Here is a 57,671-nt window from a genome sequence, read left to right as displayed (position 1 = left end):
GATTAATTTAACATTAAGTTAACATAACAAAAAAGTAAAAATACAAAACAATCTGATATATATCACATAAAAATAATAATATTTGTTAATGAAAGGTAAATGAAAGCTTCATCGGGCAATGATGCCATACCAGCACAACAAGCAGTAATAATATATACCTCTAATTATTGTCTTAGTAAGGAAAAATAATGAAAAAATTCACCCAAACGGCCTTAGCAACAGCAATATTTTTAGTTGGCATCAATCAAGCAAACGCCCTACCCGAACGTACAGAATGTATTGCCCCTGCCAAACCTGGAGGCGGTTTTGATTTAACCTGTAAGTTAGTACAAGTATCTCTTCTGGAAACCAAAGAAATTGAAAAACCAATGCGCGTAACCTATATGCCAGGCGGTATTGGTGCCGTTGCTTATAACGCCATCGTCGCACAACGCCCTGCCGAACCCGGCACTATTGTTGCTTTCTCAGGAGGTTCCTTACTCAACCTCGCACAGGGAAAATTTGGTCGTTATAACGAAAACGATGTTCGCTGGCTCGCCAGTGTGGGAAGCGACTACGGTATGATAGCCGTACGTGCCGACTCACCTTATAAAACCCTGAAAGATTTAATGGATACCTTCAAAAAAGATCCTAACAGCATCGTATTTGGTGCGGGAGGGTCTATTGGCAGCCAAGATTGGATGAAAACGGCCTTATTAGCCAAAGCCATTGATATAGACCCACGAAAAATGCGCTATGTGGCCTTTGAAGGCGGCGGTGAAACCTTAACTGCACTACTGGGCAACCATATCCAAGTCCTTTCAGGGGATATCAGCGAAATGACGCCGTATATCAATGAAGGTAAAATTCGTATCCTTGCTGTCTACTCAGACAAACGCCTTGGGGATGGTTTATCAGATATCCCAACAGCAAAAGAGCAGGGTTATGACATTGTTTGGCCAATCATTCGTGGTTTCTATATGGGGCCGAAAGTCTCCGATGCTGACTATAACCAATGGGTCGAAGCCTTCCAAAAACTACAACAAACCGACGAATTCAAAAAACAACGTGAACTGCGTGGTTTATTTGAATACAACTTAACGGGGCAAGAACTCGATAGCTATGTCAAAAAAGAAATCGAGCAGTATCGTGAACAAGCCCGTGCCTTCGGTTTAGCCAAATAACGGAGTAAACGATGAGCCAACGCATATTTGCCATAGTTTGGCTAATACTGTGTGCTATCGGAATTTATATTGGTTGGGGGATCCAAAGTGAGTTCAGTTATGAACCACTGGGCCCCCGCCCTTTTCCGGTTGTCATACTCTCCTTAATGGCGCTTTGTGCCCTTGCCTTATTATTTGGCAAGCAAGAAGCCGTTGAGTGGCCAAAACCCTATGTATTACGTCGTTTAGTTTTATTAGTTGTTGCACTTGTTATTTATGCATGGGCTTTTGAATGGTTAGGGTTCCCGATTGCAACCAGCTTACTCACCATCAGTATCGCCCTGCTATTTGGTGCGACACCTATCGCCGCGATTATTTCGGGCCCGGTCTTAGGTATCTTTTTGTTCTATGCCTTTGATAAATGGCTAGATGTAACCTTGCCTATTGGCAGCCTGCTAAGTTAAGGAGCGAAATCATGGAAACTTGGATGTATCTATCGCAAGGTTTTGAGGTCGCACTGGTTCCTCAAAATATCTTGATCGCCTTAATTGGCTGTTTTATCGGTACAATCGTGGGTATGCTTCCCGGCCTTGGCCCAATTAATGGTGTCGCTATTTTGCTACCATTGGCCTTTGCCCTGAAATTACCCGCCGAGTCCGCATTAATTTTACTCGCCACGGTTTATTTAGGTTGTGAATATGGCGGACGCATATCATCAATCTTACTCAATGTCCCTGGTGATGCCGCTGCCATCATGACCACGCTAGATGGTTACCCTATGGCAAAACAAGGGAAAGGCGGGGTTGCTCTCTCAATTTCCGCAGTCAGTTCATTTATTGGTTCAACGATTGCAATTGTAGGGATAATTTTATTCGCTCCCTTGCTTGCTGAATGGTCACTCGCCTTTGGGCCTGCCGAATATTTCGCCTTAATGGTTTTTGCTATCGCCTGCTTAGGTAGCATGATGAGCCAAAACCCAATCAAATCACTATTGGCTGCATTAATTGGTTTATCACTCGCCACTGTGGGAGTGGATGCCAACTCTGGGGAATACCGCTTTACCTTTGATAGCGTACATTTATCGGATGGCGTGCAATTTATCGTCGTGGTTATTGGTTTATTTTCTGTTAGTGAAATTTTATTGATGCTCGAAGGCACTGCCACAGGCCAAGGGCTGATCCGTAAAACTGGTAGAATGCTGTTTAACCGTAAAGAGGCCAAAGCTTGCGCAGGCCCTGCATTACGCTCTTCATTTATTGGTTTCTTTGTTGGGGTATTACCGGGAGCGGGAGCTACCATTGCCAGCGCCATCACTTATATGACGGAAAAGAAAATCAGTGGTGAAAAAGGCGATTTCGGTAATGGCGATGTCCGAGGGGTAGCCGCGCCTGAAGCCGCCAATAATGCCTCTGCGTGTGGGTCATTTATTCCTATGTTAACTCTTGGCGTTCCGGGCTCGGGAACAACAGCAGTAATGATGGGTGCCCTAACGCTCTATAATATCACCCCAGGCCCTGGTATGTTTACAGAGCAACCGGATATTGTGTGGGGGTTAATTGCAGCTCTGTTGATTGCTAACGTGGTTTTGCTCATCATGAATATTCCGTTAATTGGCTTATTCACGCGTATGCTAACCGTTCCGTTATGGTTTTTAGTCCCTGCTATTGCTTGCATTTCTGCTGTCGGGGTATATGCCGTTCATAGTACGACGTTTGATTTGTTACTCATGATGGGGCTAGGCGTATTTGGGTTTATATTACGCAAAATGAACTTCCCACTTTCACCATTAATTTTAGGGTTTGTACTGGGTGAAATGTTAGAACAAAATTTACGCCGTTCATTATCCATCAGTAATGGTAATTTCGATATTCTTTGGAGCAGTACGATTTCCCAAAGTTTATTAATTCTAGCGGTATTAGTGCTAATTTTGCCACCGATTGTAAAACGCATTCGTAAAAATAGAACAATCTCTACACAAAAATAAATTTATACTAATTTTCCAAAAGACTGCCCCAAATATATTTTGGGGCTTTTTAGTGTTTAATCGGTAATATTTTAATTATTACAGTATTTATTTTTATGTAACTTTTTTAACATTTTACCTTCTTGACCTACTATATACACTTACTGTTTTTTTGCTAAAAAAGGAAATGATTTACTGCATTTTTTGACTTTAAAAATCATATTACTAAACTTTCTGTAAAAATGATTAACTAACCCTCGACTTAATATTTTTAATATCGCCTTTCAATATTTTAATATCTTATCATATTCATGATATTCCCAAAAAATATTAATTACTTGAATCCATTGAAACCACTTATTTAATCTTATTGCTCCTGCTTTTTATATTCATATACTGACTTAAAAATTCATCTCCAACCAAGGCATTACTCTTGAAATAATCTTTTCTTCTATCATAAGCTTTTGCAAGCTCCTTAAATGCCTCTTGTTTAATTCCAATATATTTATTATCAATTGTCGATATTGAACTAAAAACACTTTTATAAGGGAAGTCATCATTACCAAATAAGCTACTCATAACCGTATCACTCAAATTATCATACTGGATATCTAGTTTTATTGTCGCATTTTTTAAATTAGTATTCGTAAAGTTGTAATCAACATCTATTTTAACTGGGATGTTAATTTCCGTATTTTCAGCGTTGGCATCAGAAAAATCAGCCCTTAACAAAGGGATGTTATTACTTGTTTCAACTACTGTGTTCGACAAATCTGAGCCTGAAAAATTAATATTTGCGCTACTAACATGAATATCTCTATTATAGATACTACCAAGAAGAAAATTCATCATGCTTTCCGCAGTTATTTTTTTATTCGAATGGTCATAGTAGGCTGCAAGCATATCGAGTTTATGTTCTGATTTGACGTGTAATAGATGACTACTATCACTATTTTTCGATTTGTCGGTATTTATATCCACTAGATGATTTAAAATTTTAATTTGCTTTGTGATTTTCTCTTTACCTTTTCCTTCAACATCCCACCCATATCGGTTGTATATGTTACTTATCTTAGAAAAAGCCATGTTAAATACATTTTTTTTATTCGCTTCGGAGCTATTTTTAATATAGACTTCAAGCATCTTTGTCGAACTATTACTCATTGTGTAAAAGAAATTTTTAATACTCATAAATTTTTCCTATATCAATTAACTTTATTTATTTGCCATATACTCCCATATTCAAAATATTAATTATTTAATAAAACAACGATAGTGTGCCTATTGATTTCATATATATAAAAAAAAAGCGAGAACCGAAGTTCTCGCTTATTTAATACGTTAGCCTAATACAAATTATGCTTTGTATTTGCTCATCACTAATGTGGCGTTAGTTCCACCGAAACCGAAACTGTTAGACATGACCGTATCCAGCGCTTGTTCGGTTGGTTTTGTCACGATATTCAAGCCCGCAGCTTTCTCATCTAGGTTTTCGACGTTAATACTTGGCGCAATAAAGCCGTGTTCTAACATCAGTAAGCTATAAATTGCTTCGTGAACACCCGCAGCACCTAATGAGTGACCACTCATTGCTTTCGTTGCTGAAATTGCTGGAGAGTTGTTACCGAACACTTCTTGAATCGCTTCTAACTCTTTCGTGTCACCCACTGGCGTTGAGGTACCGTGTGTATTGATGTAATCAATTTTATCAACACCTTGCATCGCCATTTGCATACAGCGAACAGCACCTTCACCTGATGGAGCAACCATGTCTGCGCCATCTGAGGTCGCACCATAGCCCACGATTTCAGCGTAGATATGTGCACCACGCGCTAACGCATGCTCTAATTCCTCAACAACAACGATACCGCCGCCACCTGCAATAACGAAACCATCACGGTCTTTGTCATAGGTTCTTGATGCTTTGTCTGGCGTCTCATTGTATTTAGTTGACAATGCGCCCATTGCATCAAACTCACAGGTCATTTCCCAGCTCAGTTCTTCACCGCCACCAGCGAAAACAACATCTTGCTTGCCTAATTGAATTAACTCAACCGCATGACCAATACAGTGCGCTGATGTTGAACAAGCAGAACTGATGGAGTAGTTTACACCTTTGATTTTAAATGGCGTTGCTAAACAAGCAGAAATACCCGATGCCATTGCACGAGTCACCATGTATGGGCCCACACCACGTAAACCTTTAGCACGCATACCGTCAGAACCTGCAACTTGGTTACGTGGAGAACCACCACCAGAGCCAACAACGATACCTGTACGTAAATTTGAAACTTGTTCTTCTGTTAAACCTGAATCCGCAATCGCTTGTTCCATCGATAAATAAGCATAGGCGGAGCAATCACTCATAAAACGGAAAATTTTGCGGTCGATTAAATCTTTTGGGTCTAAATTTTTAACATTACCCCAGACATGGCTACGCAGCCCTGCCTCTTTGAATTCTTCTGAGAAAGTGATCCCGGAACGACCTTCCTTCAGAGAAGCCAGTACTTCTTCCTGGTTATTACCAAGGCTGGAAACAATACCTAGACCAGTGATGACTGCACGCTTCATTCGTTACCTCATGTCTATAATTATATGATTGCGGGATTACAGGTTGTCACTTTAGCTTACACTTGTACGCTGAACAAGTCCGATCAGGGTAAATATTTGTATTTTTTTCTTTATGACGCCAATAAGACTTTTTTATGACGGTAGCCTTACACCCATATCAGCGGTAAAATTTAGGTATTAAATAAAGAATGTAGGCTTATTGTGAAAAAGAACGCTGTACAAACCGCACGCCTAAGTTGGAATGACGAAGGCACACCCATGTCTGAACAGTTTGCAGATATCTATTTTTCTAACCAAGATGGCTTAGAAGAGGCTCGTCATGTGTTTTTGCAAGGAAATCATTTTCCTGATCGCTTCGCGACACACCCTTTCACAACCTGTGTGATTGCCGAAACTGGCTTTGGTACTGGGTTGAATTTTTTAGCATTATGGCAATCTTTTAAACAATTTAAAGCAGAAAATCCAAACGCAAAATTGCAACAATTACATTTTATTAGTTTTGAAAAATACCCATTAACACAATCTGACTTAATGACAGCCCACCAATGTTGGCCTGAACTGAGCAGTTTCTCACAATCCCTTTGTAAAAATTGGCCACAAGCCTTACCGGGTAACCAGCGGATCATGTTAGAAAATGGTAGCGTGATATTAGATTTATGGTTTGGTGATGTAAATGAGCAAATATCTTTACTAAAAAACAATTTAAACAATAAGATAGATGCTTGGTTTTTAGATGGTTTCGCTCCCTCAAAAAATCACGAAATGTGGAGTGAACAACTGTTCACTAATATGGCAAAATTCGCCCGCATCAATGGAACTTTTGCAACATTTACCGTGGCAGGTTCCGTTAAACGAGGCCTTCAACAAGCTGGCTTTACCCTTAAAAAAGTCAAAGGCTTTGGTAACAAACGAGAAATGTTAACTGGGGTCTTAGCTGAAAAAGAAATTGATATCCCAACGCCTTGGTTTGCCAGAAAAAGCGCAGATAACCCAACTGATGTCGCTATCATTGGTGGTGGGCTTGCCAGTTTAACAGCGGCCTACGCCCTTCATAACCGCGGTGCTAAAGTCACCTTATACTGCCAAGATGCACAAGTTGCGCAGAATGCTTCGGGCAATCGCCAAGGGGCTATTTACCCCTTACTCACCGGCAATAACGACCCACTCGAACGTTTTTTTGTCAGCGCTTTCCCCTTTGCCTCTCGCTTTTATCACCAATTAGCAAAACAAGGGCTCGCGTTTGAAGGGCAATGGTGTGGCGTGAGCCAATTAGCCTATAACGACAAAGTGGCTCGCAAGATAGCGGGAATGCTAGGAACCGAATGGCCGACTGATTTTGCTATTGGTAAAAGTCGTCAGCAACTGAGTGATATTTGCGGCGTTGATGTCAACCATGATGGCATTCATTATGCGTCTGGAGGATGGCTGTGCCCTGCCCAGCTTTGTGAGAGTTTACAACAATATTTACAACAGCAGGGTATTACCTTCTGTTTTGAACATAATGTCGTTGAATTAAAACAAACAGAACAAGATTGGCAGTTATTAATTGAAACCGCACAACACAAACAGCTAACACGTGTTCACTCAACTGTCATTATTGCTAATGGGCACAAGCTGCGCCAATTTGCTCAAACCGTTAATTTACCTATTTCGCCTGTGCGTGGGCAAGTCAGCCATATTCCAACCAATCACACCCTACAACAACTGAAAAATGTTCTGTGCTTTGAAGGCTATTTAACCCCTGCCGATGCCACGGGTACACAACATTGCTTAGGTGCTAGCTACCAACGTGAACGACTTGATTTCGATTATAGTGAAGAGGAACAGCAAGGGAACCGCCAAAAGCTGGTTGATAACCTACCCGATGTAACTTGGCCTAAGGATATCGATATTTCTCAACAACGTTCACGCCAAGGTATTCGTTGTGTTATTCGCGACCATTTTCCGTTATTAGGCAATGTGCCTGATTTCGAACAACATGTGGCACTCTATCACAATTTGCCCACTCAAATTGCCAAAGAACAGCCTATTGCACTCGCTCCAGTGCACCCAAATTTATTTATTTTTGGTGCATTAGGGTCAAGAGGGTTATCAACCGCACCACTTTGCGCAGAATTGCTTGCGGCGCAAATTTTTGGGGAAGTACTCCCCCTAGACGATGAAACTCTTGCAGAACTCAACCCAAACCGTTTTTGGGTAAGGAAATTATTATTAGGTCGCCCTATTAAACTCCCTTATTAATGCATTAAGTTAATGAGATAGCCATTGCACAACGGTCTTCAGCAGTAAACCCTGCATCGACCTCAGACTGTAAAATAGCCTGTAGTTCGGTGGTTAGCTCACTATCTTCAAGAATTTTAAAACCCAAGCGTTGGTAATAAGGTGCATTCCAAGGCACATCGCGGCAAGTGGTCAATGTCACTACCGTGATATTACGTGCCAAAGCAGCATCAAGAACCTGCTTAATCAGCTTTTTACCCAGCCCGCGTCCTTGCCATGGCTGGCAAACAGAAACCTCACAAATATGCAGGCTAGTATGATGATCTTCAGCATTGATAAAACCAATTGGTTCATCACAATCATTCACTGCTACCCACTCTAATTGCTCAGAAATAAAATCGAGGTGGTCTTGCTCCGTTTGCCCATCACCTTCAGCAAGCCATTTATATTTTTCGATACTCGTAAATGCCTGGCCTGCGGAGACTTCCACCGGAGGAAGATATTTGGCATCAAGGGGGGTTGCTAAACGAATATTCGCCATAATTTTTACTCGCAACAAAATTTAGCTAACAAAAAAGCGGGTTTCCCCGCTTTTCATGCAGAACTCAACAAATTAAATGGCGTTATTTAATAAGTTTTTCCACATATCTAAAACCAGTACTTGGTCTGGTGGTGTCAATTCGCCAGCTTTGATGGCATTTTGAATACTGACTTCGACACGTTGATATAATGCTTCAGAACTGGTTTCGTTTTCTTCTTCCAGTTCAGCCACAGCAAGGGTTAAGTGACCACGCAAATAGCCGCCAGCGAAGAGTTCATCATCGCTCGCGTGTTCAACCATATCATCAATTTTCGTTAGTATGCGTGTTTCTAAATCCGCAAGCATGCTTAATCCTTACTTAAATGTGTGTTCATTAGGCAAAAATATCTTCCGGATAAGGAAAAGCTTCTGCACAAAGAGGTGGCGTATTGTAAAACAATTGTAACGCATTAATAAAGCGTAATGGCCGTTCAGGGATGCCATTTTCTAAATAAAGCATGACTTGTGCATGAACTTTGCGCATAAACGCAATACGATCAGGCTCAAAATCCCCCTCTAAGTTGTCACAACTGACATTAAATGGAATGCCAACGGCAACACAAAACAGCCAGTCCAACGCTTGGGGCTTGATTTCCACCACTTCAAACTCACACTGTGTTTTTTCATCTCGCCCATCTGGGCAATACCAATAACCGTAATCGACTTGCTGACGTCTTGCTTCCCCAGCAATACACCAATGTGAGATTTCATGCAGCGCACTGGTGAAAAAGCCGTGTGCAAAGACGATCCGGTGATAAGGTACTGCCTCATCTGCGGGTAAATAAATGGGTTCATCATCCCCTTTTACCAGCCTGGTGTTATATGTCACACCAAAACATTCATCAAAGATATTGATTAGATCCTGATAATTATGTGTACTCATGAATAATTTAAATCATCTTAAAATAATGAGAGAAACCAAGCTTTAATCACGTCACCATGGCTATCATGGAGTAATTTAATACTCATCAGTAACGAAATCACCACGATCATCGGCCTGATCAGTTTTTGTCCTTTAGTTAAGACCAAACGCGCACCTAAACGAGCGCCAACCATTTGGCCAATTAGCATAACAAAACCTAAGGCCCAAAGAACATGACCCCCGATAATAAAGAACACTAAAGAGCCAAAATTAGAGGCAAAATTAAGTAACTTCGCATGCGCGGTGGCTTTGGCAAGATTATAACCAAGCAACAAAACATAACCCAATGCCAAAAATGAACCGGTTCCGGGACCAAAGGCACCATCATAAAAACCCAGCGTCATCCCAATTGCCACCCCGAAGAAAGGCATACTGATACGCTGTTGGCGGTCTTGTACACCAATTGATGGCGTCAATAAAAAGTATAAGCCGACACAAATCACCAAGATGGGTAATAGCTGTTTTAAGAACGCGGTATCAATCATTTGAATGACAATCGCACCCAGCATGGCACCAATCATGGTCATAATGAACGGAAACAGTTGTGCTCGTAAATCTATGGCTTTGCGCCTAACAAAATAGAGCGTTGAAGAAAACGAACCGCCAACCGCTTGCAACTTATTGGTTGCTAAAGCTTCAACAGGTGTTATTCCCACAGATAACAGGGCTGGGATCGTTAATAACCCACCACCACCCGCGATGGAGTCAATAAACCCTGCAAACAGCGCAACAAAGAAGAGTAAAGCATAAACTTCAGGTGCAACGGCAGTTAGCCAATCCATTTTACTATCCAAAGAGAAGAAATATCATGATGTTGATGTGAATATATCGCCAGTCAGGTTTGGTGATATCACAACCTAGATGAGGTATTTTTAGGAGGCTTCATCCGAACCTTCATCATCAACAAAGCGACCTTATAGGCCGCTCTGTTGTCACTACATAAAACACAGTAAAACCGATTACTCAAAAGGTTCCATTGCTGGCGTTACATCCGCACACTGGCCACGATGACGTAAATAGTGGTCCATTAGAACAATCGCCATCATTGCTTCCGCAATCGGTACCGCGCGAATGCCTACACAAGGGTCATGACGCCCTTTGGTGATCATTTCCACTTCCTCGCCATCACGGTTTAATGTTTTACCTGAAACGGTAATACTGGATGTCGGCTTTAACGCAATATGTGCAATGATAGGCTGACTACTGCTAATACCGCCTAAAATACCGCCTGCATGGTTTGATGTGAAACCATTTCGTGTAATTTCATCACGGTTTTCGCTGCCTTTAAGCGCAATAACACCGAAGCCATCACCAATTTCCACCCCTTTCACTGCATTAATACTCATTAATGCATGAGCGAGATCGGCATCTAATCGGTCAAATACGGGCTCACCTAAGCCTGCAGGCACATGCTCTGCAATGACAGTAATTTTAGCGCCAATCGAATCACCCTCTTTCTTTAAACCGCGCAATAATTCGTCAAGAGCCTCTAATTTGCTTGGATCTGGACAGAAAAATGGGTTTTCTTCGACAATTGACCAGTCTTTAATTTCACAAGCGACGGAGCCCATTTGCGTTAAGCAGCCATGGATTTGCACACCGAGCTTTTCTTGTAAATATTTTTTCGCAATCGCGCCTGCCGCAACACGCATTGCCGTTTCACGTGCTGATGAGCGGCCACCACCACGGTAATCACGCTGGCCGTATTTTTGTTCGTAAGTGTAATCCGCATGGCCCGGCCTAAACACGTCTTTGATTGCACCATAATCTTGCGAACGCTGGTCAGTATTTTCAATCAATAAACCGATGCTGGTTCCGGTTGTTACCCCATTAAATACACCCGATAAAATCTTTACTTGGTCAGGTTCACGACGCGCAGTCGTATAACGTGATGTTCCTGGACGGCGACGGTCTAAATCTTTTTGTAAATCTGCTTCTGTTAGTGCTAAGCCTGGGGGAACCCCATCGACGATGCAACCTAATGCAACCCCGTGTGATTCCCCAAATGTGGTCACACGAAACAGCTGCCCAATTGAATTTCCTGCCATCGGAGTTTCCTATTCTAAGCCATTCTTGTTTTACCAAGAATTTTGGTTGTTAGTTATTATATCGTTGTGTCGTTATTATTGATTACATGATCTTGGAACATCACGCAACTGTTGATTAATCGATATAAAGCTCAAAATGTGCGTGGTGCTCAACAAGTTGTTCACGTGTTAACATAAACACACCATCACCGCCGTATTCGAAGTCCAGCCAAATAAATGGAATTTCAGGGTATTGTTCAATTAAATGAACCATACTGTTACCCACTTCGCACACTAACACCCCTTCTTCCGTCAGAAAACGCGGGGCATTCGCTAAAATACGGCGTACCAGTTTCAAACCATCACTTCCAGCAGCCAGTGCTAATTCAGGCTCGACACGAAACTCTTCTGGTAAATCGTCCATATCTTCCGCATCAACATACGGTGGATTCGTCACGATCAGGTCATATTTAACCTCTGGCATATCACGGAATAAGTCAGAACGAATCGGTATCACACGGTGTTCTAAACCATGATTGGCAATATTTTGTTCAGCCACCGCCAGCACATCACTTGAAATATCAACCGCATCGACTTCTGCATCAGGGAACTCATAAGCACAAGCAATCGCAATACAACCACTTCCGGTACATAAATCAAGAATGGTTTGCGGTTCATCAGCCACTAAGCCAACAAAGTGGTTATTGATTAACTCACCAATTGGCGAGCGAGGGATAAGCACACGTTCATCAACATAAAATTCATGACCACAGAACCATGAACGATTTGTCAGGTATGCAACTGGAATACGCTCATTGATACGGCGTAAAACACGCTCAATAATACGGTGACGCTCTGTTGGCGTTAAGCGGGATGTTAACAGCTCATCGGGCAGGTCTAGAGGCAAGTAAAGTGTTGGTAACACCAGTTGTAGCGCCTCATCCCATGGGTTATCTGTACCGTGGCCATAGTACACATTAGCCGCATTAAAGCGGCTCATCGTCCAACGCAAAATATCTTGAATGGTATGAAGTTCTGCAACGGCTTCATCAACGAAAATCTTTTCCAAGAAGGGGTTCTCCAGCCTGTATTTTGAAAGGGAATATATGAATAGTTAAAGTTTGCCACGAAGTGAAAGACAAATCAGCAGATTAATATAATAAAATTTGCCCAAAAAGTCTGGTTATCGCGCTTATTAATGAATGCGGTGATGTAAAAACGCCCTTTATTTTAGCTAAAGGGCGTGAGAAAAATAACAAGCTCAGTAAGAAAGTAACAATATTAGCTTTCGTTTTGCAGCACGACTTCCGCCTCTTTCGTAGGTTTTTTGACCCAAAGTGCATAGGCGATAGCCAGTAATACTAACCAAACAATTCCGACATAGAGTGCAATTCGTGTTGATTCAAAATACCCCAGTACACCAAAAACAAATACCATAAATGCGATGGCTAGAATAGGTGCGACAGGCCACATAGGCACAGGGAATTTTAGTTGGCTAATTTCTTCTGGTGACATTTTTTTACGCATTGCAAACTGTGACAATAAAATCATCAACCATACCCAAATGGTGGCAAATGTTGCAATTGACGCAATCACTACAAACACATCATCAGGAATGACATAATTCAATACCACTCCGACTAACAGCACCGCAACCATGACTAATACCGTCATCCAAGGCACACCATTTTTTGTCAGCTTGGTAAAGGCTTTTGGCGCTTGTCCTTCATGTGCCATGCCATACATCATACGCCCAGCACCAAATATATCACTGTTAATCGCCGAAATTGCCGCCGTGATCACCACAATATTTAAGATATTCGCTGCAGATTGAATACCTAAGCTATCGAAAATTTGCACAAATGGGCTACCTTGCTGCCCAATTTGGTTCCACGGGTAAATGCACATTAAAACAAATAAGGTCAGGACATAAAACAGTAAGATGCGAATTGGCACGGCATTAATCGCTCTTGGGATAGTGGTTTCCGGGTTTTTCGCTTCACTCGCGGTAATACCAATAACTTCAATTCCCCCAAACGCAAACATCACCACTGCAAAGGAAGCAATCACCCCACCAATACCATTTGGCATAAACCCATCGTGAATAAATAAGTTTGATACCCCAACCGCATGGTCTGCCGCTTGGCCAAAGCCAAACATCATAATGGCTGCACCACCAACAATCATTGCAATAATCGCAATAACTTTAATGATTGAAAGCCAAAACTCCATTTCGCCGAAAGTTTTCACATGGCATAGGTTTATTGCACCAATAAAGAAAATAATGCTCAACACCCAGATCCACTGCGCAACCTCCGGAAACCACAGTTTCATATAAACACCAAATGCTGTCACGTCCGCCAAGCAAACAATAAGCATTTCAAAAACATAGGTCCAACCCGCAAAAAAACCGGCTCTCGGCCCTAAATAATGACTAGCATACTGTGAGAACGACCCAGCAAGTGGCCGATGGACCGCCATTTCACCCAACGCTCTCATAACCATAAACACTGCAGCACCGCCGATAATATAGGCGAGTAATACCGCGGGACCAGCAGTTTCTATTGCTTTCGCTGAACCATAAAACAAACCTGTACCAATCGCAGAACCTAAAGCCATAAATCGAATGTGGCGCGCAGAAAGCCCTCGCGCAAGTTGTGATGTGCTTTGCATGATTTATCCTTCGTATTATTTTATTGTCGTGCAGATAAATACTTCAGGCGGCCAGTACATTGCCGGCCACCTTTTATTTGCTTGATAAACTAGTTAGAAAAAACTGAATCAGCCTTGAACAGCGAGGACAGTTTATATTGGTTAATTAAATTAATTGCCGCTTCAATATCAGGGGCAAAATAACGGTCTTTATCATAGTAAGCCACTTGGTCACGTAATGTTTTACGTGCTTTCTCCAAGGTTTCACTCGATTTCAAACCTTCGCGGAAATCCATTCCCTGACACGCTGAAAGCCATTCAATGGCTAAAATACCCGTGACATTCTTTGCCATTTCCCATAGACGACGACCCGCGGCAGGCGCCATCGAGACATGGTCTTCTTGGTTGGCTGATGTCGGCAGGCTATCAACACTCGAAGGATGGGCTAATGCTTTGTTTTCACTGGCTAATGCAGCCGCGGTGACTTGAGCTATCATAAAACCTGAGTTAACCCCCCCATTATTCACTAAGAAAGGAGGCAACTGTGACATGTGGGTATCCATCAATAATGCAGTACGGCGTTCAGATAACGCACCGATTTCCGCTAACGCAAGCGCAATATTATCGGCTGCCATAGCAACAGGCTCTGCATGGAAATTACCGCCTGAAATAATATCACCATTATCGGTAAAGACTAACGGGTTATCCGACACGGCATTTGATTCAATTAAAATCACTTCAGCGGCTTGGCGAATTTGGGTTAAACAAGCCCCCATCACTTGTGGCTGACAACGTAGTGAATAAGGGTCTTGCACTTTCACGCAGTTCTCATGGGACTTCGCCAACTCACTGGTCGGTGATAAAACATCACGGAACATCGCCGCAACATCAATTTGCCCTTTTTGCCCTCGAACCTCTTGCACGCGTGCATCGAACGGTTTACGAGAGCCCAGTGTGGCTTCAACACTAAGCGCACCACAAACAATGCCAGATAACAGCAATTTTTCTGCTTCAAATAACCCTTTCAACGCGAAAGCCGTGGAGGTTTGCGTACCGTTTAATAGGGCTAAGCCTTCTTTAGCTTCCAATTTTAGCGGGGTCAACCCTGCTTTTTCTAACGCTTTTTTCGCTGAAATCCATTTGCCTTCATAGCGGGCTTTCCCTTCTCCTAACAGAATTAGGCTCATATGTGCTAATGGCGCTAAGTCGCCAGAAGCTCCCACAGAACCCTTCGCAGGAATAAATGGATAAACTTGCGCATTCACTAATGCAATCAAGGCATTAATGACTTCAAGACGAATACCCGAGAAACCACGAGCTAAACTATTAATTTTGAGCACCATGATTAAACGCACGAGGTCGTCATCTAACGGCTCGCCAACACCCGCAGCATGAGACATCACAATAGAGCGTTGTAATGATTGCAAATCTTTAGTTGCAATGCGGGTATTGGCAAGCAAACCAAAACCTGTATTGATACCGTAAGCGGTTCTATCTTCTTCAATAATTTTATTGACCGTTGCAACGCTTTTTTCAATAGCCGCGTGAGCGCGTTTATCCAGTACCACTGTTACTGCCTGTTGGAAAACAATGCGGAGGTCTTCGAGTGTCATTTTTCCTGGGTGAATGGTTAACTTAGTCATCATGGCACTCCTTAACGTGTTTTAATCATTGGTAAATTAAGATTTTTTTCCTGCGCACATGCGATAGCGATGTCATAGCCCGCATCGGCATGGCGCATGACACCGGTTGCCGGGTCATTGTGCAACACTCGGGCAATACGCTCTGCTGCTTCATCCGTTCCATCACACACAATCACTACCCCAGAGTGCTGAGAGAAGCCCATACCTACGCCACCACCGTGATGTAAAGATACCCATGTCGCACCACTGGCTGTATTTAATAACGCATTGAGTAACGGCCAGTCTGAAACGGCATCAGAGCCATCTTTCATGGATTCTGTTTCACGGTTTGGGCTGGCCACTGAACCTGAATCCAGATGGTCACGACCAATAACAATCGGGGCCGAAACCTCACCGCTTCTTACCATCTCATTGAATGCTAAACCTAATTTAGCGCGGTCCCCAAGCCCTACCCAACAAATACGTGCTGGCAAGCCTTGGAAGCTAATACGTTCACGAGCCATATCCAACCAGCGATGTAAATGCTTATCATCCGGTAGCAGCTCTTTCACTTTCGCATCGGTTTTATAGATATCTTCAGGATCCCCTGATAACGCGACCCAGCGGAATGGGCCAACACCGCGGCAAAATAGTGGGCGAATATAAGCAGGCACAAAACCAGGGAAATCAAACGCATTCTCTACGCCCATTTCCAACGCCATTTGGCGAATATTGTTCCCATAATCAAACGTAGGAATGCCTTGTTGTTTGAACGCTAACATGGCTTTAACATGTTCAGCCATGGATTTTTTCGCTGCCAACGCGGTGGCTTGGGGCTCTTGGACACTGCGCTCACGGTACTCTTCCCAGCTCATCCCAATTGGCAAATAACCATTTAGCGGGTCATGAGCACTTGTCTGATCGGTCACCATATCCGGTTTTACACCACGTTTGACAAGCTCAGGCAGAATTTCAGCGGCATTGGCACACAGTGCAATAGAAATGGCTTTTCCTTCCGATGTATATTTTTTAAGACGCGCTAATGCATCATCAAGGTCGACCGCTTGTTCATCCACATAGTGAGTTCTTAAACGGAAATCAATACGGCTTTGCTGGCACTCAATATTCAATGAGCATGCACCAGCCAATGTTGCAGCAAGAGGTTGCGCACCCCCCATTCCACCCAAACCTGCAGTCAATACCCAACGCCCGGTTAAATCACCATTAAAGTGCTGACGAGCGGCTTCCACAAAGGTTTCATACGTTCCTTGAACAATGCCTTGACTACCGATATAAATCCAGCTACCTGCCGTCATTTGCCCGTACATGGCGAGGCCTTTCGCATCCAACTCATTGAAATGCTCCCAGTTTGCCCAATGTGGCACTATATTTGAGTTAGCAATTAAAACACGTGGAGCATTTGCATGGGTTTTGAAAACACCGACGGGCTTACCTGACTGAACCAGCAGTGTTTCATCACTCTCGAGTTGTTTTAAGGACTCAACAATTTGATCATAGCATTGCCAATTACGTGCTGCACGCCCGATACCGCCATAGACCACTAATTCATGAGGATTTTCTGCAACATCAGGATCAAGGTTATTCATTAACATGCGTAATGGGGCTTCTGTCAGCCAACTTTTGGCATTTAATGTGTTTCCCCGCGGCGCCCTAATTTCGATATTTCGATATTTATTATTCAGTGCTGTCACTTGTATACCCTCTTTTATCTGTCCATTAGCTACCTTTTATTGTTCTTATAGATATAGTTGTATATACATGTACGATCAATCAATCTTTTAACATAAAGATTAAAAAAATATGATATAAAAATATTTTTATTCAAATAAAACAATTGGATATAAAATGAACCTGATATTTTTGTGTGTGTTTTTTATTCTAAATATGCTTGTTGGATCACATTTAATTCACAATAAATTCACACGAAATGGGTATGAAAGGAAATCACTCGATACGATAAGCGGAAAATATGTTGTATATCATTCCGCCCATACTTTTACGTGGAGAAATAACTTATGACGTGAAACTACCTTTAAGCTTATAGCGGTGACCAGGAAACAATAGTTTGGTACTTGTCACCGTGAAAGACTGGGACCAAGTACGCCTTGTAATTAACAAACAAGATGCGCCTGTGGTAATTTGCAATAACCTCGCTGAGCGCTCATCTGCCTCTACGGCCTCAACAATATGCTCCCCTTGTGTTAAAGGAGCGACTTGAGACAAATAATCATGCGGTGTAATCGATGAAAAATTTTGCTTTAAATAGTCAGGTGCTGCTAAGGCATTGACATATCTGTCTTCAATTTGTACAGGGACATCATTTTCTAAATGAACAATAATAGAATGAAACACGGCGCTATCTGGGCTGATATTTAATTCATTTGCGAGCGCTGGAGACGCTTGTATTTCTTCGAGCTTAATGATCCTGCAACTGTATTTATGGTTTCTTGCCAGTATTTCGGCTTCAATGCTGTGTATTTCAAATAGTGCGGATTGCCCCTTTGGCTCAGCCACAAACGTTCCCACACCTTGCAAGCGAACCAATAACCCTTCAGCCGTTAATTCACGTAGTGCTCGGTTAGCGGTCATCCGGCTACATTGAAACTGTGTCACGAGCTCAGACTCAGATGGAATACGGTCATTTGCCTTCCACTCTGCCGTATGGATCTTTTCAATTATCGATTGTTTTACTTGCAAATAGAGTGGGAGCGGTGCCCCCTGTTTATCCTTTTTATCGGCTGTCACAGTCATTTCCAATTTAATGATTAAAATCTTAAGTATTAATATGCTATTCATTGGATAGCATACAACACGACCTTAGTGCTATCGGACATTTTTTATCCTGACAGTCGCGAATAAAAACATCATGCTTAATTATTAAGCATTCACATAATTAAACGATGTAATTTTAATAAAAACAAACAAAAAACAGAAAATATTTAGGGTAAATTGCGGCAAACAACATCATTTACCACTATTAATTATTGTTATTTTCGTAGCTAGAACTGCGGGTCACATATATCACCCGTTTCGATGGGTAATTTTGCCTTCATGCACTCTGATGAACAATGGGTTACTCCCTTGTTCATAAATCATTTCGACAGGCTCTTGCGCATTCCACACAACAAAATCAGCAACAAAGCCCGTTTTCAATTGCCCATGGCTATTTTTACGGCCTAACGCCTTTGCAGCATTACGTGTCACGCCTGCCCATATCTCCTCCGGTGTCAGCTTAAATAGGACGGCCGCCATATTCATAATAATACGTAATGAGGCAAAAGGACTGGTGCCCGGGTTAAAATCCGTTGAAACTGCCATAGGAACATTGTATTCCCGCAACAGCTCAATTGGCGGTAACTTGGTTTCCCGTAAAAAATAAAATGCCCCCGGTAATAAAACTGCAACCGTTCCACTCGCTTTAAGTGCTTTAATCCCTTCTAGGTCTAGATATTCAATATGGTCAACTGACAAACCTTTGTAACGAGCAACCAACTCGCTCCCACCTAAGTTTGATAACTGCTCCACATGCCCTTTCACTGGGATCCCTAATTTCTGAGCCGCTGAAAATAATTTTTCACTTTGATAAAGGGAAAACCCCACACTTTCACAGAAAACATCTACCGCCTCAAACAGGCCTTTTTCCCATAATTCAGGCATGATTTTTTGGCAAATCAAATCAATGTATTCATCAGGTCTATCTTTATATTCAACGGGGACAGTGTGAGCGGAAAGCAGGGTTGAACTGACTGAAATAGGATATTGTGCAGATAACTGTTTCGCGACTTGTAATTGTTTTTCTTCATTTTCATAGTCAAGCCCATAACCTGATTTCATTTCAATACTTGTCACGCCTTCTCGAATTAATGCTTCGAGCCTTGGTTTAGCTCGTTCAAACAATTCGTTCTCGCTCATCTTACGAGTTTCACGCACAGTAGAATTAATTCCACCACCTTGAGAACTAATGGTTTCATAAGAAACTCCATTCATTCGCTGTTCCCATTCAGAAGCACGGTCACCACCAAAAACTAAATGTGTATGGCAATCAATTAATCCTGGGGTTATTAATTTACCTTTGACATCAATAACCTGGCAGTCATTTAATTCAACTTCCCGAGAAGGGACAATTGCAACTATTTTATTATCACGGACAACTAAATCATGGTGTTCAACAAGTCCATAAGGGACCGATAGTTCTGGGTCCATAGTGGCAATACGGCCATTACGCCAAACGATATCTTGTGAGTGTGTTTTGAATACCATCGTTTTTCCTATTGTTATTGAATTCAGTTTTAATCATTGTATTAATAAATAGTATAGATATGTATATACAATTAGACTAGCAAGTCCCCTTTTGTCAATGCTTACCTGTAAAAAGGTTATAAAAATGTTACTTCACGCGAACAATCTACGATTATCACCATTCATTAAAAATGAGTTACACTAGCAACCAGAAAAATTAATCACAAAAATACATTACTAAAATTATGAAAAAAAAATTTGGTCTAGAAGATGAAGATATTCGTCTTTTCAAAGAAGCCATTAATGGAGCAAAAAAAATCCGTCAGGACCAAGTCCTGCACGCACCTGTACGTGCCAAAGTGACACAAGCATCAAATAAAAAAGTCATGCAAGAACAGGTTGACGCCTCTTTTTATTTTTCAGATGAATTCCAGCCTCAACTTGAAAATGAAGGGCCTACACGTTATTTAAGGCCAGAAGCCAATCCTTATGAATTAAAGAAACTTCGTCGGGGTGACTACGTTCCCGAGTTATTTTTAGATTTGCATGGCTTAACACAAATGGAAGCAAAACAAGAAATTGGCGCGCTTATTGCCGCCTGCAAGCGTGAAAATGTCTATTGTGCCTGCATTATGCACGGCCATGGCAAGCATGTTTTAAAGCAGCAAACACCACTATGGCTTGCCCAACATCCTGATATTATTGCTTTTCACCAAGCACCTAAAGAATGGGGTGGTAATGCTGCCTTATTACTACTTATTGAAACTGCGGAGAGCGCTCGCCGTTAAGCGCTCATACTGTTCTGTATTATTTAGCAAACAGCAATTGTGATGGGCTCAACATCCATTCGAAATGACTTTTCTGATGAGCCACATCAATATCTACGCATGCAATTGTTGATGTGGTGAACATAGGTGGTTCTTTATGTGGGCACAGCTCCGATACTAAATAACCAACCAGCGGTAAATGAGACACAACTAATATCGCATTTGCACCTAGCACAGCAAGGTCTCGAATATGATCAGCCACAAATTCAGCATTCCCTCCAGGTGTTAATTGCCCTAAAATTTCCGACTTTGCTGGCAAATCAAGGTATTGACTCACAACCTGCCTAGTTTGTTCGGCTCTTAAATAAGGGCTTACTAACACCGAATCAATCTTAATACCTTGGTTCTGTAACCATTGAGCCATTAATACTGAGTCGTCTTTTCCCTTTTGAGTCAATGGGCGCTCAGCATCGCTAGGCGCTTGTATCGCTGCATCACCGTGACGCATAATGTAAACTTGCATAATCCACCATCTGAGTAACCTACCTTATTAAGGTGGTTATTCTTTTGTTGTTAAGATAATTGTTGTAAAAGTAACCATCAGTTGGGGTGAAATGTGATTCTGCATGAAATGACCAACAAAGAAAATGATTTGAGTAGATTTTTATGTATGTTTCTTTAGCTGGCTATGTTGTGGGCTAAATTTTGCTATTTATTATCAATCAGTTAAAGATAATATAATTATTTATTCTAATCATACGAACTTTACTTAAAAAAGCCTGATAACCAAGAATATATTTGGTATCAGGCCTTGACTGGTTCTATTGAATCAAACAACCATCGGCTAATAGTCTACCCTGCTATGCCATTATTGTTCGTTACTTAGCTTTGTTGCATTAACCTCATCTTCTACATTTGCAGAAAAAAAGGTTCGATTATTTTCTGCCATGTTACATAACAATTCACAAGGCTCGAATTTATCACCATATTTCACAGCGAGGTTATTCAGGGTTTCTACGGTTTTTGCAATCCCCAAGCTATCCATATACCTGAATGGGCCACCAAAGAAAGGTGGGAAACCGATACCAAATACCGCCCCTACATCCCCATCACGCGCACTTTTAATGATATTTTCATCAAGACAACGGGCAGCTTCGTTAAGCATCATCATAACGCACCGCTGTGCAATATCCGCTTTAGTTAGTGTATTGTTGGGAACTACACCAATCAGTGAATAAATGGTTTTATCGACTTGACGTTTATTGGCTTTTTTCCAAAACCACAACTTATTTGTGTGATGACCATATTCATAAAAACCTTTGCCGTTTTTCTTCCCTTTTCGGTCATCTTTAACGACTTTATCGAGTAAATCAGGGGCTTTAAAACGCTCACCAAAACGCTCAACTAAAATCGGTAAAATTTTAGTCCCTACATCAATACCGACTTCGTCTAATAGATTAAAAGGCCCGACAGGGAAGCCAAATTCAACTAAAGCACGGTCAATATGCTCTATTGATTCACCTTCAACAAGGCATCGGGCGGCTTCACATAAGAATGGCGCTAAAATACGATTTACATAGAAACCTGCATCATCCCCTACAACAATCGCTGTTTTGCCTTGGCGTTTTGCCAAAGCAACAACAGTTGCAATCGTTGTTTCATCGGTGTGTTGATGAGGGATGACTTCAACCAACGGCATTTTATCCACTGGACTAAAATAGTGTAAGCCAATAACTTTTTCAGGATGGGTCGCATTCTGTGCAATTTGGTGAATAGGTAAAGATGATGTATTAGAAGCAAAAATGGCTTGTTGTTTCGACATCTTTTCAACTTCAGCAACCATTTTTTGTTTTAGTGCTAAATCTTCAAATACCGCCTCAATAATAACATTAGCGTTTTCAAGACCTTGATAACTTAATGTGCCTGATACTCTAGCCATAACGGCTGCACGCTCTCGAGCTAATAACCGCCGCTTGATAACTCGCTGAGTCAGCAGATCCCAGCTATAGCGCAAGGCTTGGGTAACACCTTTGTCTGAAATATCTTTAATACGAACGGGTAATTTACCTTGAAAAGCCGTGACATAAGCAATTCCACCCCCCATCAACCCGCCACCAAGCACACCAACTTGATTAATCTTCAAGGGTTTTGCTTGTGCACCTGTTTCATTTTTTAACGCAGTAACCGCAAAAAATAAATTACGTAATGCAGCAGACTCTGGTGTCATCACAAGCTCACCGAAGGCTTTCGCTTCTTCTGCATAACCGGCTTGCAACCCTTTATTCATTCCTGTTTTCACGACATGAATAATTTTTTCAGGGGCGGGGTAATGGCCTTTGGTTTTGCTAAGTGCTTTTTGTTTGGCACTATCGAACACTTTATTGCGAAGTAATTTGCTACTTAATAGGCGCTGTTGCCAATGGATAGCAGGACGCTGAACACCCCCTTTTTTTACCATTTTAACTGCAACGTCGAGTAAAATAGACTCAGGAACCACATCATCAACCAACCCTAATTTCAGCGCCTGTTTGGCTTTTAACTGACGACCGGTCAGCATTAAATCCAATGCATGTGGAATGCCGATCAACCTAGGCAAACGCTGAGTTCCTCCGGAACCGGGTAACAACCCCAATTGTACTTCGGGTAAGCCTAATTTCGTTTTATTATCATTTGAACAAACTCGTGCATGACATGCTAAGGCAAGCTCTAGCCCGCCCCCTAAACACGCACCATGTATCGCAGCAATAATAGGCAAGGGGTAATTATCGATTTTATCAAACAATACATGGCCTGCTTTTGACAACTCACTGGCTTGGGCTTTATTTTCACAGCCAGCGATCATGCTAATGTCCGCACCTGCAATAAAATTATCTTTTTTCCCTGAGGTAATAACTAACCCTTTCAGCCCAGAGGTAGACTGCGCTTGTTGTAAAATCGCAAGGAATTGCTCCGCAAACTCAGCTTTTAATGTATTGACTTTTTCATTGGGAACATCAATGAAAATCACCCCCACGTTTTCGTCATAAATTTCTAAGCTAAAAGCCTGTTGTGTTGTTTCTCTTGCAACTTCTGTAGCAGAATTTTGAGCCATTATTCCACCTCTAAGATCATTGCTGCACCTAAACCACCCGCAGCACAAGCTGTTGTTAAACCAAAACCACCACCCCGTCTGCGCAATTCATTTAGGGTTTGAGTCACCATTCGTGCGCCTGTAGCCGCAAATGGGTGCCCATAAGCGATAGAACCGCCTAAGACGTTAAATTTAGCCATATCCACTTCGCCAATTGCGTTATCCATTCCCAGTTTCTCCTGAGCGAATTTACGGCTACCAAACATTTGTAAATTAGCGAGCGTTTGCGCAGCAAAGGCCTCATGCATATCAATCAGAGATAAGTCTTGCAACGATAACCCTGCACGTTTTAATGCGAGTGGTGTGGCATAAGAGGGCCCTAATAGCATATCTTCCCATACGTCTATCGCTGAAAACGCATAGCTTCGAATATAACCTAACGGTGTATAACCCAGCGATTTCGCACGAGATTCTGTCATCATCAATACTGCTGCAGCACCATCTGTTAACGGTGTGCTGTTCGCAGCGGTAACGCTACCGTGCTTACGGTCAAAAGCGGGTTTTAATTTCGCATAGGATGATAATACTGAGTTTGTACGCACATTGTTATCTTGGGAAAAGGCTTGCTTAAAAGGAGGCATATAGGCAGTCATAACTTCATCATTTAAAACGCCATTTTCCCACGCTTTTGTCGCTAATATATGCGAACGATGGGCGAGTTCATCTTGCTGGACTCGGCTAATTTGATAACTTTTCGCCATTTGCTCTGCGGTATCGCCCATACGCAGCCCTGTAGAATATTCCGCAACGCCTGGTGCGACTGGCGCTAAATCCTTCAGGCGTAATTTCGTTAACAGGGATAATTTTTGCCCAACAGACTTCGCTTTACTTAATGCTAATAATGTCTCGGCTAACTTTTTTGATACGCCAATAGGAAGCACAGAAGATGAATCGGCCCCGCCAGCAATACCGATAGAAATATCACCTATCATCATACTTTGAGCAACGTTAACAATTGCTTGAAAACTTGTCGCACAGGCTCTTGATACACTATAGGCATCTGTTGAGACACTCATACCTGTTCCAAGAACAATTTCCCGCGCAATATTCGGCGCTTCAGGCATTTGTACTACTTGCCCAAATACCAGTTGCTCAATCAGGTTTTTGTCTAAATCACTGCGGGCTAATAATTCAGCAACGACTGCTTTACCTAAATCGACGGCTGGAATTCCTGCATATGCCGTAGATTGCTTTGCAAAAGGCAAGCGTAGACCACTGACAATGGCGATCCTTTCTTTTGTTTTATCTGTCTTTTCACCATGGTGGAGATGTTGATTCATGGCCGCTCCTGCTAAAAGCAAAAATGAAAATTATAGTTAACTAACTCACTAAGTGGACAAAGAGGTCTGACCTGTAATGATTGTTAACATAAAATTCACAATTATCAATGGGTATTAATAAAAAATGCGAGCAGGTACGCAACTTAGAGTAAAAACTCAACGATTTGCGATAGAAGAAAGTGAAAGGATAAAGGAAGCCTTTTACCACTGAACGTTAATCACACCATCGTTTTAGTGATAAAAGGCAAATCAGAGCGAATTCAATCGTTTGATTAACGAAGGCCTAATTGAAAAATCAGGCTTTCAGCTTCACAGCTAAAACTAAACTCAGCCGTCAGTTCAACTCCACCCTCTACAGGCTTGATAGAATGGTTTATTACACAAGGATCTGACTCAACAGACTTTGCTTTCTCTGTGAGTGTTTTCAACATGTTTTCTGCTTCACCTTGTGTAGCAAAAACATGCTGATACGAAGCAGTACAGTCTTTATTATCCAATACTGTTCCCACATCTACACAGCAGCAGGCTGCGGTTTCATCCGCGCTACAACGGTTAATCGCATCAGTCATCTTACTCTCCAAATAAACAAACTGTTAAGCTGCTATCATAACGCTGAAAAAGTGCTAAAAACTAGTGTGTATCAAAATATATCGCTAATAATTAAACATAAGTTTGATCTTACCCCGTATTCGTATACTTATTGCTCCCAATTCGTCATTTTATGTTGCCATTTTGTTAAATATGTCGCATTTTTGAAAACAAAGTCACAATAACTACAAAACAAGCTTGCAACATATCAGGTGGTCAGACCTATACTCTAGTAACTGGTCTGATTTGTCATAGCGGCAAGGGACCCTACAATTCTGCGCTTCTTGCGATAGAAGTCGCTTTATTCAAAATAAAACATAAGAGGGTTTTGGTCATGAACCAGAAAAACCTGTTTTCTAGATCAGCTTTAGCAATAGCAGTGGCAATTGTGTCATCCAACGCAGGCGCGGCTGGTTTTTTGCTTAATGAATATTCTACATCCGCACTGGGACGCGCATTTTCGGGAGCGGGTGCAATGGGCGACAACGCAAGTGAGGGAAGCCGAAACCCTGCTGCCATGATGTTGTTTGATCGCCCTTCTCTTTCTATTGGTGCTGTTTATATTGATCCAAGTGTTGATATTAAAGGTAAGGGGGGCTCTTTACTCGGCAGTAACACAACCGCAAACGATATTGCGCCAAGCGCTGTAGTACCCAATGCTCACTTTATCTTCCCAGTTAATGATAAATGGGCAGTCGGTACCTCAATGACCACCAACTTTGGTTTAGCCACTGATTTTAATAAAAATTATGCAGCAGGCCCTATCGGTGGTAAAACAGACCTAAAAACAGTTAATCTAAACTTAAGTGGTGCATACCGCGTAAATAATAATTTCAGTTTTGGCTTGGGTTTGAATGCCGTGTATGCCGATGCTGAAATTACTCGTCATGCTGGAGATCTAGGAGCTTTAGCGCCTATGGTTCCAGGAATGAACCTTCCTGCATTTCCTGCCAGCACGACCATGGCCAAATTAACAGGCGATGATTGGGGTTATGGTTGGAATGCGGGCATTTTGTATGAAATCAATGATGATAACCGTTTAAGCCTAAGTTACCGTTCAAAAGTTAAAGTTAAGTTTGAAGATGGTAAATATTCCAATGATATACCTAAATCAATAACTCAGTTACATGGTACTGGAGGTGAAAAAGTCAAAGGTAAGTTAGACCTTAATTTACCAGATATTTGGGAGTTCTCTGGGTACCATAAAGTTGCGCCTAAGTGGGCTTTACACTACAGCGTTGCCTATACTGGCTGGAGTGAATTTAAAGAATTAACCGCCTATAGAAAAAGTGATGGCGAACAGTTATTCCATAAGCCTGAGCACTTTAAAGATGCTTGGCGTTTAGCACTCGGTACCACCTATTTCTATGATGAAAACTGGACATTCCGTACCGGTATTGCCTACGACCAAACACCTGTACGCTCAAATTACCGTTCAATTTCTATACCTGACCAAGATCGTTACTGGTTAAGTGCCGGTACCACTTATGCATTTAATGAAAATGCCTCTGTTGATGTAGGAATTTCTTATATGCACGGTAAAAAAGTGGATATTAAAGAAAGATTAAGTGAAGATATTCCTGAAAGTATTCTTCCTGCATATCATTTCAAATCTGAAGGTTCTGCTTGGTTATACGGCGTAAACTTCAACTATACATTCTAATTAATTGAATTTTTAAATATCAGGGAGCTCTCTCCCTGATATTATTTTCAACTTCAACTACCTCATCCCACTAATTTTCAAAACTTAACATAAATTTTCTTGACCCTAACCCACATCATATGTAAATTAAATGTTAAGCACATGAGTTCACCTCATCATTTCTTTATAAAATACACACTATCGCATTTTTAAGATAAATCGCTTTATATTTCATTAGATTATCATTCATTCTCTGAATGTTCTTATTTGCAAGTACAACCCAATAGCATATTTTATACTGATGATATCCACTAATATGTATGGCTTTTTCATCAAACTGTATTAATCACGCTATATTCTATTATTGGCTAAAGCCGAAAGGCATGTAAAAGAGGCAACAATGACTAAAACTTAGGAGGCTTTATGGGAACACTGTTTACTGTCGGTTTTATTGGTGTATTAGGGGTAATAGCCTTAATTGACACCGTCTCTCAACGAGGAAAGCGAGACAATGATTAGCTTTTTATTTATCACTCTCTAGTATCATTCGTATACAAGAGAGTGATAAACCTTCCAAAACAATTCAATATACTAATCTATCGAATCAAGTTGGTCTTCAATCGCTGCCGCATTTGGGTTTTCTGTTGCTTTTAACGCACCACCACTTGATAAAAAGTCATTACGTTGGAAATAAGCTTCTCGCATCATTAAGTACGGGTCTGAAGAGTTTTTCAGTAATCCATCTGAATCTAATAACCTTGCTCGAGTTTCAATTCCTTCCAGTGCCCACTTACCTGCTGACATCCAGAATGTGAGATAGCTTAGCATTGGATATAAATCATCAACTAAGTCACCGCCTTCTTCCCTTGGTGTTACACTGCCATATCCTGGCAGAACCACATAGGGGCCATAACCCACATCGTAATAACCCAATGTATTACCAAAGCGTTTGGGTTCTTCTTTAACTAGCTGAGGATTGGCCATTGATGCAACATCAATGAGCCCCCCCATACCAAAGACGGTATTAAGGAAAAAGCGGTTAAAGTGTTTGAAACCTTGAGTAACTTCACCCCGCAAAAAGCTATTTAACATACTTGCAGGTTCTTCAAGGTTAACAAAAAAATTGGTTAATCCATTACGGGCGGGCATCGGGACATAATCGTTCCAAGCAACAGCGACTGGCCTTAACACATAAGGGTCGAGGACGTTATAGTTGAAATTAAACATTGCTCGGTTGAACCCTTCTAAGGGGTCTGAACGCTCATGTGTTTCTGGGTCAATGCTACTTGCACAACCTGCAATTAGCACCCCTGCCAGAAAAACACCCGTCATGCGAAACTTCATAACATTTCTCCATTCCCTGCACCGTTCCACTACGGTACTTTCCACTGTAATAACTGTTTTGCTTATAGTAAGGCTAAAAAAAGAATTATGTTAATCCTTTTGAGTTATTTAATTCCCTTAAGGATTAATTATACGCCATTTAATCATATTCTTATTATAAGAAAATTGAACAATTAGTACAAAGCAGAAATGCTCACTTCCCTTGATTATAGAAATGATAATCACCCTATTTTCGAGTGAAAAATAGTCAAAAAAATATTTATAGAAGATAAATTGGATTATTTGCCCGTAACAACTTGATTCAATTAGACCTGAACAGTAAAATGCCTTCGCTGTCGTAATTACGACTCCAAAAGTCCCCTTAGTTAAATGGATATAACGAGCCCCTCCTAAGGGCTAGTTGCAGGTTCGATTCCTGCAGGGGACACCAGTAGCACTTCTAGAAACATCTCATAAAGTCCAATTTTAACACTAAAACCAATTAGTTAAATAACATCATTGTCTAGCAATGTCCTGTAATGTTTACTGGAATCTAAGTGCTAATGTGTATATTATTGCGTATAGGTCTAGGTTCAATGGAAAAACTATACACATTATGCTGCTAACTGACATTCAAATTCGCAAAGCCAAACCTAAAGATAAGGCGTACACGTTAAATGATGGTAAAGGCTTGTCACTGCTTGTTGAGCCTAATGGATCCAAAGGTTGGCGTTTTCGTTATCGGTTTGCTGGCAAGCCTAAAATGATCTCTTTAGGTGTTTATGATCAAGTATCTTTAGCTGATGCTAGAAGAAAAAGAGACGAAGCAAAAAAACAACTATCAGAAAACATCAATCCTAGTGATGCACGTAAATCAGAAAAAATAACCCTCAAATACACCACTGAGAATACATTCCACGCAGTTGCAATGGAATGGCATGCATCAAAATGCACCACTTGGACAGAAGGTTATGCAAATGAAATATTACGTTGCTTTGAAAATGACGTTTTTCCTTATATTGGAAGTAGACCGATAGACCAAATAGCTCCATTAGAATTGCTTGCTGTTCTCCAGAAGATAGAAAAGCGCGGCGCACTTGAACAAGCAAGCAAGATCCGTCGTCGTTGTGGGGAGGTATTTAGATATGCCGTCATTACAGGCAGAGTAAAATATAATCCTGCTCCCGATTTAGCCGGGGCTATGAACAAGCCAGAAACTAAACACTTTCCGTTCCTACGTGAAAATGAAATTCCCGAATTTATCAAAGCGCTGAATAACTACCAAGGCAGTAAAATAACTAAATATGCCACTCAGCTATTAATGCTTACTGGTGTTAGAACAGTTGAATTACGACTCGCTGAATGGTCAGAATTTGATTTTGAAAATGCACTTTGGGAAATACCTAAAGAGCGCATGAAAAAACGTCGCCCTCATTTAGTACCTTTATCCCCACAAGTGATTGAGATTCTTGGCAAGTTACAAGTGATTACAGGAAACTATCCAATACTTTTTCCGGGTCGCAATGATGCTAGAAAGCCTATTAGCGAGGCCAGCATAAATAAAGTTATAGCTAAAATTGGCTACAAAGGCAGACTAACTGGCCATGGATTTAGACACATGATGAGCACAATTTTACATGATAAAGGCTTCGATAGTGCATGGATAGAGCTTCAGTTAGCTCATGTGGATAAAAATTCCATCCGTGGAATTTATAATCATGCATTGTATTTAGAAGGAAGAACAGAAATGATGAATTTGTATTCAAATTATTTAATGCAAAAATAACTCAAACTTCATCTATAATAACATTATAGATGTTTCAATTAGTATAGATAAGGTACAAAATCAGCACTTCCAATTTGGATATTCTTTATATATTTCATTAAACCAATCAAGCATTGCAGGGCTACTCGTTTCTTCTAACCAAGATAATTCAGTTGTATTTTCAGTGTTGGAAAATATTAGATTAGTAATTAACATAACTTTTTTAATTAATAAACTAAATTTATTCATTTTTACATCATTATCTAATATTTCCATGTGGCAAGCATAAATAAAATGAACTCTGGCTGCCGTTGATGGATGCGTTGAATTAAAATGTTCGCAAGGATTAGAACCGTCAGAAAGCTTGAAATAACAAGTTATCAATAACATTGATAGAAAAATGTCACTTTCATCTTCCTTAAACCATTCTAAAAAATCATTAAAATCAAAAAACTCATTATGAAAGGCAGATTTAACATGTATTTTTAGCTTATTTAACGCATAGTTATCAGCAACTAACTCTCTAGCGTGGCTTGCTATTAACTCTTCTCTCTTAATATATTTATGACCTGTAATATCATCAAATACATTATCCGCTTTATTATTTTTCATTCGCAACCCATGCTTATTAACATAGTGACCTATTTCATGTGATATGATAAAAACAAGAAAACCATGAAGCAAAAATAAAAATAAATTGAGTTCTGAATCACTTAAATTTTCATCATGTTCGTTATTATTAAATCCCACATACGGATTATCAATCAAATGTAGATTATAATACTCTATATCTTTTTTCTTACCTGTTAACACTCCAGATTTAACCATCAAATTTGCTAACTTACATAATCTATCAAATGTGCCATATGACATGAATATCAATTTATCATCATGAATGATCCCACTCCTATGGTTGATATCTGTAGTAATACAAAAATCCAAACCAGCTTTATTCGCATATTTCATCATAAAACTCGAGAATGGATATAAAATACCATTATCTCTGTCCTCCATATAATTATAAATAAAACCTAGATTTTTCTTTTTGATTGCTTCATTCATAGACTCTAATTTATTGAAACTTATCATTTCCATTCTCTTTTAAATGTAAATTTAACTCTATCTAGTTTAATTAATTCGAATATACTATTATAAAATTGTTTGCAGGAAGCAAATTTTTATTAAAAGGAATAAAACATGATTCAACAAAACCAACCCATTACACAAAATCCAACGATAACCCTAGCCCTTGATGGTGAAGTCATTCCCCTGAAAAACATCAAAGTAAGCCTATCCGTTCAATTCCAAGATAAAGACCAATCAGGACAAACATCCAGCACAGCAGTAGCAGAACAAGGTGTTAAGCCAAAGGAACTTCGTATCACTGGGGTTATTAATTTTACGGATGGGGCTACCTTAGCCCGATTATTTACACTCGCAGAAGCGAAAGAGAACGGCAAACTTAAACGCTATCGAGTAGCAAATCATACCGCTAAATCGGTAAATTTTCGGATTGGTACATTTACCGGAAATATCGATGCGTCTGAAATTAATGGACAAATGGCTTGGCAAGTTTCTTTTACGCTAAGAGAACATTTATCTGTTTCTGAGAAAAAAGAAATTAGAGCCGTGAGTAAAGTTAAAGCTAAAGTACAAACGGGTAATCCGAAAGCCCCTACCACACCAACTAAAGAAGATGACGTTGAGTTAAATGCATGGGAAAAAATCTTACAAAAAGTTGATAGGGATTGGATTGGCCCTGCATGACCCCTGTAATTTGCATTATCCGCCACTGTAAGCCCTCTAATTATCAAGGTACACCTCCCCAATCAATATAAGAGCCGTGCTCACTGTGACTGACTAGAGAATCACAGTGCGCACGAACGAAAAGTTTTTACCACGTAAAACGCACTACACCGCACCCGCCTGCACAATTTGGATCTAAAAATTATTTCAGTTTTAAAATTCTACAAAACATATCGCCAAGCCGCGCCAATACTAGGGCGTTGCCGAAAATCTCAAACTGAAATGTGTGAAAAGATTTTCAGTAAATTTCAGTTTTCAGGTGGAGTCCGATTAGCGAGTCAATGCATAACATATTGAAATAAAGTGATTTTTCTATTTTACGTGAGATTTTCACTTGAGCGTATGCACCGCACAAAAACTGAAAAGCCAGTGTTTATGCGGGTTGCGAAGAATTGAAAAACTGAAATCGAATGAAATTTATTTTGCCAAATGACACTTAACGTTTAAGTGACCACTTCAAAAAATTACTGTGAGATAGCCACGTAAAATACAAATCAATCATAACGGTAAAATAGGCTGGTTACTGGCTGGCTTTAAATTACTTGGCTGTATCGTGTGTGAAAAAGTCAGAGTTAACATGTAAGTATGACCACATTCAAAGTCATTACAGGAACAATAAATATGAGGAATGTTATCAACGCCCTCCATTTGAATTTTTCGAATTGTTGCCTGTTCACCACAAACAGGGCAGTACACTTTCATGATTCGCATGGTTAATCACCTTTGCCTTAATGCCTTCCAGAATAAAGCCAATTAAATATATACCTTGCTATTTTAAAGGGTAACAGGTGTAACAAGGGTTACAACGTTGAATAATAAGAACTTATTTTGTTACACTTTCAAAAATTCAAGGTGTAACAGGTGTAACAATCGCTAACGTGTTACACCTTGTTACCCATTTAAAAACAAAAGGTGTAACAGATAAAACCCTTTTAAATCATATCTGTAACCCTTGTTACACCTGTTACACTAAAAATATAAGATGGTCAGTTTTTATTAGAGAATATCCGCTGAACCGAGGACTTCACTGTTAAAGACGTACACCCGTTTCACCCCTATTTCTGGTAGGCGTATACTGGTTTGGGCTTTCCCATCTTTCCCCGTTTCAAGCCAGCCTTTCTCAATGCACAAGCGAACAACCTTTCTAGCGTCAAAACCTTTGCAGATTTCTTTCCATGCCGTCGGTAATACGTAAAATTGGATAGTTGGCTCTTGGTTGCAAACTCCTTTTTCGACACGACGAAAGCCCATCATGTTCATCGGGCGGCTGTTTTCGTCATACCAATCAGCAAAGCGGCTGAACTGATTACGCGAAATAAAATCGGTGATTTGTTCTAACGCGGTCATGTCTTCCTGATTAGCCGTATGACCACGCTCATTCATCCATGCATCTAAACAGGTTTTTGCGGCTGTAAAGGCTTCACCTTCTTTCCAGCCTGTAATCCCCGCTAATGTGGCAATTTCCCCCGCCATTGCCACAAGCGCAAAGCGCGTGATAGCTCGCCCGACTTGATTCCCTGCATTTTCAGGCGTCAATTTAGCGGTGTACTCTTTTAATAACGCTTTAGCCGTACTGGAAATAAACGTTAAATCATTGGTGAGATATTTCAGCCAATCACGGAACGGAGAACCATGATATTTCGTGACGGCTTGCTCAAGGTGCTCCGCTAAGGCTTTACCACTCGCAAACTGGTGCAAATCCTCAAATACACCGTGTTTACCCGAATCACTGGGGATTTGTATCATACGGACTTCAACCCCTGCATAGGTGCGTTCGCCCGCATTGGCGGCATGTTCAACCAATGACAGTTCGCCTGTTGAGAGAAACAGTAGGTTCCAGCGATTTGTTTCTCTGACGCTGCCGTCTGTTTTTGCGCGGGCTTTACCTTGACCGTTTGCCAGCATGTAAGCAATGTTACCCGCTTCGCGTCCGTCCACTTCGCGGATTTCATCCAGCATTAACGTAGCGTCATTACGACGGCAAGCCGTTCCCTCAAGCGCGTTACCTGTTGCCCGCCATGTGTACCAGTAATCCGTACCACCACAAACCGAAGCCGCCACTTTCATCGTGGTAGTCTTACCGTCTGTTGATTCGCCTTTTAAATGGTAGCCACCGCCCCCCACACCGACTAATTTTAATAATGACGATGCAAAGGCAAGACTCACGGAAAACGCCAGCCTAGCGTTTCCTACGCAATATTTGCCAATGTGCTCCCGCCATTCGTCGCTAGTGCCTGCTACCCTAAAATCTTTACCTTGTACACTGGAGGTTTGTAAAATAACGGAATCCGCCCCTGTTCCAACCACTTCATCCTGCAAGACATACACGTTGCCATGCCAGCCCGTTTTATTTACGCAAGTGACTTTTTTCTCTGGTCGGCACAATGAAATGTATTCCATTAAATGCGCGCGAGCTTGCCCTGAAATATTGATATAGGAAAGTCCGTTCACCAAAAGGACACGACGTAATTCTTCACCGCTGCCGCTTAACATTTCCATTGGCATTGCCCATTTACGGCAATTTCCGTAGGTATCATCCCATTCCAATAAACGCCCATAATTACTGCCGTCCGCATCACAGGTAATTGCGGTAACTTTTATCGGGCTACTGATTTTGATGTTTCTAACCTCGGTGTCACCATCCGATTTATTCACCAATTTGTCATACCACAAATATTCTTGAGTCAGCCTAAAGCCTTGTGGCAAATAGGCTTTATCCTTACCGCAATAAGTCATTTCCTCAAAAAAGGCTTCTTTGACTTTAACGGTGCTGTTTTCTTGGCGGTAATCATCCCAATCCGCTTTGTAATGGGTGGGTGGTAAGGTGATCCAACCGTCAACCGCTTTAGCCGCTTTTTCTGCCCACAATTTGCCCGTATTTTCTTTCCCATCAATATAATCGTTATCCCCTGCAATAATGATTTTTGCCAGTGGATAGCGTTCGCGTAGCTGCTGGGCGACTTTCACAAGGTTAGTAGCGGCAACCGCGGCCACAATAAACGAATCAATCACTTTTGATAGGCTTAACCCTGTTGCAAAACCCTCTGTAATCACGATTTGCTCAAGGGATTCTTGTGCCTGACCCAACACAACAATAAAGGAGCCAGAGAGCGCAGAACCAGATAACAGGGCTTTCTCACCCGTTGGGCTGATTAGTTGCCCGCCTTTCACCAAAAACTGGTTATCAACCAACGGAAGCAATAACGAACCAATTGGAAATTTCAGCTCACCTTGTGTATAGTGTTGCTGAATGATTAAGCATTGGTGATTGGTTAAGCCCTTATTTGTTAGGTACTGGCTTTCCCCTGAAAGAGACAAGGCTTTCAATTTTTCAAATGACTCAATGCCACGTGTAGCGCTAACCTTTTTTATTTGGGTTGGCGCTATTTTTTTGAATTCAGGTAAAAGTAGTATTTTATTGATTTCTAAACAGGCGGTTTTAACATCTTGCCCTGTCACTAATTTGAGTAAATCCAACCCATCACCGCTGCCACAGTGATTACAAAACCATGTGCCTTTCCCGTTCTTATCATCAAAGCGAAAGCGATCTTTGCCGCCACATTTCGGACAAGCCCCATGTTTATGATTATCAGGAACAGTAACGCCCAAATTATTTAAAATATATCCCCAACGACCATTCGCGGATTTAACAATGTCGCTCACTGATGGAGTGCGTGTTTGTGCCATTGAAGAATTTGGATGAGTTTGATTGTTCATTATGTAATGTCCTTATTCATCAAGCTGCTTTCAGTAATCACCTGCTCAACTTGCTCCGCTAAACATTCCATGACTGCCGCCATGCCCTCGCTAGATACATGGGGAGATCCACTAATCACATTGGCTTCGAGTAAATCAGAAAGAAAGGAGGCTATTTGTGCAGCCCTTAACAGTTGTTTCTCACCTGCGGGGGAAATGACCGTATTTCTTAGAGGATTGTTTTTCATAATTATTCCCCTTTTATTGATTGCACAGGTAAACGACCTGCGAATAAGAGAATAAAATCACGAACAAGTAGGCTTCTTGCGCTTTGTTCGGTCGGTGCTATTGCAGAAAGGCGGCACGGTTTTGCAGTGATATCTGAACGTTTTACACACAAGAAAAGAAATTTAAATTGAGTTTGGGTAGGGATAGCCATCATAACGATGATCTCCTTGAAGTTTTTTAAGGAGTCACCACCAGAGGTTCCAATCTCTAAAGGGGTGGTGACGTTGAGAGGGTTGGAACTACTGGACTTCAAGGAAACCAGCCAGCCAAAAGGCTGCCCTAACAACGCCACCATTGAATTCGAATAGGCGCAATTCGCCATAAGGTAGGCATTATTTACGACATAAAAAAAGACGCATTGGGCGTCTACTGTCGCCTCGAAGTATTTCAGGGTTCCAATCCTGACGTTAGATTTTGCTAACGTGTAAGAACTATAGCCCAACCCTTTAGATAGATGCAACTTTTTTATTTCCATGATTGAAGCCAGCTTGATGTACTGTTGATAAATAGAGGAATTAGCCCAGCGAGAAACTGGGCTGATTTCTTAACCTGCTGAAATGGCAGAGAACCACCGATTTTTAGTGCCTTTTAATCCATCCGATAAATTAAAGGCAGTGGGTGAACTGAGCGATACGCGGCTCTTTTTACGTGAAAAATGAGAACGGTTAATACTGAACTCTAAACGGTTCGTTCCCACGCTGGATGGGCTATCCGTGACAGCCAGCCCACCAAGATAAAAAACGCCTTTTTGTCCGCGAAAATCTTCTTCCACTTCGATAGAACAAAACAATTTTTGCCCTTGTTTGTTGTACTCCACTAACTTCAAATTGGGTCTTAAACGTGCATAGAGCTTGGTTTCGCCGTTGCTTTCTTCTGCTTTAACGGCTAACACTTCGCCTAAGTTATCCAGTTTTCGATTATGCTCTTCCCAAATGAGCGCGGTGTAATACTCAGGGTCATAATTGTCAGCAATGTTCAATAACCATTTAGGCTCAATATGCCGCCCATCTAAAGTTTGTCCCGACGTTGCCACACAAATCCAAACAGTCGTTAATTGAGGTTCAATCCTTGCACTCATAATGAAAATACCCCTTCTTCAATCTGGATGGCATTTTCATCAATGGCAGCGTAAAGATTTCCATCTCCTAAACCATAGCCCTCATTACGTAGATAGCTATGCTCATACACTTTTCTATCGTCCACAAATTCAGCACGAAAACGACGTGTATGCTTTTGAGTGTAAATATGTAAATTATCAAGCGTTGTAACCACCAAACGACGACCAGGCATAAATGGTGGAATAATGGCAAAACGCCCTGCAACAGTACTTAATGCCATTTGGCTTGCTTGAATATCTGCGGGTTTATCGGATGCTGCGAACAATTTCTCACGGTATAACCCTGCTAACTCTGCCCCCACTAACACCACTAAACGCGGGTCTTCACGGTATTCTTCGGGGATTTTTTTCATAATGAGATAGTTAGCCATTGCATCTAAATTCGGGAAAGCCCCGTCTTTTCCTAATACAATTTTATCGGTCACTATTTGCGAACCTTCGTTAAATTCGGCTGCAATTGCGTGCCAACCTTTATTCACATCCTGACCGCGTTTATAAACATCAGGCTTAGTGGGATAACCGCAAAACTCACCATTAAAACCGACGCGTATCATGTCCAGAGAAACAGCTTTAGAAAATAAGTCTGACATCACTTTAGTAAAATGTTCATCATCCCCGCTGCCACTATTGGCAATCATGGACATCTGCTCAAACGAAATAGCGGCACAGGTATCTGTTTCCTCTAAAACATAAGGCATACCTTCAAAATTAATATTCTTATGGAATCGTGCTGCGATAGTCCGCCCTGTGTGAAGCGTATTATCACCAAGGTTAATGGTATTTCCGCGTTCTTCGCTAACATCTGCCAGCGTTAATTGATTCATAAACCAACTGGCATCTGAAATAGCGACACGTAATAAATTTTCAGAAGGCTCAGAAATAGAAAACATCTGGCTATTTTCAGATAAATAATTAGCCCCACGGGTAAAATTGGCGTGAAAGGTCATTGCCACATCTGGAATAGTGGTTACGTACATAATATGTTCCTTATATTTTAAATTATAGATATTTTAATTTTTGTTGTAGTCTTCGCTCAGCATCAACCATTGATTCAGCAAATTCTTTTGCGGTTAATATTTCTTTTAAATGAGGCTCTTTGTTACTGTAATAATGCTTATAATATTCAATTCGGTATGTCGGTGTATTTCTTAATGCATATGAATCTTTTGGTAAAGTACAATTGCTTATAACATTATCAATACATTGTTCAAACGCGCTCATTTCATCCAATATAAATTTACATGATTGCTCATATCCCCAATTCATATCTGATATCAATGAATTTAAATGACACTGTTGGTTTGGTAATGTATTTAATAAATCAGATTTAATCCCTTTAACTTTTTCTGATATCATCCATTCAATAACAGGCTTTAATAAACCGTAAAGACCATTAATTTTATTCAATTTATCATTTTCACGTTGAACATGACATTGCTGTCTTTCCATTGCTCGATAAGCACTCTCAGCCCAAGACCTTGCAGTAGGCTCATGGGCTGGCTTCTTGAGCTTTCCATTCTCAAGATTTGACATATATTCAGTTAAACTATTCAATTCAGCCGTTTCTTTTTCAGAGAGTTTTGAATAGTTAGAAACAACTCCTTCACCTTGCTTTATCAGTAATTTAATTTCTTCCACGCTAGGAATTAAATTATCAAAATCAAAGTTAGTTAGCTCACAAAGCCGTTTTATTTTATCTTTCATTTGAGATAATCGATATAACTCAATTGTCCGTATAATAAATCCAGTATCTTTACTATCATCATTTATAGATGCAAACTTATAATTAAATATATACGATAAATTTTCATCTTTGTAATAAGATATATTTTTCATAATGTCCTTTTCCTTAAATTGTTGTTTATCCATTCATGTACTTCTGATTCTAACCAAGCAACAGAACGTGATCCTATTTGTACTTGGCTAGGAAACTCTTTATGTTTCATTTTAAAATAAATAGTAGAACGAGGTAGCCCAGTTAATGAAATTACGTCTGGCATTCTTAACAGCCGACTTTTTTCGGAGTTAAGATTACCCGTAGGTAATAAACTCATATTTATTCCTTTAAGATTAATTTAGACTTTATTGTATCTCGTGAGATGCAGTTATATTTGCATAGAATATTAATTTGGTAAAGTCAGTGAATATTTAACTCGTTCAATTTTATTGAACTATTAATAGCTGATAGCTAATTAACAACCGTTAACGGTAATTAACAATAATGTTCAAAAAGTAACCATTGTGTCTATTTGCATTTATTTGGTTTTATTTGCACTTCCTACTATTTTTTTGCATACATCTAAATTATTGCCCTTCTTTTTTGTAAATATTTGTAAATAAATTGATATGTGATAAATATAGTTGTTGTTTATGAGGTATTCCTCCCCAAAAAACAGAGTGTTCATAGATGGGACATTCTCATAAAATAAATCGGGAAGATTCATATGAAAAAATAACGTTTTGCTGACAATCAGAACATTTCAATTCTGAAACAGGGATTACCATGATTCCAAACGGAATGTATATAATTATGTATAGAAAAATAAAAATCAAAATAAAAGTTATATTTTATCAGTAAGATAATTAAGGGAATCGATTCCTGCAGGGGACACCACAGCAAGCTAAACCCAGCTATTCCCACCTAAACAAAAACCTCATCAAGCCAATCATGTCTACTACTCATACTCAATCCCCCCTATAAAGCGAAATACAAACCAAATCGAAACAGCAAGATACAAAAAAGCATACGAATTAACCGATACTTAAGGTTTGTATCTTCATATGTCAACAACGGCCCTATGTCTTGGCTTTTAAAATACTAAATCGCCAAAAAGAAAAATTTATAACGATGAAATGCCTCCCAGTAATTAGTTGCCCAACGATTAGTAGAAGGCACTTCATAGGCAAACTTCCTAATTTATTATTAATTATTCTATTGCTAGATTAATATCCTCGTCGCATTTTCCGCTCTATTTGAATATTCTGACCAGCTTTAATACTGTTTAATGTGCTATCAACGTAAGGGGCATCTTTAGGATTTTCTTTACTTAACTCATGCCCAGAAGATGCACAAGCGGAAAGCATTACTGCAAAAACTATTATAAACAGCCTCATGTCATACCTCATATTTACACTTATATTAAGTTTTAGACCTATATAAGTTTGTAAGTTCAGATCAGCAATTAAACAATATCTAAACATTAAGAAAATAAGAAGTACCATAGACGCAAACGCTGTGTTCGCATAAGCCTCGGTTGGTAGTAACCCAAACTTAATCATCTTAAATAAAATTATCGCAAAGATTAGTTATAAAGGTAGGTGCTTGGTAGTAAACGAACTCTATTTATTTTATTTGCTCTAAATGTTTTTTTATCGTATCAATACATTGTTCGGAGTTATCTATGATGATAACTTTAGATGCAAATAAAGGATTTTTAGCAAAGAAATCATCAAGTCTCTTATCAAATTGCTTTGTAAAGCGTAGCAGCTCAATCATATTAAAAAGAGTTTCTTTAGGCCCCATTGTTGTAAATTTCGATGAAAGGTATCGTTTTACAATTCTAAAGACACAAATACGATAAGGTATAATTAAGCGAATAATCAGCGTACAATCGTTAAAAAATGGTATTAAACGCCTATCGTAAGCACCTTCAACTATCCATTCCGTTTTAGACGTTATCGCTGAAACTAAGGCGTTAATAATAGGTTGAGGATTTTTGATATATTCCTGCTGAGTTTTATCCCAATAAATCTCATCATAACCATACACGGGCGTGTTAAATTCATCAGATAACTTGGCAGATAACGTCGTCTTCCCTGTTCCAGATGTTCCTATAATACAAACTTTCATATCTTCTCTTCGTGTATCAAATGCTAGCCGCACAAAATAAATTTAAATGATAACAACAATGTCAACTTACAGCAGATTAAATGCAGTAAATATGATTATGATAATTCAGTTTTAGTGAGATAATGCCTTTCCATGCCTGTCTCTGGGAAATCAGGCAAGGACATTTGTTTTACATATCCTAATTTTTCATAAAAGGGTAAGGCTTGAAAACTGAATGTATCTACTAAACTATGAATACACCCTAATTTTATTGCTTCTCGTTCAGCGGTATACATCAATTTACTGCCTAACCCCATTTTTCTGGCGTCCTCACTTACCCATAAAAAATCGATACAAAGCCAATTTGCCTTTACAGAAGCCAGTAATCCACCAAGCATAACACCAGAGTCATTTTTAAAATAAACGCCTAACTCACTAAAACGTTCTGCATTCAAATATTGGATATTAAAACTACGTAACCCTGCAAGTAGTTCTTCTTTATCTTCAGTGGTGATTTCATGTGCAACAATAATATTCATTCTATATTCTATTGATAGTCGGATAATAAAGCATTATTTCATACATATTTACTTTGATAAGTAAACAATAAAATATCAGAGAATTGAGTTTACAATTTTAAAATACATCGGTTTCTATAATTTGGGTAATTAAAGCAGTTACAGATAATACTAACGATGATTTTATCATTTGTTGAAAACGGTGTTTTTGCAATTCAATTAATTGGTTATCGACAAGATCCTCTGGTTGATTGAATCTCATCATTTCTGGTAAAGGTTCCATACAATGAAGCATTTTAATACTGCCTAAAATTTCATCATCTGTAAAATTTATATTTAAATTTTCTGCTGATAACGATTCATTCAAAGCAAGAAATAATTCTATATCTTCATAGGTTTCACGAGAAATCGCCCCTAATGCAAATAGAAGTTTCAAACGAACCGATAACTCTCCTAATGGCCCATTTCCAGTTAAAAGTGGTTCAACTGCATATTTTACCGCATAATCATCCTTTCTAAAAACTTTTAACATTAATTTATCAATAGCTTGTGAAATTAAAAGAACGACCTCTTGAACAAATAAATTTACTTCCGGCCGTTGATTTAACCGCTCAAGAATCTGATTTTCAATGTTTTGTTTATTTTCCATATTAGCTTCTTTTATCACTTTATAGCTATACTACTTACTATCATACTGTAGATAGCCATAAAGTGACTGAACCTCAATTAATCAATCTATTATCCGTAATATTACTTGTTACTCAATATCAATAACTGGTATTGGGAACAGATTCTATCAACAACCTCGGGATATTGCTCTAACCCACAAAGCTCAACAACCGCTTGATATATACCTTTGTCAGCAATTAACTTTGCCATTTCATTTGCTTGAGGATCAGCTTCACATCTGAAATGCAATGCGGCAGCAATTCCTATGATCAGATTTTCATTTGGTAATTGGTATTCAAATGTGCCTAACAACGGCTTAATTAAGCGATCATTAGAACTTAACTTTCTCATAGGCTGTCGCCCTACTCGACTAACATCATCTTTTAAATATGGGTTTGCAAAGCGACTTAGTATTTTATCTATGTATTGATTATGTATTTGTGAATCAAAGCCATAACGTTGAATTAAAACTTGTCCACTTTCTTGCATAGCCGATTTAACAACAGTATGGATCCTCAAATCCCCAATTGACTCACTAATTGTTTGGTATCCATATAATTGTCCCAAATACGCTGTCATCGCATGGCCTGTATTTAACGTAAATAGTTTGCGTTCAACAAATGCCATTAGGTTATCCGTTAATTCCATTCCATTGATAATAGGAATATCACCAACAAATTGTGTCTGGTCAACAATCCACTCACTAAAGGATTCGACAGTAACGTCAAGCGGGTCATCATTCGCTGCATCCATTGGAGGAACAATACGGTCAACTGCGGAGTCTACAAAGCCAATATGCTGCTCAACCCATTGATGCAACTCTTCAGGCAATTGAGCCAATACATGTTGCTTTAGTTGGCTAGTTCCTCTTACCATATTTTCACATGCAATAATATTGAGCGGCTGGTTATTTCCCAACGATTTTCTATGAATAATGCCTTTAGCTATCGTTGAGGCAATTTTTTCCAGCACCTGTGGCCCGACTGCTGTTGTAAGCATATCTGCTGTTGCAATAAACTCTATCGTTTTAGGGTCATTACTATTAACAGCGTGAATGTGTTGGACTTTCTCAATACGATTTTCCTGACCAACAACATGAACATTATAAGATTGTTGATGTGCTAATTGGTCAATTAATGGCTGATTGACATCAGTAAAAGTTACTTGTGAATTTGCATCTGCTAATAATTTACCAATAAAACCGCGGCCTATATTTCCTGCACCAAAATGAATGACTTTCATTATTATTCTCCTCATGCTGCACTTTGAGACGCTAAAATTTCGAGTACTTCCTGAACATCTTGGGTTTCACATAAACGCTCAATAACCCCATCTTCATCTAAAGCGGAAGTAATTCGTGTGATAACTTCAATGTGCTCATTATTTTGTGCTGCAATACCAATAACTAGGCGGGCAATTTCATCAGGTTCTTCACCAAATTGTACGCCTTCAGGGTATTGGCAAATAACAATGCCAGTTTTTAATACTCGATCTTTTGCTTCTATGGTGCCATGAGGAACAGCAATAGATTCACCTAGATAGGTTGAAGTCAGTTTTTCGCGAGCTAACATCGCCTCAATATAGTCAGGCTCAACATAGCCACCCTCAACTAATTTTTGCCCCGCAAATTGAATGGCTTGCATTTTATTCTGTGCAGATAGGTTTAAATGAATATGCTTTGCACTCAATGTAAATATCGCATCATCATGATCTTCCATTTCATAGGATTCATCATTTGCTGCAATAATCGTTTGTTTAATCAGTCGTCCATCATTTGCTGCTTGAGGATTTTTTTTAGCTATTAAGTTTGTTACAAGATCATTATACGTTTGGCTATCTAGGAAATTAGTCAACGATATATGCATTGCATTTGGTGCAAATGTTTTCGCTCTTTGTGTTAAATCTTTATGCGTTATCACAATATCAACGTTATCCGGCAGGTCGTTAATTGCCATGTTCGTAACAGAAATTCCTAATAAGCCCGCATCACGCACCTTTTTAGCTAATACCCCTGCTCCCATGGCACTAGAACCCATTCCTGCATCACAAGCTACAATAATGTTGCGTACTTCTGCTAAATTAACAGAGGTATTTTGATTGATTTCTACTGCTGCCAATGATTTTGATTGCGATTTCATATTACGCATTTTTTTCGTAGCATTTTCGAGCTCATCATCATCACCTATGCGAGTTTTCTTTAATAAAATCGCGGAAACAATAAAGGAAACTAACGTCGCACTGGTAACTGATAAAATCACACCGACCAATGATGACTTAGGCGTCATCAACAGAACTGCAAATATTGAACCCGGTGATGCAGGAGAGACTAACCCAGCATGAAAAAGGTTCATAACAAACACTCCTGTCATCCCACCCAGAATAACTGCAAGAATTAACCGAGGGTTCATTAAGACATAGGGGAAATAAATCTCATGTATCCCACCAAAAAAGTGAATAATTGCGGCTCCTGGTGCAGATTGCTTCGCATTTCCTTTACCAAAAAACATGTAAGCAAGTAAAACACCTAAACCCGGTCCAGGGTTGGCTTCAATAAGAAAGAAAATAGATGCGCCAGTTTCAGTCGCTTGTTGAATACCTAAGGGTGAGAAAATACCGTGGTTAATCGCGTTATTTAGAAATAATATCTTGGCGGGCTCAACAAAAATAGACGTGAGTGGAAGTAAATTATTCTCCACCATCACATTCACGCCTGCTGCCAATATTTTGGATAGCCCTGCAACAAGAGGCCCAATAGCTAAATAAGCCAAAATGGCTAATAACATGCCGATAATGCCGGAGGAAAAATTATTCACCAACATTTCAAAACCTGTTTTAACTTTGCCTTCTATCCACAAATCAAAACGTTTTATTGCATATCCGCCTAATGGGCCAGCAATCATTGCCCCCATAAACATTGGCATGTCAGCACCAACAATTACCCCCATTGTTGTTATTGCGCCGACTATTCCGCCCCGCTCTCCACCAACTAAACGGCCACCGGTATAACCGATTAATAGTGGTAGTAAATAAGTGATCATAGGGCCAACAAGTTGAGCTAATGTCTCATTAGGCCACCAGCCAGTTGGGATGAATAACGCTGTTATTAATCCCCAAGCGATAAAAGCACCGATATTAGGCATAACCATATTACTGAGGAAACGCCCAAAATTCTGTACCTTTAATTTGATATTTGATGTTACCATGACAGAACCCCGTGGTACGAAAATGATAAAGTTGTAACGTTATCGCCAAATAACGTCTGTGATTTTTTCAACACATTCACTCTAGCATGAGCTTGATCAGATTCGCACCACGCGGGCCTTTTTGTGACCATCATCACCATCCAACCCCTACTTACCCCATCTTTATATTGACAAAGATCACAAAAAAATCGTGTTACTAAATTACATTGCTCTTTTTTTGCACTAAAAAACTATTTTTTGTGATCTGAGTCATAAATCAAAAATCACAATTTATCTTCAATTGGTGACAATCATCACAATTTATTTTCTATTTATCTTTTTCTACCCAGTGAACTGCCAACATTTTTTCATCCGCACAGATCATTTCTCAATTTTGTAATAAAATTACTAAACGTATTTTCTATTTCATTTTCATTATGGCTACTATCTTTTTGAGATAGTCTTAAATAGAATCGACAGCAACGCATTATTATCAATACATTATTTAGCCTTGCTTCATCAGGTGTTCACCGATAAATTACCTCTAATTTTCTTAATTAAAATGTGAATATCATGACGTTAACCGTTATTGTTTTTCTTTTGGTTTATATTGCGATGGGCTTTGGTAAGCTACCTGGCTTCAAAGTTGATAGAACTGGCGCTGCGGTTATTGGTGCCTTAGCTATGATGGCTATCGATAGTATTACCCCTCCCCATGCATGGAATGCTATTGATTACCGAACTATTGGTATGTTATTTGGGCTTATGGTCGTTTCTGCTTCTTTTGTTGTTTCTGGTTTTTATAGCTGGACCGCAAACCGGGTGGCGATGCTAAAAGTTTCACCACCAATATTACTGGCTGTTTTAATTCTTGTCGGCGGCTTTCTTTCTGCATTGCTCACGAATGATGTTGTTGTTGTCGCCATGACACCATTATTAGTATCAATTAGTTTATCTCGCGGTTTAAACCCAATTCCTTTTTTGCTTGGCTTTTGTTTCGCAGCTAATAACGGAGCGGCGGGCTCATTAATTGGTAGCCCACAGAATATGATCGCAGCGCAAGGGCTCGATATCTCGTTTGTTGGCTTATTACAGGCGTCTGCAATACCAGCCCTGCTTTCCTTACCATTAACATGGTTGGTACTTGTTTGGTTATATCGTAATCGTTGGTATTTGACTAAAGAAAATGCGCTATCAACTCCCCCTCAAACCACCCAAGAAACATTAAATGTATGGGAAACTGCAAAAGCTGGTGTTATTACTTTCGCAGTTATCATTACCTTTATTGTGACTGATATTCCTAAAGAACTTATAGCATTAACGGCTGCTGGATTTTTATTATTAAATAGATCCATTGCCTCGAGTGATATGCTTAAACTCGTCGATGGCAATCTTTTATTACTCATCATGGGATTATTTGTCGTCAATGCCGCTTTTGCCGCCACAGGTCTTCCTCAGCAATTATTAACTGATTTGCGAAGCTATGGTGTGGATCTCAACAATCCATTAGCCCTATTTTTAGTGACCGGTGTCCTAAGTACTATCGTTGGAAACAACCCTTCAGTCATGCTACTCGTCCCCTTCTTAACACCTGAAGGCAATGCCGATTCGTTAGGCGCTGCTCTCGTATTGGGTTCTGGTTTTTCAAGCAACTTACTGGTTTTCGGTAGTCTTGCTGGCATTATTGTGGTCGAACAATCAGCGGCATATGGCGTAAAAATTTCTTTTGGTGAGTTTTCTAAATCAGGGGGAGTTGTAGCACTCTTGTGTATGTTATTAGCTGCTGCATGGATTTTATTTGCTTTATAGTCGTTTTAGCCAATCTGCTATTACATTAGCAGATTGGTTATAATTATAAATTCTATGGCAGTATTGCAAAAGAACGAACAGGAAAACCACTAGCATTGTTTGGTTTAGCAACAATATTAAAAATTACAGCACCACGAGTGGGGACTTGGTCCAAATTAGCCAGTAATTCAACTTGGTATGTATCCTGTTCTAATACATAATACTCACCAAGTAACGCATTATTTTTTCGAAAATCTTTTGCTGCATCAGTATCAAATGTTTCATGGCCAATCGCTTTTATACCGCGTTCTTCAAATAAAAATTTAAGTGCATCCATTCCCCAACCCGGTATTTGGTTATTGCCCTCGTCATCTTTATTATCCATCAGCTCTTGTGATGGCCAACGTTTACTCCAGTCAGTACGTAATGCAACAAAACTCCCTGATTCAATTCGGCCATTTTTCGCTTCAAAATTAAGGACGTCATCAAGAGAAAATGCAAAATTAGGATCTTCTTTTGCCCTTTCAGACTGGTCAATAACAATCAATGGCAGAACAAGTTCTTTTAATTCAAGCTCATGTAAATAACGTTTCCCTTCAACGAAATGACAGGGAGCATCAATATGGGTGCCATATTGTCCTGGAAATGTAAATTGCTGTGCAAAGAAACCTTCTGGATAGCCAAATAATGTTTTAAACTCAGCAGAGTCAAACATAAAAAAATGCGGTGAGTCTTTATCGAAGCTATGTGTCAAATCAACCCATTTTTTAGATTTTATTACATTAAATGCATCAATTAATTCATTGCTCATATTTTCCCCTGTCAGTTCTATTTTCTAAATAAAATTATCTACAGACTATTTTTATAATACCTTTCCTAACCTATTAAATAACGAAAAAACATCCTGTTGTCTACAAATTCAACACGAATCTTTTTCATATTAAATCAGTAAGATATTTATCTTTTATAGCAAAAAACCACTAATTAATAAAAATTAGTGGTTAACATAATATTAATAATAAAAAAATAGACTAGGATTTTATTTAGGGTATTTGTTCCAGCTGTCAGGTTCAATAAAACCATCATAAATACGCTGAGAACGAATATAATCTGCATACTCTTTAGATTCAAAAGCTTCTTTCAAATCTTTTGCCCACTGAGCATCTAGGTCTTTTTGCATGACAGTCACAATAACGCGATGCTCTAGCGGTGAGTTTTCTACAACTAAACCATCTGCAATACGTTGGCCGGCACTTGCCACATAGTTACCATTCACAACGACAAAATCAACATCATCTAATAATCGCAACCCTTGAGCCGCATCGGTTTCTCGAATATCTAAGTTATATTCATTTGGGGAGATATCATTAACACTAAAACTTAATGTACTCACATCAGGCTTAATTGTAATCCAACCTAACTTTTCCAGGATCCTAGCGCCACGCTCTGCATTAACGGGGTCATTAGATAACGCAACAATCATACCATCTTTCACATCATCCAGCGTTTTATGTTTATTTGACCGCAGGCTTTGAGGCGCACTCGGTGAGTCTGTCAATGCCACCATGTTAATATTATTTTTTTTGTTATAAGCCTCCATATAGGCACGGCTTTGATTTACAGAAGCATCAATAGAACCTTCTTCAAAAGCAGGATTTATTTGCCTATTCTGTGAAAATTGGCGTAAATTAACGGTATAACCTTTTTTTTCTAAAATCGGTACAATACCTTTATCCACTTGGTCAATATAATTGCCAACACCAAAGCCTATTGTAATTTGTTTTTTATTAGGATTATCTTTTTCACTATTATCGCCACACCCAGCCAACACAACTAAAGCAGTAGTAATTAAAGATAAACCTATTATTTTTTGTTTTAACATATGTAACAACCCTGTAAAGATATTTTGGGCAGTATAATCATAATTAAAGAGCACAACTTAGACTATATCGTTATAACTTAATACAAAAGTAATATAAGAGTCACTTGTAATTCTTTTTGGTTATAAATATATAACAAATAGATCGTTCGATTAGTGATGTGATTGATATGTAATGAAGGAGATAAAAACGTTTAAAAAAAGTGAGTTGCTTTATGACTATTTCCTATAATGATGTAATTAATTATTTAACTAATTTAACACCAGATTCCAATCTAGCTAAAATTCGCCATGAACGCTCAGTCGCGACTGAAAATACTCAAGCCGTATTTGAAGCTATTTTTTCTACGCCATCGACACTTCTCACAAATGATGTGAAATATTATTTTGCTCATGAAGTCGCGAAAATAACGGGAAGTCCCCGTCTCGCTGAATTTTATTTGCAATTAATAGACTCAATTCCTGATGAACCTCTTACCCAACCACTTTCCACAGCAAAAGAATATCTGCAAATTTTAACGCAATCACCTAAAGACACCCATTACCAATTAATTGCTGCATTAACTGAACAAGGTTGGCAAGAGAGTGACATCATTTTACTTGCCCAATTAATAACTTATGTCACCTATCAAGCTCGGCTAATCGAAGGGATCCTTTTACTGACAGATAATAGCAGCCTTACAAGTAATTCGTCCAAAGTTGTGGCTGGTAAATGGAACCATCAACTATTAACCCGAAAAGGGAACTCTTCTCCAACCTCTTTTACACAAGATAACTTAGGATGGGAAGCTTGGATTTCAGCAAGGGATGCGAAGACATTGTCTGTTGAAGAAGCTCAGGTTATGAAAAAATTTGGCCAATTAAACTCTGAATATTTTTTACTACTCGCACATCAAAGCAAAATTTTAGAATTACGAACTTTAGTTGACCGAGGCGTGTTTTATACCTCAGAAGGGTTACCCCGCTGGGAACGTGAATTTGCTGCGGCGGTAACGAGTAAAGTTAATGGCTGCATATACTGCGCTTCTGTACATGCTAGAAAAGCCAGTCAGTATGCAAAAGAACGACGTGCTGATGTTGATAAATTACTAGCAACTGCGACGGGTTCAGTACTTGCTGAAGGTTTTGATGACAGACTCCTAGCCATCACAGATTTAGTCGCCTCTTTATCTGCAACCCCCATCCAAGCCACACCATCACAAATTGAAGAGTTACAAAACTTGGGTTTATCTGAACTTGAATTACTTGATTTAGTTCAATCAACGGCCTTCTTTTCATGGGCGAACCGCTTAATGTTATCGCTGGGTGAGCCCTTTGAAATAGTAGAGGATAAGGAGTAATTCAATGGAACTGATTATGGGTTTAGAGGCATTAGAAGCGCAAATAAAACAAGATTTGCAGTATTTAAATTTACCAATAACGTCTTGGTCATTATCAAAAAATAACCCTGAAAACCAAATTATTGATGTCGCTATCATTGGTGCGGGTATGTCAGGTATTACAGCCGCATTCGCTCTGAAATTACGTGGTATCAATGCAATTGTTTTCGACCAAGCCCCTGCTGGCAAAGAAGGCCCATGGCAAAGCCCTGCATTAATGGAAACATTGCGTTCCCCAAAACATGTGGTTGGCCCTGCGCTTGCATCCCCCTCTTTAACTTTTCAAGCTTGGTTTAAAGCCCAGTTTGGCATTCAAAAATGGGATGAACTCGATAAAATTCCACGTTTGCAGTGGGGAGAATATCTGCAATGGTATAAAACCATGACAGAACCCTATGTGCTTAATCAATATCGGTTAGTGGATGTGCAATTAAATGATAACTACCGTGAATTAATTTTTGATACCCCAGAAGGAACGGTCAGTTATCAAGCGCAACATGTAATTTTAGCGACTGGTATGGAGTCTTTTAGTGAAGCTAATATCCCTAGCTTTATGAATGACATCCCAACGAATTATTGGGAACATTCATATGCAGGTACTGACTATCGTCGCTTTAAAGGTTTAGACATTGGTGTTGTTGGCTATAGTGCAGGTGCTATGGATAGTTCAGCAACGGCATTAGAAAATGGTGCTAATTCGGTTGAAATTTTAATTCGTGCTAGCGATATGCCTCGTGTAAACCGAGGGAAAGTTGCTGGAAGCGCAGGTTTTACCAATGCATATGCCTATTTTACCGATGCTCAAAAATGGCATTACACGGACTATGTAGCCAAAGCCAAAACACCAGCGCCCCACGGAAGCACACTAAGAGTATCTCGTCATGAGAATGCTTATTTCAATTTCAATACTCAAGTTAAATTTATTGAATTAAAAAACAAAAAGTTACATGTCACGACAACGACAGGTAAATTTATATTAGATTATTTGATCTTGGCAACTGGTTATCGGATTAATTGGGCCAAGCACAGCGCCTTTCATCGGTTATCACCGCTAGTTAAAACGTGGGGAGATGCATACACGCCATCCATTCATGAAGAAAATACAGAGTTAGCTTCACATCCTTATTTAGGTAATCACTTTGAATTTCAAGCGAAACACAAGCAAGACACATTAAAAATCAATCAGTTATATTGTTTTAACTTAAGTGCATCGCTCAGTATGGGGCCTGTTATAGGGTTAATCCCCGGAACTAATGTTGGGGCAGAACGATTGGCTGACCATATTGCAGCTCAATTGTACTTGAGTCATCAAGAACAACACCTTGAGCAAGTCAAAAATAGCCAAGAAGCTGAATTATTAGGTGATGAGTGGCAACCCGCTGCACCACCTTCAGAACGCGTGCAATTAACTGATAATGTAGAGTAAATCATGATTACCTTTCAAAATATTCAAAAAGTCTATGAAAAAGATGGGCAGTCTTTAGTTGCATTGCAAGACATTAATTTGCATATCAATAAAGGTGATATCTTTGGATTTATTGGTTATAGCGGAGCGGGTAAAAGTTCACTTATCCGCTTGGTGAATCAATTAGAAAAACCAACCAGTGGGGCAGTTATTATTAATGGCCAGAATATTGCTGAACATACCCCTGCAGAAACTCGTTCACATAAAAAAAGCATTGGTATGATTTTCCAGCATTTCAATTTGCTAGAAACTAAAACTGTTGCTCAAAATATTGCGATGCCCTTATTACTTTCAGGTGTCGATAAACAAGAAATCACTCGGCGAGTTGATAGCATTCTTGAATATGTCGAACTTAGCGATAAAAAACACCAATACCCTGGGCAGCTATCCGGTGGGCAAAAGCAGCGTGTTGGTATTGCTCGTGCTTTGATCAATAACCCACAAATTTTGTTATGTGATGAAGCCACTTCAGCCCTTGACCCGCAAACAACTCGCTCAATTTTGCAATTATTAAAAAAAATCAATCAAGAGCAAAATATTACTATCTTGCTCGTAACTCATGAAATGGAAGTCATTGAAGAAATCTGTAACCGTGTAGCCGTTATGGAATCAGGAAAAATTGTCGAAGAAGGAACTGTACTTGATATTTTTGCAAATCCTCATCAAGACACAACCAGAAAATTTGTAGGGACAGTGTTAAATGAAGAAATTCCAGAACGCGTTCTACATAACTTAGAACACCAACAAGATGTTTATCGTCTTGAATTTTTAGGGTCCTCTGCGCAACAACCTGTTGTTAATGAGTTAATACTGAAAGAAATTGTCAAAATAAATATTTTGTTTGCCAATATGAAAGAGATCAGTGGTGTCGTGCTAGGCAGCATGTTTGTCCAATTTATTGGTGATAAAGAAAAAATTGAAGATGCAGTTTCTTTTCTTCGCCAACGTGGAGTTGCAGTTAATAAGGGGGCACTATGACACAATTATTCGAAACCGCTTTAACAACTAAACAGTTTTTATTAGCGATGTCAGAAACTTTTACGATGGTTAGCGTTGCGCTCGTATTAGGTTCTATATTTGGGATCTTATTAGGTATCGTACTTGTTGTAACGAGACCAGACGGTATTTGGGAAAATAAATGTATTTATCGTATAGTGAACCCGATTATTAATATTATTCGCTCACTGCCTTTTATCATCTTATTAGTTGCTATGATCCCTCTCACACGCTTTATGGTGGGAACTTCAATAGGAACAACTGCAGCAATAGTGCCATTAGTCATTTTTATTGCGCCCTATACCGCACGCTTAGTTGAAAATTCATTACTCAGTGTACACTCGGGTATTATTGAAGCGGCTGATTCTATGGGAGCGACTAATTGGCAAATTGTTTGGCATTTTATTTTACCAGAAGCAAAGTCATCATTAATTTTAAGTTTAACCGCTGCAAGTATTACTTTAGTCGGTGCAACCGCGATGGCAGGAGCCGTTGGTGGTGGTGGCGTTGGTGACTTAGCTCTAAACTACGGCTACCAACGTTTTGATAATGTCGCAATGGCTATTACCGTTGTTACATTGGTAATTATAGTACAAGGCATGCAATTTATTGGTGACTATTTAGCTAAAAAAGCGCGCTACCATTAATTAGATGGTGAAGGTCGAAAGAATATTCGGCCTTCTCTCTTTTACCTTACTTTATAAGTGCCTATTTTCCCCCTCAATGCTTATGTCCCCCATTTCAAAATTACCTTTAATTAAAAAATTAAAAATAAAGTGGACTACGGTGCCTACTTATTCAAATTTATCGTTTTTTTACGTGATTTAACTCACTTTAATAATAAAAAATGCGATAAATAATCAAATTATTTAAATTTATTTATATTATAATCATGTAGATATACTTTTTAATGGATATTATCAGCTTTTCGCTAAAATAATCTATTCTCTATGTATATTTAGTCGTCTTGCTGTTTTTTCGTTTTTTGCTTTCTACGCGCGCTTTACGATGCATCGTCAGCGTTTTATTCACTTACAGATTAAACTGATTATGCCAACTATTGAACAACTCATTTTATTGATTTCTATACTCATTCTTTTGGGAATTTTCTCTAGCAAATTGTCTGCTAGGCTCGGTTTACCTATGCTAGTCATGTTTTTGTTTATTGGCATGTTAGCAGGCGAAGACGGGATAGGTAAGATTACATTTGATAACGTGAATGTTTCCTATGCCGTTGGTTCTCTCGCGCTTGCTTTAATTTTATTTGATGGGGGTCTACAAACATCAGTAAAATCAATTCGTCTAGTTTGGAAACCATCTTTTACACTAGCAACATTAGGCGTTCTTATCACCGCAGGTGTGACAGGTCTTGCTGCTGCCTATATTCTCGGCGTTCCTCTGCTTGAAGGGCTATTACTAGGCGCTATCGTAGGTTCTACCGATGCCGCAGCCGTTTTTTCCTTACTACGCAACGCGGGGATCTATTTAAATGAACGATTGCAATCCACTTTAGAAATAGAAAGTGCAACAAATGACCCTACGGCCATATTTTTAACTGTTGGTTTATTACAACTTTTAATGAACCCACAAGCTTCAGGTAGTGAATTAATTCTGCTGTTTTTTAGCCAAATGGGAATAGGTACTGTTGTTGGCTTGAGCGTTGGCTGGGTTTCAGTCAAAATTATCAATAAGATTAAGCTATTAGCTACTGGTTTGTATCCTGTGCTTGTCGCTGCATGTGGACTACTATCTTTCGGTCTCGCCAGTAATTTAGAAGGCAGTGGGTTTTTATCTATTTTTGTCACTGGTGTTGTGATTGGTAATCATCGGTTTGTTTTTCAACGCAATACATTTTTGTTCCATGATGGATTAGCATGGCTAAGCCAAATTATCATGTTCGTTATGCTAGGGTTACTTGTCAACCCAAGTTCTCTTATTGAAGTCTGGCTTGAAGGCTTAATTATTGCTCTGGTCTTAACGTTTATCGCGAGGCCATTGGCTGTAATACCTGTTCTAAAATTATTTGGTTTCCCTAAACCTGAAATAACATTAATTTCTTGGGTAGGGTTACGTGGCTCTGTTCCTATTATTCTTGCTATTTTCCCGTTTATCTACGGGCTACCTAATGCCCATTTAATTTTTGACGTGGTTTTCTTTGTGGTATTAATTTCAGCAACCTTACAAGGCTCAACCTTGCCTTACGTTGCTCGTAAATTAAATTTAATGCAGCCACCTCCATTGATCCCTGCGGCCACTTTAGATATTACCGCAGTAGAACAAATAGATGCAGATTTAGTGGAATATACATTAGGAGAGGATTGCTCTGCAGTGGGTCGCCGATTATCGCAACTTGCATTACCTGACCAAACTGTCATTGCAATGATCACGCGTGAAAAAAGTGTTTTACCTCCAAGGGGTTCAACTACCTTTCATGCTGAAGACCATTTATTCGTTGTTCTTAAACCTGAAAATCGTATTTTTCTTGAACGCCTTTTTTCAGAAAAAAACATCTCTGAACACACTCCTATTGAACTTCCCGATACAGGGCTAAGTCTAAAAGGAACGACTCGATTAAATGAGATCTACTCATCTTATGGTATCCAAATTGATAATAGTGATGAAAGGACTCTTAACCAATTTATTTACGCTTCTATATCGGAACCTTTGCAAGATACCATCATAAAATTAGATCAACTGCAATTAAGAATTGGAGAGATGATAGGCACACGTATCGTAACCGTAATATTAGAGCCAATCAAAGAGCAGGAAGGTTAACAGAACATAAATATCTTACCCAATATTTTTCTTAGATATTGAGTAAAATCTTAAGTAATAATTATTTTAAGGATACAAAAATAAAAGCCCTTTCGGGCTTTTATTTGTTCTTTAATGAAACATAAGATAAAAACAGCTATTGTCATTCTAAGCTATAAATAGCAGGTATATTTAATTTATGTTCCTAATTGAAACAATTAAGAATTAAAGCGAATTACGTTTCATTCTAAAACAATATAGATATTTAGTTACACCAGAGTATATGCAGAGCTTTCAAACCCCTTATTACCCGTGCTCTCATCTACTTGAGTATCCTCTTGCAGGACTTCACTAAAAAACTCACCCATGTTAACGTCTAAAACTTTTAATACTCGAACTAGACAATCTATATCGATACGATTCACACCACGCTCGTAACGAAATAGCTGCTGTTCACTTATATCTATCTCTTTAGCTAACTGAAAAACAGTAAAGCCTTGAGCTCTTCTAAGGGCTTTTATTTTTTGTCCAACTGCACAAGCGACAGGATATTTCGTGTTCATAAACATTCTCGCTTCAATTTATATTTAAGGAAATAAAAATTAGCAGATAATTATCTACATATTTTATTTTTTATATTTATGTGTATAACATTGATAATGCTACAGACGATTCAGCATATATCTAACAGAATGATATACTACCCTTATAATTAGTTTCAACTAGTCCTAAATTGACATTGCAACTATGTAACAAAGTATTTCATGCTATACATTTCGTGTTTAAAATCAAAATAATACTTTAATATCACAAAGTTACACGCAACGTGTGTATCACTGCATAGTAATATTCCAGAGGATATGCCTAAACCCTTGGAATATTCATCTAAAAAAGACCTATGTAGCCGATGTATAACCTAAAAATAAAGGAAATAAATAGAATTATTTAACACTGTAACAATATTAATGTTATTGATACAATTAAACTCGATGAAAAGTGATAAACCCACTATAAATGATACTTTTATGTAAAAAATGGTAAAAACAGTCAATTTTATCTCTAAAACTCTCTAATTCGGCAAAATATCAGTACGTTAAAAAGCCAGTTAAACTGTTACAATTAGTAAATTACTAAATTTTTAAAGTAGCAAGAGATGGATTTATTATCCACAAGTACCAAACATAACAAAACCATAACGTTAAGAAAGCTTATTATTCATTTTACTAGATGAATATCACAAAATTATGAAAAATAACCTTCATCGACGGTCTGTTTTTGATTCCACTTGTTTCTGTTTTTTTAGGATGAAGGATAATACAAAATTTTAAAAATAAACACAATTTAAGCATTTATAGCTAAATTGCAGATTTTTATATTTACGATATAATGAAAGCTATTTATAAAAAATGATAATTACTCGTCCATTCTATGGAAGAGTAATTAGCCATTCATTTATGCTTAAATGACGTCATTATATTTTAAAATATATCCTGCTAATGCCATATTGGAATATAGACATAAAAACTAAGTGGCTTTTCAAAGTACATCTTGAATTATTTTACATATTAGGCGGGCTGTGTAGCCGATAATTCTCTAAGTTCTTATCATATTACTTAGAAAATGCAACTTACAAAATAGGTGTATTATTTAGTGAGTAAGTGTTTACTGATCTAAGTATTAGTTTGGATTATTTGCTTGATAATGACTTGAGATCGTGGGTCGTGCAGGATTGAAATCCTTCGGATTTGCCCTAGGGGCTGAACCTGCAACCAGCTTGTCGAGGTACGGCTTAACGACTGAGTGTTTACTTAGGTGACGGTTAGATTGGATTACTTGCTTAGGAATGGGTTG

50 protein-coding genes and 1 tRNA gene are annotated in these 57,671 nt (G+C 39.3%); 15 read left to right on the top strand and 36 right to left on the bottom strand.

What is annotated here, in order from left to right:
- Positions 1-188: 188 nt before the first annotated feature.
- From PSE83_RS06545 to PSE83_RS06535, 3 genes are read left to right on the top strand one after another with little or no spacing between them, the layout of a single operon-like run.
- Complete coding sequence (locus PSE83_RS06545; protein ID WP_004257243.1) at positions 189-1,163, top strand: Bug family tripartite tricarboxylate transporter substrate binding protein; 975 nt, start codon at positions 189-191, stop codon at positions 1,161-1,163.
- A gap of 11 nt (positions 1,164-1,174) precedes the next feature.
- Positions 1,175-1,606 carry a tripartite tricarboxylate transporter TctB family protein gene (locus PSE83_RS06540; RefSeq protein WP_094962691.1) on the top strand — a complete coding sequence of 144 codons (432 nt, stop codon included), beginning with the start codon at positions 1,175-1,177 and terminating at the stop codon, positions 1,604-1,606.
- 11 nt (positions 1,607-1,617) lie between these two features.
- Entirely contained in the window at positions 1,618-3,126 is a 1,509-nt protein-coding gene (locus tag PSE83_RS06535; protein WP_004257240.1) for a tripartite tricarboxylate transporter permease, read from the top strand.
- 336 nt (positions 3,127-3,462) lie between these two features.
- Here the strand turns inward: PSE83_RS06535 and PSE83_RS06530 are convergent, their stop codons facing one another.
- Entirely contained in the window at positions 3,463-4,296 is an 834-nt protein-coding gene (locus tag PSE83_RS06530; RefSeq protein ID WP_004257237.1) for a hypothetical protein, read from the bottom strand.
- Between the two features lie 165 nt (positions 4,297-4,461).
- Positions 4,462-5,676, bottom strand: coding sequence for a beta-ketoacyl-ACP synthase I (fabB, locus tag PSE83_RS06525; RefSeq protein ID WP_004257234.1), 1,215 nt, complete (start codon positions 5,674-5,676; stop codon positions 4,462-4,464).
- Positions 5,677-5,877: 201 nt separating this feature from the next.
- Between fabB and mnmC the strand changes: the two genes are divergently transcribed.
- Positions 5,878-7,917, top strand: a complete 2,040-nt coding sequence (mnmC, locus tag PSE83_RS06520; RefSeq protein WP_272660734.1) for a bifunctional tRNA (5-methylaminomethyl-2-thiouridine)(34)-methyltransferase MnmD/FAD-dependent 5-carboxymethylaminomethyl-2-thiouridine(34) oxidoreductase MnmC — start codon at positions 5,878-5,880, stop codon at positions 7,915-7,917.
- A gap of 4 nt (positions 7,918-7,921) precedes the next feature.
- Here the strand turns inward: mnmC and PSE83_RS06515 are convergent, their stop codons facing one another.
- The 11 genes from PSE83_RS06515 to hutI all read right to left on the bottom strand — a co-directional run bounded on the left by PSE83_RS06515 (position 7,922) and on the right by hutI (position 19,980).
- The gene (locus PSE83_RS06515) at positions 7,922-8,437 is read right to left on the bottom strand and encodes a GNAT family N-acetyltransferase (protein WP_004257228.1); all 516 of its coding nucleotides are present in this window, start codon (positions 8,435-8,437) and stop codon (positions 7,922-7,924) included.
- Between the two features lie 72 nt (positions 8,438-8,509).
- Positions 8,510-8,782 carry a YfcL family protein gene (locus PSE83_RS06510; RefSeq protein WP_004257217.1) on the bottom strand — a complete coding sequence of 91 codons (273 nt, stop codon included), beginning with the start codon at positions 8,780-8,782 and terminating at the stop codon, positions 8,510-8,512.
- Between the two features lie 28 nt (positions 8,783-8,810).
- Complete coding sequence (locus PSE83_RS06505; RefSeq protein ID WP_109911530.1) at positions 8,811-9,359, bottom strand: elongation factor P hydroxylase; 549 nt, start codon at positions 9,357-9,359, stop codon at positions 8,811-8,813.
- 17 nt (positions 9,360-9,376) lie between these two features.
- Entirely contained in the window at positions 9,377-10,180 is an 804-nt protein-coding gene (locus PSE83_RS06500; protein WP_004257209.1) for a TSUP family transporter, read from the bottom strand.
- Between the two features lie 177 nt (positions 10,181-10,357).
- A complete protein-coding gene (gene aroC, locus PSE83_RS06495; protein ID WP_004257206.1) occupies positions 10,358-11,446 on the bottom strand; it encodes a chorismate synthase in 1,089 nt (362 codons plus the stop codon).
- 115 nt (positions 11,447-11,561) lie between these two features.
- Positions 11,562-12,494 (bottom strand): 50S ribosomal protein L3 N(5)-glutamine methyltransferase, encoded by a 933-nt coding sequence (gene prmB / locus PSE83_RS06490; RefSeq protein WP_004257202.1) that lies wholly within the window; start codon positions 12,492-12,494, stop codon positions 11,562-11,564.
- Between the two features lie 212 nt (positions 12,495-12,706).
- Positions 12,707-14,098, bottom strand: coding sequence for an amino acid permease (locus tag PSE83_RS06485; protein WP_036957973.1), 1,392 nt, complete (start codon positions 14,096-14,098; stop codon positions 12,707-12,709).
- Positions 14,099-14,187: 89 nt separating this feature from the next.
- Positions 14,188-15,720 (bottom strand): histidine ammonia-lyase, encoded by a 1,533-nt coding sequence (hutH, locus tag PSE83_RS06480; RefSeq protein WP_036957972.1) that lies wholly within the window; start codon positions 15,718-15,720, stop codon positions 14,188-14,190.
- Between the two features lie 11 nt (positions 15,721-15,731).
- Positions 15,732-17,411: a urocanate hydratase gene (gene hutU, locus PSE83_RS06475; protein ID WP_004257198.1), complete on the bottom strand. Its 1,680-nt coding sequence runs from the start codon at positions 17,409-17,411 to the stop codon at positions 15,732-15,734.
- 322 nt (positions 17,412-17,733) lie between these two features.
- A complete protein-coding gene (gene hutC, locus PSE83_RS06470; RefSeq protein WP_036957971.1) occupies positions 17,734-18,471 on the bottom strand; it encodes a histidine utilization repressor in 738 nt (245 codons plus the stop codon).
- A 270-nt stretch (positions 18,472-18,741) separates the two neighbouring features.
- Positions 18,742-19,980: an imidazolonepropionase gene (hutI, locus tag PSE83_RS06465; protein WP_272660733.1), complete on the bottom strand. Its 1,239-nt coding sequence runs from the start codon at positions 19,978-19,980 to the stop codon at positions 18,742-18,744.
- Positions 19,981-20,204: 224 nt separating this feature from the next.
- Between hutI and smrB the strand changes: the two genes are divergently transcribed.
- The gene (gene smrB, locus PSE83_RS06460; protein WP_004257192.1) at positions 20,205-20,747 is read left to right on the top strand and encodes an endonuclease SmrB; all 543 of its coding nucleotides are present in this window, start codon (positions 20,205-20,207) and stop codon (positions 20,745-20,747) included.
- Positions 20,748-20,766: 19 nt separating this feature from the next.
- Here the strand turns inward: smrB and sixA are convergent, their stop codons facing one another.
- The 4 genes from sixA to PSE83_RS06440 all read right to left on the bottom strand — a co-directional run bounded on the left by sixA (position 20,767) and on the right by PSE83_RS06440 (position 25,705).
- Positions 20,767-21,249: a phosphohistidine phosphatase SixA gene (sixA, locus tag PSE83_RS06455; protein WP_096864911.1), complete on the bottom strand. Its 483-nt coding sequence runs from the start codon at positions 21,247-21,249 to the stop codon at positions 20,767-20,769.
- Between the two features lie 345 nt (positions 21,250-21,594).
- Positions 21,595-23,817 (bottom strand): fatty acid oxidation complex subunit alpha FadJ, encoded by a 2,223-nt coding sequence (fadJ, locus tag PSE83_RS06450; RefSeq protein ID WP_272660732.1) that lies wholly within the window; start codon positions 23,815-23,817, stop codon positions 21,595-21,597.
- On the bottom strand, positions 23,817-25,136 hold the full coding sequence (gene fadI / locus PSE83_RS06445) for an acetyl-CoA C-acyltransferase FadI (RefSeq protein WP_272660731.1): 1,320 nt from the start codon (positions 25,134-25,136) through the stop codon (positions 23,817-23,819). Before fadI ends, fadJ begins: the two co-directional genes overlap by 1 nt.
- A gap of 272 nt (positions 25,137-25,408) precedes the next feature.
- On the bottom strand, positions 25,409-25,705 hold the full coding sequence (locus PSE83_RS06440) for a YfcZ/YiiS family protein (protein WP_272660730.1): 297 nt from the start codon (positions 25,703-25,705) through the stop codon (positions 25,409-25,411).
- Between the two features lie 353 nt (positions 25,706-26,058).
- Here PSE83_RS06440 and fadL point away from each other — a divergent pair, with 353 nt between their 5' ends.
- Positions 26,059-27,387, top strand: coding sequence for a long-chain fatty acid transporter FadL (gene fadL, locus PSE83_RS06435; RefSeq protein ID WP_272660729.1), 1,329 nt, complete (start codon positions 26,059-26,061; stop codon positions 27,385-27,387).
- A 570-nt stretch (positions 27,388-27,957) separates the two neighbouring features.
- Here fadL and mlaA read toward each other — a convergent pair.
- Positions 27,958-28,710: a phospholipid-binding lipoprotein MlaA gene (gene mlaA, locus PSE83_RS06430; RefSeq protein ID WP_136135008.1), complete on the bottom strand. Its 753-nt coding sequence runs from the start codon at positions 28,708-28,710 to the stop codon at positions 27,958-27,960.
- A 355-nt stretch (positions 28,711-29,065) separates the two neighbouring features.
- On the opposite strand from mlaA, the gene PSE83_RS06425 reads away from it, so the two are divergent.
- Positions 29,066-29,140: transfer RNA gene (locus PSE83_RS06425), tRNA-Arg, on the top strand.
- A 165-nt stretch (positions 29,141-29,305) separates the two neighbouring features.
- On the top strand, positions 29,306-30,475 hold the full coding sequence (locus PSE83_RS06420; RefSeq protein ID WP_272660728.1) for a tyrosine-type recombinase/integrase: 1,170 nt from the start codon (positions 29,306-29,308) through the stop codon (positions 30,473-30,475).
- A 60-nt stretch (positions 30,476-30,535) separates the two neighbouring features.
- Here PSE83_RS06420 and PSE83_RS06415 read toward each other — a convergent pair whose 3' ends face one another.
- Positions 30,536-31,516, bottom strand: coding sequence for a hypothetical protein (locus tag PSE83_RS06415; protein ID WP_272660727.1), 981 nt, complete (start codon positions 31,514-31,516; stop codon positions 30,536-30,538).
- Positions 31,517-31,651: 135 nt separating this feature from the next.
- Here PSE83_RS06415 and PSE83_RS06410 point away from each other — a divergent pair, with 135 nt between their 5' ends.
- Positions 31,652-32,221: a baseplate complex protein gene (locus tag PSE83_RS06410; RefSeq protein WP_272660726.1), complete on the top strand. Its 570-nt coding sequence runs from the start codon at positions 31,652-31,654 to the stop codon at positions 32,219-32,221.
- Positions 32,222-32,758: 537 nt separating this feature from the next.
- Here PSE83_RS06410 and PSE83_RS06405 read toward each other — a convergent pair.
- The 14 genes from PSE83_RS06405 to PSE83_RS06340 all read right to left on the bottom strand — a co-directional run bounded on the left by PSE83_RS06405 (position 32,759) and on the right by PSE83_RS06340 (position 45,580).
- Positions 32,759-32,971 carry an ogr/Delta-like zinc finger family protein gene (locus PSE83_RS06405; RefSeq protein ID WP_198633718.1) on the bottom strand — a complete coding sequence of 71 codons (213 nt, stop codon included), beginning with the start codon at positions 32,969-32,971 and terminating at the stop codon, positions 32,759-32,761.
- Positions 32,972-33,256: 285 nt separating this feature from the next.
- Positions 33,257-35,977 carry a DUF927 domain-containing protein gene (locus PSE83_RS06400; protein ID WP_272660725.1) on the bottom strand — a complete coding sequence of 907 codons (2,721 nt, stop codon included), beginning with the start codon at positions 35,975-35,977 and terminating at the stop codon, positions 33,257-33,259.
- Positions 35,977-36,204 (bottom strand): hypothetical protein, encoded by a 228-nt coding sequence (locus PSE83_RS06395; protein ID WP_004912432.1) that lies wholly within the window; start codon positions 36,202-36,204, stop codon positions 35,977-35,979. Before PSE83_RS06395 ends, PSE83_RS06400 begins: the two co-directional genes overlap by 1 nt.
- Before the next feature lie 2 nt (positions 36,205-36,206).
- Positions 36,207-36,719 carry a host cell division inhibitor Icd-like protein gene (locus tag PSE83_RS06390; RefSeq protein WP_272660724.1) on the bottom strand — a complete coding sequence of 171 codons (513 nt, stop codon included), beginning with the start codon at positions 36,717-36,719 and terminating at the stop codon, positions 36,207-36,209.
- 69 nt (positions 36,720-36,788) lie between these two features.
- Positions 36,789-37,322: a GPO family capsid scaffolding protein gene (locus tag PSE83_RS06385; protein WP_272660723.1), complete on the bottom strand. Its 534-nt coding sequence runs from the start codon at positions 37,320-37,322 to the stop codon at positions 36,789-36,791.
- Positions 37,319-38,338, bottom strand: a complete 1,020-nt coding sequence (locus tag PSE83_RS06380) for a P2 family phage major capsid protein (protein ID WP_210845625.1) — start codon at positions 38,336-38,338, stop codon at positions 37,319-37,321. The genes PSE83_RS06385 and PSE83_RS06380 overlap by 4 nt, the downstream gene beginning before the upstream one ends.
- Positions 38,339-38,360: 22 nt before the next feature.
- Positions 38,361-39,230, bottom strand: a complete 870-nt coding sequence (locus tag PSE83_RS06375; protein WP_272660722.1) for a hypothetical protein — start codon at positions 39,228-39,230, stop codon at positions 38,361-38,363.
- Positions 39,194-39,361 carry a helix-turn-helix transcriptional regulator gene (locus PSE83_RS06370; RefSeq protein WP_336298222.1) on the bottom strand — a complete coding sequence of 56 codons (168 nt, stop codon included), beginning with the start codon at positions 39,359-39,361 and terminating at the stop codon, positions 39,194-39,196. The genes PSE83_RS06375 and PSE83_RS06370 overlap by 37 nt, the downstream gene beginning before the upstream one ends.
- A gap of 943 nt (positions 39,362-40,304) precedes the next feature.
- Positions 40,305-40,475, bottom strand: a complete 171-nt coding sequence (locus PSE83_RS06365; RefSeq protein WP_164565101.1) for a hypothetical protein — start codon at positions 40,473-40,475, stop codon at positions 40,305-40,307.
- Positions 40,476-40,704: 229 nt separating this feature from the next.
- Positions 40,705-41,211 carry an AAA family ATPase gene (locus PSE83_RS06360; RefSeq protein ID WP_198633711.1) on the bottom strand — a complete coding sequence of 169 codons (507 nt, stop codon included), beginning with the start codon at positions 41,209-41,211 and terminating at the stop codon, positions 40,705-40,707.
- Positions 41,212-41,306: 95 nt separating this feature from the next.
- Positions 41,307-41,729 (bottom strand): GNAT family N-acetyltransferase, encoded by a 423-nt coding sequence (locus PSE83_RS06355; RefSeq protein ID WP_004264848.1) that lies wholly within the window; start codon positions 41,727-41,729, stop codon positions 41,307-41,309.
- 97 nt (positions 41,730-41,826) lie between these two features.
- On the bottom strand, positions 41,827-42,357 hold the full coding sequence (locus tag PSE83_RS06350; protein ID WP_036958979.1) for an MltR family transcriptional regulator: 531 nt from the start codon (positions 42,355-42,357) through the stop codon (positions 41,827-41,829).
- Between the two features lie 101 nt (positions 42,358-42,458).
- Complete coding sequence (locus PSE83_RS06345) at positions 42,459-43,619, bottom strand: mannitol-1-phosphate 5-dehydrogenase (RefSeq protein ID WP_036958981.1); 1,161 nt, start codon at positions 43,617-43,619, stop codon at positions 42,459-42,461.
- Positions 43,620-43,630: 11 nt separating this feature from the next.
- On the bottom strand, positions 43,631-45,580 hold the full coding sequence (locus PSE83_RS06340; protein WP_004264852.1) for a PTS mannitol transporter subunit IICBA: 1,950 nt from the start codon (positions 45,578-45,580) through the stop codon (positions 43,631-43,633).
- A gap of 552 nt (positions 45,581-46,132) precedes the next feature.
- Here PSE83_RS06340 and PSE83_RS06335 point away from each other — a divergent pair.
- Complete coding sequence (locus PSE83_RS06335) at positions 46,133-47,368, top strand: SLC13 family permease (RefSeq protein ID WP_110591942.1); 1,236 nt, start codon at positions 46,133-46,135, stop codon at positions 47,366-47,368.
- A 52-nt stretch (positions 47,369-47,420) separates the two neighbouring features.
- Here the strand turns inward: PSE83_RS06335 and PSE83_RS06330 are convergent, their stop codons facing one another.
- The gene (locus PSE83_RS06330) at positions 47,421-48,158 is read right to left on the bottom strand and encodes a cyclase family protein (RefSeq protein ID WP_004264854.1); all 738 of its coding nucleotides are present in this window, start codon (positions 48,156-48,158) and stop codon (positions 47,421-47,423) included.
- 228 nt (positions 48,159-48,386) lie between these two features.
- Positions 48,387-49,229: a MetQ/NlpA family ABC transporter substrate-binding protein gene (locus tag PSE83_RS06325; protein WP_094963177.1), complete on the bottom strand. Its 843-nt coding sequence runs from the start codon at positions 49,227-49,229 to the stop codon at positions 48,387-48,389.
- Between the two features lie 212 nt (positions 49,230-49,441).
- Between PSE83_RS06325 and PSE83_RS06320 the strand changes: the two genes are divergently transcribed.
- The 5 genes from PSE83_RS06320 (at position 49,442) to PSE83_RS06300 (ending at position 55,841) form a co-directional block, all read left to right on the top strand.
- Positions 49,442-50,566, top strand: a complete 1,125-nt coding sequence (locus tag PSE83_RS06320; RefSeq protein WP_004264858.1) for a CMD domain-containing protein — start codon at positions 49,442-49,444, stop codon at positions 50,564-50,566.
- Between the two features lie 4 nt (positions 50,567-50,570).
- Positions 50,571-52,031, top strand: coding sequence for an FAD/NAD(P)-binding protein (locus PSE83_RS06315; RefSeq protein ID WP_004264859.1), 1,461 nt, complete (start codon positions 50,571-50,573; stop codon positions 52,029-52,031).
- Between the two features lie 3 nt (positions 52,032-52,034).
- A complete protein-coding gene (locus tag PSE83_RS06310; protein ID WP_004264860.1) occupies positions 52,035-53,048 on the top strand; it encodes a methionine ABC transporter ATP-binding protein in 1,014 nt (337 codons plus the stop codon).
- A complete protein-coding gene (locus PSE83_RS06305) occupies positions 53,045-53,713 on the top strand; it encodes a methionine ABC transporter permease (RefSeq protein WP_004264861.1) in 669 nt (222 codons plus the stop codon). Before PSE83_RS06310 ends, PSE83_RS06305 begins: the two co-directional genes overlap by 4 nt.
- Before the next feature lie 361 nt (positions 53,714-54,074).
- Complete coding sequence (locus PSE83_RS06300) at positions 54,075-55,841, top strand: potassium/proton antiporter (RefSeq protein ID WP_004264862.1); 1,767 nt, start codon at positions 54,075-54,077, stop codon at positions 55,839-55,841.
- A 248-nt stretch (positions 55,842-56,089) separates the two neighbouring features.
- Here PSE83_RS06300 and PSE83_RS06295 read toward each other — a convergent pair whose 3' ends face one another.
- Positions 56,090-56,383, bottom strand: a complete 294-nt coding sequence (locus PSE83_RS06295) for a helix-turn-helix domain-containing protein (RefSeq protein WP_036959042.1) — start codon at positions 56,381-56,383, stop codon at positions 56,090-56,092.
- Positions 56,384-57,671 lie beyond the last annotated feature (1,288 nt).

This window comes from Providencia sp. PROV150 (assembly GCF_028481025.1).
Classification (GTDB): domain Bacteria; phylum Pseudomonadota; class Gammaproteobacteria; order Enterobacterales; family Enterobacteriaceae; genus Providencia; species Providencia hangzhouensis.
The sequence above is the reverse complement of the archived record's forward strand: the minus strand, read 5'-3'. Positions and strand labels throughout refer to the sequence as shown.

Excerpts from the sequence above, each read along its gene's own strand:
- PSE83_RS06485 (WP_036957973.1), bottom strand. The coding sequence starts at position 14,098 with ATGCAAAGCACATCACAACTTGCGCGAGGGCTTTCTGCGCGCCACATT.
- PSE83_RS06375 (WP_272660722.1), bottom strand. The coding sequence starts at position 39,230 with ATGGATAAACAACAATTTAAGGAAAAGGACATTATGAAAAATATATCT.
- PSE83_RS06505 (WP_109911530.1), bottom strand. The coding sequence starts at position 9,359 with ATGAGTACACATAATTATCAGGATCTAATCAATATCTTTGATGAATGT.
- PSE83_RS06325 (WP_094963177.1), bottom strand. The coding sequence starts at position 49,229 with ATGTTAAAACAAAAAATAATAGGTTTATCTTTAATTACTACTGCTTTA.
- fadJ (WP_272660732.1), bottom strand. The coding sequence starts at position 23,817 with ATGGCTCAAAATTCTGCTACAGAAGTTGCAAGAGAAACAACACAACAG.
- hutC (WP_036957971.1), bottom strand. The coding sequence starts at position 18,471 with ATGACTGTGACAGCCGATAAAAAGGATAAACAGGGGGCACCGCTCCCA.
- PSE83_RS06515 (WP_004257228.1), bottom strand. The coding sequence starts at position 8,437 with ATGGCGAATATTCGTTTAGCAACCCCCCTTGATGCCAAATATCTTCCT.
- fadL (WP_272660729.1), top strand. The coding sequence starts at position 26,059 with ATGAACCAGAAAAACCTGTTTTCTAGATCAGCTTTAGCAATAGCAGTG.
- PSE83_RS06415 (WP_272660727.1), bottom strand. The coding sequence starts at position 31,516 with ATGAATGAAGCAATCAAAAAGAAAAATCTAGGTTTTATTTATAATTAT.
- PSE83_RS06350 (WP_036958979.1), bottom strand. The coding sequence starts at position 42,357 with ATGGAAAATAAACAAAACATTGAAAATCAGATTCTTGAGCGGTTAAAT.
- PSE83_RS06365 (WP_164565101.1), bottom strand. The coding sequence starts at position 40,475 with ATGAGGCTGTTTATAATAGTTTTTGCAGTAATGCTTTCCGCTTGTGCA.
- PSE83_RS06335 (WP_110591942.1), top strand. The coding sequence starts at position 46,133 with ATGACGTTAACCGTTATTGTTTTTCTTTTGGTTTATATTGCGATGGGC.
- hutI (WP_272660733.1), bottom strand. The coding sequence starts at position 19,980 with ATGGTATTCAAAACACACTCACAAGATATCGTTTGGCGTAATGGCCGT.
- PSE83_RS06405 (WP_198633718.1), bottom strand. The coding sequence starts at position 32,971 with ATGCGAATCATGAAAGTGTACTGCCCTGTTTGTGGTGAACAGGCAACA.
- fabB (WP_004257234.1), bottom strand. The coding sequence starts at position 5,676 with ATGAAGCGTGCAGTCATCACTGGTCTAGGTATTGTTTCCAGCCTTGGT.
- PSE83_RS06380 (WP_210845625.1), bottom strand. The coding sequence starts at position 38,338 with ATGTACGTAACCACTATTCCAGATGTGGCAATGACCTTTCACGCCAAT.
- PSE83_RS06510 (WP_004257217.1), bottom strand. The coding sequence starts at position 8,782 with ATGCTTGCGGATTTAGAAACACGCATACTAACGAAAATTGATGATATG.
- mlaA (WP_136135008.1), bottom strand. The coding sequence starts at position 28,710 with ATGAAGTTTCGCATGACGGGTGTTTTTCTGGCAGGGGTGCTAATTGCA.
- PSE83_RS06540 (WP_094962691.1), top strand. The coding sequence starts at position 1,175 with ATGAGCCAACGCATATTTGCCATAGTTTGGCTAATACTGTGTGCTATC.
- PSE83_RS06300 (WP_004264862.1), top strand. The coding sequence starts at position 54,075 with ATGCATCGTCAGCGTTTTATTCACTTACAGATTAAACTGATTATGCCA.
- PSE83_RS06370 (WP_336298222.1), bottom strand. The coding sequence starts at position 39,361 with ATGCCAGACGTAATTTCATTAACTGGGCTACCTCGTTCTACTATTTAT.
- PSE83_RS06400 (WP_272660725.1), bottom strand. The coding sequence starts at position 35,977 with ATGAACAATCAAACTCATCCAAATTCTTCAATGGCACAAACACGCACT.
- PSE83_RS06545 (WP_004257243.1), top strand. The coding sequence starts at position 189 with ATGAAAAAATTCACCCAAACGGCCTTAGCAACAGCAATATTTTTAGTT.
- PSE83_RS06305 (WP_004264861.1), top strand. The coding sequence starts at position 53,045 with ATGACACAATTATTCGAAACCGCTTTAACAACTAAACAGTTTTTATTA.
- sixA (WP_096864911.1), bottom strand. The coding sequence starts at position 21,249 with ATGCAAGTTTACATTATGCGTCACGGTGATGCAGCGATACAAGCGCCT.
- PSE83_RS06535 (WP_004257240.1), top strand. The coding sequence starts at position 1,618 with ATGGAAACTTGGATGTATCTATCGCAAGGTTTTGAGGTCGCACTGGTT.
- PSE83_RS06420 (WP_272660728.1), top strand. The coding sequence starts at position 29,306 with ATGCTGCTAACTGACATTCAAATTCGCAAAGCCAAACCTAAAGATAAG.
- PSE83_RS06355 (WP_004264848.1), bottom strand. The coding sequence starts at position 41,729 with ATGAATATTATTGTTGCACATGAAATCACCACTGAAGATAAAGAAGAA.
- PSE83_RS06360 (WP_198633711.1), bottom strand. The coding sequence starts at position 41,211 with ATGAAAGTTTGTATTATAGGAACATCTGGAACAGGGAAGACGACGTTA.
- PSE83_RS06320 (WP_004264858.1), top strand. The coding sequence starts at position 49,442 with ATGACTATTTCCTATAATGATGTAATTAATTATTTAACTAATTTAACA.
- PSE83_RS06530 (WP_004257237.1), bottom strand. The coding sequence starts at position 4,296 with ATGAGTATTAAAAATTTCTTTTACACAATGAGTAATAGTTCGACAAAG.
- PSE83_RS06440 (WP_272660730.1), bottom strand. The coding sequence starts at position 25,705 with ATGACTGATGCGATTAACCGTTGTAGCGCGGATGAAACCGCAGCCTGC.
- PSE83_RS06310 (WP_004264860.1), top strand. The coding sequence starts at position 52,035 with ATGATTACCTTTCAAAATATTCAAAAAGTCTATGAAAAAGATGGGCAG.
- PSE83_RS06295 (WP_036959042.1), bottom strand. The coding sequence starts at position 56,383 with ATGAACACGAAATATCCTGTCGCTTGTGCAGTTGGACAAAAAATAAAA.
- PSE83_RS06500 (WP_004257209.1), bottom strand. The coding sequence starts at position 10,180 with ATGGATTGGCTAACTGCCGTTGCACCTGAAGTTTATGCTTTACTCTTC.
- PSE83_RS06410 (WP_272660726.1), top strand. The coding sequence starts at position 31,652 with ATGATTCAACAAAACCAACCCATTACACAAAATCCAACGATAACCCTA.
- PSE83_RS06395 (WP_004912432.1), bottom strand. The coding sequence starts at position 36,204 with ATGAAAAACAATCCTCTAAGAAATACGGTCATTTCCCCCGCAGGTGAG.
- hutH (WP_036957972.1), bottom strand. The coding sequence starts at position 15,720 with ATGACTAAGTTAACCATTCACCCAGGAAAAATGACACTCGAAGACCTC.
- PSE83_RS06390 (WP_272660724.1), bottom strand. The coding sequence starts at position 36,719 with ATGGAAATAAAAAAGTTGCATCTATCTAAAGGGTTGGGCTATAGTTCT.
- PSE83_RS06385 (WP_272660723.1), bottom strand. The coding sequence starts at position 37,322 with ATGAGTGCAAGGATTGAACCTCAATTAACGACTGTTTGGATTTGTGTG.
- PSE83_RS06315 (WP_004264859.1), top strand. The coding sequence starts at position 50,571 with ATGGAACTGATTATGGGTTTAGAGGCATTAGAAGCGCAAATAAAACAA.
- PSE83_RS06340 (WP_004264852.1), bottom strand. The coding sequence starts at position 45,580 with ATGGTAACATCAAATATCAAATTAAAGGTACAGAATTTTGGGCGTTTC.
- PSE83_RS06330 (WP_004264854.1), bottom strand. The coding sequence starts at position 48,158 with ATGAGCAATGAATTAATTGATGCATTTAATGTAATAAAATCTAAAAAA.
- smrB (WP_004257192.1), top strand. The coding sequence starts at position 20,205 with ATGAAAAAAAAATTTGGTCTAGAAGATGAAGATATTCGTCTTTTCAAA.
- aroC (WP_004257206.1), bottom strand. The coding sequence starts at position 11,446 with ATGGCAGGAAATTCAATTGGGCAGCTGTTTCGTGTGACCACATTTGGG.
- fadI (WP_272660731.1), bottom strand. The coding sequence starts at position 25,136 with ATGAATCAACATCTCCACCATGGTGAAAAGACAGATAAAACAAAAGAA.
- PSE83_RS06345 (WP_036958981.1), bottom strand. The coding sequence starts at position 43,619 with ATGAAAGTCATTCATTTTGGTGCAGGAAATATAGGCCGCGGTTTTATT.